The sequence below is a fragment of the Paenarthrobacter sp. GQ52 genome (assembly GCF_059759005.1).
On record NZ_JCAXEJ010000003.1, the window covers coordinates 229,274 to 286,944 of the forward strand.

Consider the following 57,671-nt stretch of genomic DNA (forward strand, 5'->3'; position numbering starts at 1 on the left):
AGTCTTTGTCCCGTTGGGCGCGGCGCACGGCATGGCGCCCCTAAGGCACTTCCACCGTACTGCACCCTGCCGTTATGCCCCGGTGGCAGCATGGGCTACAGGCTATGAGGGACGACGGCGGGACTATAGGCTGGGTGCGAAGGTCCGTGTGGGGGACGTCGGGAGTCGGCGGGCCGGATCTTATGGGGAGGGAATCGTGTCACAACCAGAGCACGGCCAGAATCCGCCGGGCGGTCAGCCCGCATGGGGAAACCAGCCGCAATGGGGAAATCAACCACAGTGGGGAAACCAACCACAATGGGGAGGCCCTCCAGGCTGGGCGCCACCGCAGAGCAGCGGGCAGAACCATCCAAGCCAAGCTGCCCCGGGATGGCCCCCAGGGCCTCCGTATGGGCAGCCCCTCTATGTCGCTCCCCCAAAGCCAGGAGTCATTCCCCTGCGTCCGCTGCAGTTCGGCGAGATTCTGGATGGCTCCTTCCAAACAATCCGCCGCAATGCTGCCTCGATGTTTGGTTCCGCGCTGATCGTCCAAGCCATTGGAGCAGTCTTCATCGGCATCGTCACCTTTGGGATGTTCCAGCTGTCGACTTCCCTTGAGTCTGTCAGTTCAGAAGCAGAGTTGGCCGATGCAATGGGCCCGTTCCTCGCTTTCATGGCCGGCACCATGGGCGTTTCCGTGTTGATCGGTTTCCTGGGTTCCGTCCTCCAAGGAGTTCTGGTTGTCCCGGTCTCCCGCTCGGTTCTCAACCGCCGGACAGGTTTCAAACAAATGTGGAAGCTTGCGGGCCCGGGAATCCTGCCGCTCCTGGGCGTTGCCGCGCTGCTGACGCTGGGCGGGCTGCTTGTAGCTGCCGCAGTGATCGGGGTAGCGATCTTGTTATTCACTGCGATGGGACCCGCGGCCCTGCTTATCGTCCTGCCCTTGGGCCTGGGTTTCTTTGTGGCCTTCGTTTGGATCGGCCTGAAGTTGATGCTGGCTCCCGCCGCCATCGTGGTGGAGAAGACCGGCGTTTTCCAAGGATTGCTCCGATCCTGGCGATTGACGAAGAACAATTGGTGGCGGATCTTCGGCATCACCCTGGTGGTAGCCATCATGGTGGGAATCATCGCGCAGATCGTCCAAATTCCTGTGTCCTTGGCCTCCGCGGCCATTGGTGGAGTAGTTTCACCCCACCCTGATCCCGACTCGATGACCTCAACGTTGGTTCTGACCACTGTCATCTCCACTGCGATTGGGGCGTTGGTGGGGTCCGTGACATTCGCCTTTCAAGCGTCCGTGTCGGGCTTGATCTACATGGATCTTCGGATGCGTCGCGATGGCCTGGATGTTGAATTGATGCGGCTCATGGAAACTGGTTCCGATCCTGACGGTATTCCAGGCGGGCCATCCACGTTGACACGAAACACCACCTGGCCACCTGATGGCGGGCAGTTTCCTTCCGCTCCCCCCGGGCAGCGGCCTCCCGCATGAAGGTCGCCGCCATTGACATTGCACCGTTGGCATTCATGGAACCACCGGTGGAACCGGACCGTGACGAAGCCCGGCGTTGGGCTGCTGAGGAGCTATCGAATCCTCGATATCCGGATGCAAGGCCCGGCTGGCTGGACCAGTTGTGGCGGGATTTCCTGGACTGGCTGGCATCGTTGGAAGGTGATGGACCTGGCACCGGACCCAACCTTGCTGTCCCGTTGATTGTGGTTTTGGCGCTGGCACTCATCATCGCTGCCGTCGTCGTCGTTCGGCCAAGACTCAACGCCCGACGACGGAAAGAACCCGGAGATCTCTATGGAGAAGACCAGAGCGTCGACGCCGGGGGCTACCGAAGCAGGGCGGCGACTGCAGCCGACAGTGGCAACTGGCCGGCCGCCGTCGTCGATCAATTTCGCGCTCTTGTCCGATCTGCCGAAGAACGGGACATCATTGAGGCTCGAGCGGGCAGGACGGCAGACGAAGCAGCCGGTCAACTGGGCCAGGTTTTTGGTTCGGCCCAAGCCAGGCTGCTCGCCGCTGCGGGTGTTTTCGACGCCGTGCGGTACGGCGAACAAGCCGCAACACGGGCGGACTATGAGTCCGTCCGCCAGCTGGACGCTGATCTTCTTGAGCTGAAGCCCGACTTCACAGGACAAGCCCACGCCGGATTCGCGGTACCACGATGACCACCATCTTGGAAGATAGCACCCCGGGTACCGACAATGCCGCTGCCGAAAAACTTCCCGCGGGTCAACGTTTCAGGGCCTGGTTCCGGAAACACCTGGTATGGATTGCCCTCGGCACCCTGCTTGCAGGCTTGGTCACTTTCCTGGCCATCAACAGCGTCTCCGGCGCAACTGATTCCCGGCGGCTCTCCGCACGGAATCCAGCGCCGGACGGAGCCATGGCTGCAGCCGAAATCCTCGCACGCCACGGAGTTTCCGTCACTCCGACAGACACGTTTGAAGACACTATGGATACGTTGTCAGCCAAGGACGAAGCCACGGTTCTCCTCTTTGACGCGCAGGGCTTTCTTGACCGGTCCCAACTGGAGGAGATCACTGCCGCAGCAGACCGCGTTGTGGTAGTTGCTCCACGGCTGAGGACACTCAATGGCCTGAACCAGGGGATCCGGCCCGGCGGTGTGGTTCCAGAAGCAACACAGGTGACCGAACCCGGATGTGAACAGGAAGATGCCAGGGCGGCGGGCCGGGTGTCCGCACAAGGATCTGTCCTGTCCGGGCCCGTGGTTTGTTATCCCACCCGCGAGGACGGACCAGGCTTGTATGCGGCGTCAGCCGATGGGCGGGTCATCGTCCTGGGCAGTAGGGAACTCATGGACAATCAACACCTAGCCTTGGAGGGCAATGCTGCCCTTGCCCTGCGTACCTTGGGGAACAACGCGGACCTCGTGTGGTACATCCCGGGCGTCGGCGATATCTCCGCCTCCAATTCAAACCCCACACTGAACGAGCTGGCACCGCGATGGCTGGCCTTCGCCGGCCCGTGGCTGGGCTTGGTAGCCCTGTTGGCCATCGCTTGGCGGGGCCGGCGCATGGGTCCTCTCGTATTCGAGCCGCTGCCCGTGGTGGTCAAGGCCGTCGAAACAGCAGAAGGCCGGGCACGCCTTTACCAGGATTCACGGGCTGTGGGGCGGGCAGCCAACAACTTGAGGGCAGGAACCCTCTCACGGTTGGCCCGGCACTTCAACCTCGGCGCTGACACCACCGCCGAAGCAATAGTCGACGCAACAGCCCGCCATGCGGAGCAATCAACCCAGGAAGTCCGATTTGTCCTGATCGACTTCATGCCGGAAAGCGAAGGACAACTGGTGCAGTGGGCACAACAAATCGAACGAATCGAACAGGAGGCGACCGCCCGATGAGCAGCCAGCCAAACAGCTATACGGACAGCACCAGCCACTCCGCGGGAGGTGACGCCAGCCCGCAGGGTGCGCCTCAGGGAACTTGGCCCGCAGAAAACGGACAGCGCCGGCCCGGTGAGGATCCGGCCCGGCAGTCTCTGCTGAATGTCAGGGCAGAGGTGGGCAAGGCCGTGGTCGGTCAGGACCCCACCGTAACGGGTATGCTGATCGCCCTGCTCTGTGGCGGACATGTTCTCCTCGAAGGTGTACCCGGCGTAGCCAAGACCCTGTTGGTCAGGGCGTTGTCCACCGCGCTGAGCCTGGACACAAAACGCGTCCAGTTCACTCCTGACCTCATGCCCGGCGACGTCACAGGTTCACTGGTATATGACTCGCACACCTCTGAGTTCACTTTCCGCGAGGGCCCGGTTTTCACCAACATCATGCTGGCCGATGAGATCAACCGGACCCCGCCCAAGACCCAGGCCTCGCTCCTGGAAGCAATGGAGGAACGCCAGGTTTCGGTGGATGGTGTGTCGCGTCCGCTTCCAAGCCCGTTCATTGTGGCGGCAACCCAGAACCCGGTGGAATACGAAGGCACCTACCCCTTGCCGGAAGCACAACTGGACCGGTTCCTCCTCAAGCTGACCATGCCACTGCCTGGACGGGCAGAGGAAATCGAGGTTATCCGTCGCCACGCCAACGGCTTTGATCCCCGGAACCTGTCTGCAGCGGGCGTACGGCCAGTGGCGGGCGCCGTCGAGCTTTCCAGTGCCCAAGCGGCTGTCGCGCAAGTGGCCGTGGCTCCGGAAATCCTCGCGTACATAGTTGACGTGGTGCGCGCAACGCGGTCTGCTCCTTCTTTCCAACTCGGCGTTTCTCCCCGTGGAGCCACCGCCCTGCTCAACACTTCAAAGGCATGGGCATGGTTGTCCGGCAGGTCTTTCGTGACTCCGGACGATGTCAAGGCTTTGTCGTTGCCGTGCCTGAGGCACAGGGTGGGTCTGCGTCCGGAGGCTCAAATGGACGGCATCCAAGTGGACGACGTCCTGGGCAGTATCCTGGCGTCCGTCCCGGTGCCGCGGTGATCTTCCGACCGGCATTGGCCGAGGGGGTTTGAGTGGCCATTACGGGTCGTTTCGTGTTGCTGGCCCTTCTGGGTTTGGTGCCCTTGGTGGTTTTTCCCGCGTGGAGCACCGTCCTGTTCGTGGCCGTGGGGCTGCTGCTCTTACTGGTTGTGGATCTTGTCTTGGCAGCCTCGCCCGCGAGGCTTGCCCTGGAACGCAGGCAACCTGGAAACGTGACGCTTGAGGGCGAGACGGACTCCGTTGTCACTGTCACCAATGGCACGCGGCGCAAGCTGCGTGCCGAGGTAAGAGACACGTGGCAGCCCTCCGCCGGCGCAGTGAACGCTGCACAGTCCTTGGTAGTCCCGTCCGGAGAGCGGCGCCGCATGACCGTGACCCTGGTTCCTCGTCGTCGCGGCGACCTCAAAAGCCCCCACGTGACCATCCGATCGTTCGGCCCCATGGGTTTGGCCGCAAGGCAGCGGACCCGCGCCCTGCCTGGTCAACTGCGGGTCCTCCCCCCATTTCATTCAAAACGTCATCTCCCTTCCAAACTCCGGAAGCTTAGGGAGTTGGATGGCAGGGCCGCCGTACAGATCCGTGGGGCCGGCACCGAATTCGACTCACTGCGGGACTACGTCCGCGGTGACGATGTCCGGTCCATCGACTGGCGGGCCACCGCGCGGCGGACTTCAGTGGTGGTACGGACGTGGCGCCCGGAGCGCGACCGGCGCGTGGTCATCGTGCTTGACACTTCACGCACAGCAGCCGCCCGAATCGAGGATGAACCCCGGCTCGACACCGGAATTGAGGCGGCGCTGCTGCTCGCGGTACTGGCCGAGCGCGGAGGCGACCGCGTGGACTTCCTCGCTTACGATCGGCGAATTCGCGCACGCGTTGAATCGGCCTCAAAAGGCAATCTGCTGGGTCAACTCGTCCAAGCCATGGCCCCCTTGGAAGCTGAACTGATCGAACTAGATTGGCAGCAGGTTCCGGCTCAGGTACGGGCAGTTTCGGCGCACCGATCCATGGTGGTCCTCTTGACAGCGCTCGACGGCGGCGCCCCCGAAGAGGGGCTCCTCCCCACTGTGGCGCAATTGTCGCGCCAACACGTTGTGGTGGTGGCCTCGGTTCGGGATCCCCTGCTGTCTGCCATGAAAGAAGAAAGAACGACGGCCAGCCAGGTTTTCCGTGCAGCCGCCGCCGAGCGCGCATTGTTGGAGCGTTCCGCGGTGACGGCGCAACTCCGGCAACTCGGAGCCGAAGTGGTTGACGCCGAACCCCACGATGTTCCTCCCTTACTCGCTGACACCTACATACGGCTCAAAGCAGCCGGGAGGCTTTAGTTTCAAGGTTGAGTTCCACGTACAAGGAAGGACCGCAATGAATACCCCCATCTACCAGCTGGCACTCGGCGACGAGTTCAGCCGGCTAACCCCGGAGCTCCAGGAGTATTTTTCGTTGGCTGCCGGCTCCGGATCGTATGGAATCGGCGAGGGAGTCTTTGACGTTGTCGGGTGCCGACAAAAGTGGTTGCGGCCACTGCTCGCACTGACAGGGAGCGAGGAAGCTTTCTTTCCTGAATACGGTGAGGGCGTTCCGTTCCGGATCGAAAACCACGCCCATCTGGATCCTTTCGGACGACCGGCCCTGACGGCCCGTCGGGAGATCTATTTCCCTTCGGGTACACGGCTGTTCCACGATACGACGAGCGCGGTCCGGACTGGCTCCGACCATCGAAATGCCCATTTGGTGGACCATGTGGGGCGTTATCGCCGTCTTGTTACGGACCTGGATGTCAGCGTCACCGCTGAGGGCCGCCTTCGTGGGGTGTCCAAAGCAAGCAGACTATTCCTGGGCCCTTTGCGAGTACCATTGCCAAACGCACTTGATGCGCGTGCTTACGCGGAGCAGTGGTGGGACAGCGCAGAGCGCAAGCACCGCATCCAAGTCAAAGTCATCCAGCCCCAGATCGGCTTGGTCCTTGTATACGCAGGACGCTTCGACTATCGCTTGGCACCATATCTGCCAGGAGCTGCCCCCGGTACCTCTCTCCCCCGCTATGCGGAACCAGACCGCTGGGAAGAGAGAATCTGACGCTTTCGCAGTTAGCCCTGAGCCAGCTGGTCCAGTCCGTCAGCCACTTGGGTCAGTTTCGATAGCACAGCCTTGGCCCTTGAGGGTTTGAAGTCAGCCAGCCCCGTAGAGGGAGTAACCCGGAGTCCCGCCAAGCCCGAAACAGGAAGCCCGAGCTGCCGCCACGGTTTCGAGATGCTTTCAACAACCTCGGCGGTGCGTGGCAGTTGCGCCTGTGGCTCGCCTGTTGACAGTGCGCCCGCCCACAGGCGTTTTCCGTCCTCCACTGCTACAGCCAGCTGCTCCCATTGGCGTGTCGTCAGGGCTTTCAGGGGCACCGCGACGCCGTCGGCTCCCGCTGCCAGGATACGCTCGATGGGAGCTTCGATTTCCGGCACTGAGACCACGGCCTCGACGACTCCCGCACTCTTGAGAGCGTCGATCACCACTCGCCACGCGCCTGTCACTTCCTCGCCGGATATGGACCGCAACGTTCGGTAGCCACTCGCCGTCGGGATCGTGCCTGCCATGACGGAGGCGATGTCCGGCTCGTCAATTTGAACCACCAGCCGGGCACCCGGGACAGCCGAGGCGATGCGCCTGAGGTGCTCTGCGATGCCGGCGGCCAAGGATTCCGCAATATCCCTGCGGGCGCCATAATCCAGAAGTGCCCGTTCGCCGCTGTGCAGGTAAAGATTGGCAGCAAGACTCATGGGGCCCAACAGCTGGATTTTGAGCTCCGTTGCAGCGACATCCTCGGCACCAGCTATGTCGGCCAATATATTGAGGTCGGTCGAGAGCGCAGAGCGGGCGCGCCGGGCATCCCTCCCGGGCTTGTCCACCAGACGCCAGCCGTGCGGTTGGACGTCGATTGCCAGGTCGACCAACAGTGAGCCGGTCCTCCCGACAGCATCCGAGCCCACCCCTCGATCAGGCAACTCGGGCAGGAAAGGAAGGTGGGGGTCCCCCAATTCGCCCCGAATGATCCGGTTTGCTTCCGCGGGGTCGCTTCCGGGCCACGGGCCCAGTGCGGTGGCGCTGGCGCGCAAATTAGCCATTTCCGCCACGGCTTAGGCCTGCTGGCTGGAAATCTGGTGATCCTCGGCGATTGCCTCGTGATGGCGGATCACTTCGCTGATGATGAAGTTGAGGAATTTTTCTGCGAAGGCTGGATCAAGGTGCGCATCCTCGGCCAGCCGTCGCAAGCGGGCGATCTGGGCCGATTCGCGGCCCGGATCTCCGGCGGGAAGCTTGTGGGTGGCCTTTAGGATTCCTACCTTCTGGGTGGCCTTGAAGCGTTCCGCGAGCAGGAAGACAAGTGTTGCGTCAATGTTGTCGATGCTGGACCGGATGGACAACAGCTCGTCCATGACTGCACGGTCCACTTGGCCGGCCAGGGAGCTCGCTGCCGGGTTGAAGGAATCGGCGTCATCAGGAAGGGCGTTGTTCTGCTCGGTCATGCACCCCAGTCTATGGTGTGGGGCGGTCCAGCCGCGGGTGTTACCTGCGGGCCAGGACAGGCACGTTACAACAACCATGGCCTCAGCTATTGGCGTATCCCTTAACGCGGAGAAGGTACGCCCGCCACGGTGGGAGGCGTACCTTCTCTACATTGCGTGGATTCTCCGGGGACGGTCTAGTCGCCAAGCAACGATCTAGCCGCCCAGCAGAGTGCGGTGCGCTTCCCGCCGTCGTGCTTGTTCGTCGGGGTCCGGCACCGGCAGCGAGGCGATGAGCCTCTTGGTGTACTCATGCTGCGGTGAGCCCATCACATGGTTTCCGATCCCCTGCTCCACCAGCTGGCCTTTGTACAGCACGCCAACCCAGTGGGACAACATGTCCACTACTGCCAGGTCGTGGCTGATGAACAGAGCCGCGAAACCGTACTGCTCCTGTATGTCCTTGAACAGGTCCAACACTTTGGCCTGCACCGAGACATCCAAGGCGGAGGTGGGTTCGTCGGCGATCAGGAGGCGCGGGTTGAGTGCCAGCGACCTCGCCAAGGATGCGCGCTGCCGCTGCCCACCGGACAGCTCGTGCGGGTAGCGCTCCGCGTACGACGCCGGCAGCTGGACTGATTCGAGCAGCTCACCTACCTTTTTCCTCGCCTCAGCGGCACCGGGCTTGGTGTGGATAAGCAGCGGTTCTGCGACGCACTCGCCGATGGTGAGGTGCGGATTGAAGGACGCCGCCGGATCCTGGAAAACGAAGCCGATCTCCTTGCGGAGCGGACGGAAGGTACGCTCTTTGAAGTCCAGCATCTCGTACCCAAGAACCTTCAGGCTGCCCCCGGTGGTTCGGGTCAGGCCTGCTATGGCCCGTCCAATGGTGGATTTTCCGGAACCGGATTCACCGACCAGTCCGAAAACCTCATTCTCCGAGACCGTAAAGCTGACGTCGTCCACGGCCTTGAACCCGTGCCTGCCAAAACGGCCGGGGTATTCGATGGTGAGGTTCTTTGCTTCCACCAGGATTTTGCCTCCCTGGTGGAGCCGGCCATGGGCACCCTCGGAGGCCGAATTTCGTCCGAGGTGCGGTACTGCGGCCAGCAGTTTCCTGGTGTACTCCTGCCGGGGTTCGGCAAACAGGACCCGTGAAGGAGCCTCCTCCACAACGTCGCCCTGGTACATGACCACAACGCGGTCGGCCAAATCTGCCACTACACCCATGTTGTGCGTGATGAGCACGATTGAGGTGCCATAGTTGTCCCTCAGGTCGCGGAGGAGCTGCAGGATTTCAGCCTGGACTGTAACATCCAGCGCGGTGGTGGGCTCATCGGCCACGATCAGTCCCGGGTTGAGGGCCAAGGCCGCAGCGATTACCACGCGTTGCTTCTGACCACCTGAGAACTGGTGCGGGTAGTAGTTGACCCGCGTCTCAGGATCCGGGATGCCCACCTTGCGGAGCGCCTCGGTTGCCCGGTGCTTGGCTTCCTTGGCGGAGATGCGACGGCCGTCCGAGGCGTGTGCCCGGATACCTTCGGCAATCTGCCAGCCCACGGTGAAGACCGGGTTCAGGGCCGTGGAAGGCTCTTGGAACACCATGGCAACATCCCGGCCACGGATTTTGCGAAGCGTCGATTTGCTGACGCTGATGACGTTGTTGCCGTTGATCACCACGGCACCGGAGCTGATGGCAGTTTCCGGAAGCAGGCCCAGGATGGTTTTGGCTGTCACGGTTTTGCCGGAACCCGATTCCCCTACGATGGCCACTACTTCACCGGCTCCAACTTCCAGGCTGACGTCCTTTACAGCGTGAACGTCCCCGCCATCAGTGGCGAAGGTGACTTGGAGCCGATCGATGGTTAGTACAGGCGGCTCGGTGCTGACGTGATCTGACTCATTTCCCAAGTTGGTGGTCATGGCTTGCCTGCCTCTGTCGGGTTTGAAGGCGTTCCTGCCGTTGTTGGTGTTGGCGTCCTGCCCGCGCGTTTGCGTCCACGGATCCGGGGGTCATTGAGGTCGTTGATGCTCTCGCCCACGAGGGTCAGCCCCAGGACCGTGAGTACGATCGCGATCCCGGGGAAGACGCCCGTCCACCAAATACCGGACGAAGTGTCCGCCAGTGCCTTGTTGAGGTCAAACCCCCATTCAGCGGCTGATGTGGGCTCGATGCCGAAGCCAAGGAAGCCCAGGCCGGCGAGCGTCAGGATCGCCTCGGAAGCGTTCAGGGTGAACATGAGCGGCAGGGTCCGGGTGGCGTTCTTGAAAATGTGCCTCCCAATGATGCGCGCGCTGGAAGCCCCGAGCACTTTGGCCGACTCGACGAACGGCTCGGCCTTAAGACGAATGGTCTCTGCCCGGATGACCCGGAAGTACTGCGGGACAAAGACCACCGTGATGGAGAAAGCACAAGAGAAGATGCCGCCCCAGAAACTGGATTGTCCCCGGCTGATCACGATGGAAATGACGATTGCCAGGAGCAGGGTAGGAAACGCATAGATGGCATCCGCCACTACCACCAGAATCCTGTCCAGCCACCCTCCGAAATATCCACTAAGCAGACCAAGGGCGACACCGAGGAACAAGGACATCGCCACTGACACAACGATGACTGTCACCGCTGTTTGGGAACCCCAAACCACCCGTGACAAGACGTCGTAGCCGCCAACAGTTGTTCCCAGCAGGTGCTTGGAGTTCGGAGCTTCCTGGGTGGGAAACGAACCGGATGCGTCGCTGAGTTGGGAGTAGCCATAGGGAGCAAGGAGAGGTGCAAAGATGCTCGTAAGGATGAAGAGTCCACTGAGGACAACGCCCACAATGAGCATGCCTCGCTGAAGTCCGACGCTTTTCTTCAAGTGGCTTACCACGGGAAGCCTTGAGAACAAGGGCTGCTTGGGTCGGGTCAATGGGGAAGTGCTCATGGTCAGTACCTCACTCGAGGGTCGATGAGTGCGGCAATGATATCCACCACGAAGTTGGTGACGGCCACAATGATGGCCAGCAATACAACGATTCCCTGGACGGCCACAAAGTCGCGCGCGTTCAGGTACTGCACCAGTTGATAGCCCAGGCCCTTCCACTCAAAGGTGGTTTCGGTCAGAATGGCGCCGCCCAGCATCAGGGCAATTTGCAGGCCCATGACAGTAATGATGGGAATCAGTGCCGGTTTGTAGGCATGCTTGGTCACCAGGCGGAACTCACTGACACCGCGGGAACGCCCGGCCTCAACGTAGTCCTTTCCCAGCGTGCCGATGACGTTGGTGCGCACCAGTCGCAGGAAGACGCCGGCGGTCAACAATCCGAGGGCTACTGCGGGGAGCACCGCGTGGGCGACGATGTCCCCCAGGGCTGCGAAGTTGCCGCTGCGTAGTGCGTCCAGCCAGTAAATGCCGGACGGTGCAGCCAGGCCGCTCATGGTCAGCTCCGTCCGCGTAGAGGCTCGACCGGCCACGGGGAACCAGCCAAGCCACACGGAAAACGTGAGCTTGAGGAGGAGCCCGGAGAAGAACACAGGTGTGGCGTAGCAGAGGATGGCGAAGAACCTCAGAAACGCATCAGGAGTCTTGTCCCGGTGCTGTGCGGCAATGAGACCGAAGGGGATGCCGACTGCCAGCGCGACGATCAGTGCGTTGATCGACAGCTCGAGTGTGGCTGCACCGAAAGTGGTGAGTACCTCCACCACTGGCCGCCGGTCGGTGATGGTGCTGCCAAAATTGCCGGTGATGAGTTGGCCCAGGTATTCGAAGTACTGGACCAGGACGGGCCGATCGTAGCCGGCCTCTTGTATTCGCTGCGCCAGGACGTCCGGGGGCAGGCGTCCGCCTTGCGATGCCGTGATGGGATCTCCAATGACCCGCATCAGGAAGAAGACGAGAGTCACCAAGATGAAGACGGTGGGGATGATCAGGAAAAACCTGACCACGATGTATCTGCCCAAACCTCCCCCGGCTTTGGACTTGCTCTTGGGAGCAACGATGCCGGGCTCAGCCTCGGGAACCTCAATAAGTGTTGTCATTGTTACCTGCATTTCCTGCCCGTGGATTGCGCGGGGTTGTCTCATGCGAGCCGGCCACCTGGGTGGTCAGCAAAGGAGGCGGGACACCGGATCAGTGTCCCGCCTCCCTTTCTTCACAAAGGTGCGGTTACTTGGAAATTACTCCGAGGCGGAACTTGAACGATGGGTCCAGTGTCTTCTCGACGCCATTCACGCCGCTTCCGGCAACCGCCACCTGGGCGCCCTGGAGCAGGGGCAGGGTGGAAATGTCCTTGGCCAAGGCGTTCTGGACATCCTTGATGGCAGCCTCGCGGCTGGTCTTGTCCGCATCCGTCAGCTGCTTGGCAATCAGCCCATTGACTTCGGGATTGTTGTAATGGTTCTTCAGGAAGCCGCCTTCCGGGAAGAACGGCGTCAGGTAGTTATCGGAATCGCTGAAGTCCGGGAACCAGCCAAACTGGAACAACGGGTACTCGTCGGCCCGGCTGGCCTTGCTGTAAGTGACCCATTCTGTGGACTGCAGGTTCACGGTGAACAGACCCGACTTCTCCAGCTGCTCCTTGACCATGGCGTATTCATCGCCGGAGGATCCGCCGTAGTGATCCGGGTTGTACTGCAGGTTCAGTGCGACGGGTTCCGTGATGCCGGCATCCGTCAGGACCTTCTTTGCCTTGTCCAGGCTTGGCTTTCCGGCATCGCCATAGGCGTCCTTGAACGACTCGTTGGCGCCGAGGAATCCGCTCGGAACGTTGGAGTACAGGGGCAGGTAGGTGCCCTTGTATACCTGGTCAGCGATAGCCTGGCGGTCAACGAGGTTGGCCACGGCCTGGCGAACTGCGAGTGCCTTCGCAGGGTCTGCGCCGGCTGCCTTGGTTCCGTACGGCATGGTGTCGAAGTTGAAGGTGATGTAGCGGATCTCGCCACCCGGTCCGGTGAGGACCTTGACCTTGGAGTCCTTACGCAGGTCGTCGATATCCGTGGCGCTCAGGCTGCGGAAGGCAACGTCAATGGCACCTTGCTGGATTTCCAGCTTCAGGTTGGTGGGGCTGGCGTAGTACTTAATGGTGGCAGCATCATTGGCGGGCTTCCCAAGAACGCCTTGGTAGTCAGCGAGGGCCTTAAAGCTGACCAGTTCGTTCTTCTTGTAGCTGTCAATCGTGTACTGGCCGTAGAACGCGTTCGCTTTGATGATCTCGTCGTCCGAAAGAATCTTGTCGGCCGGGAAGACTTCATCGTCCACGATCGGCGCGGCAGGGCTGCTGAGGATCTGGCTGAACGTTTGGTCGTTGGCGTTCTTCAACTTGAATACCACGGTGGTGGCATCGGGCGTACTTACGCTTTCGATGTTGGTCAGCAGCGAGGCAGGTCCGGCGGGATCGTTGATTGCCACCTGCCGATCGAAGGAGTGTTTGACGTCCTTGGAATCCAAAGTGTGCCCGTTGGCCCACTTGAGCCCCGACTTGAGCTTGACGGTGTATTCCGACGGCGCCGTGAACGACGACGATTCGGCGAGGTCGGGAACGGGCTCCGCACCGCCGGGCTTCGAATTCAGGAGAAATGAGTAGACCTGGTTCATCACCATAAACGAACCGTTGTCGTAGGACCCGGCAGGATCCAGCGACGTGACTTTGTCAGTAGTGCCGTAGGCGATGGGGCCTGCGGCAGCCGGGGCGGATGATGAACCGCCGCCGGAGGGACCCGTGCATGCCGTCAGGGCGAGCGCGGAAATGCCCGCCAGCGCGATAACGCCGTGCAGGGCCTTCTTGTTCAGTGCCATCTGGTGAACCTTCTGTTCGATGGATTCGGCGCGCCGCCGTGGGATATTTGTGACGGCGCGCACTCTTGATTCCACGATTCAATCAGACTTCGAAGGCCGCGAACCCTTCATTTTGTGATTCGAGACACAAAATTTACTTTCCAGTAGGTTTCGCCGGGAAGGTGCCGGCTCCTAGAGGACTTCCCGCTGGAGTGAGCGGGCTGCGTCAATGGTTGCCTGCCCCAGGACGCGGCTGCCTTGGTAGAGAACAACGGTCTGGCCCGGGGCCACGCCTCTCAAGGGATCCGCCAGGGTGACAACAATCTGGGCACGCTCCACTCCGGATTCGTCAGCAACGGATTCCACACGGGCGATTGCCGGAACAGGATCGCCGTGCGCCCGGACCTGGGCGTGGCAGTCGAACTCAGCGCCAGTGGCGACTTCGGAAATGGGCACGCCGGCCCAGGAAACCTTGATACCGCGAATCTCGTCGATCGCCAGCAGGGCTTCCGGTCCCACGACCACCTTGTTTTCCTTGGGGCGGATCTCCAGGACGAACCGGGGCTTACCGTCCGCCGCGGGGGTTCCCAGCTTCAGGCCGCGCCGCTGCCCTACCGTGAACGCGTTGGCACCGGGATGTTCGCCAACCTTGACACCGGTTTCGTCAACGATGTCGCCGGTTGTCATGTCAATCTTCTCGGCCAACCATCCGCGGGTGTCACCGTCGGAAATAAAGCAAATGTCGTGGCTGTCCGGCTTGTTGGCCACGGACAGCCCGCGACGCTCGGCCTCGGCACGCACCTCAGCCTTGGAAGGGGTGTCCGCCAGCGGGAACATGGAGTGCTTGAGTTGCTCGTGGGTCAGCACACCGAGAACGTAGCTCTGGTCCTTGGCCCAATCGGCGGCGCGGTGGAGTTCACGGTTGCCGTCGGCGTCTTCGATGACTTTGGCATAGTGACCGGTGCACACGGCGTCGAAGCCCAGCGCAATGGCCTTTTCCAGAAGGGCGGCGAACTTGATCCGCTCGTTGCACCGCATGCAAGGGTTGGGCGTCCTGCCCGCAGCGTACTCATCAATGAAGTCCTGGACCACATCTTCCTTGAAACGCTCCGAGAAGTCCCACACGTAGTAGGGAATGCCCAGGACGTCGCAGGCACGCCAAGCATCGCGCGAGTCTTCGATGGTGCAGCAGCCCCTGCTTCCTGTGCGCAGGGTGCCGGGCATGCGCGACAACGCAAGGTGGACTCCGACGACGTCGTGTCCGGCCTCCACGGCCCGGGCTGCGGCCACGGCGGAGTCTACTCCGCCGCTCATTGCTGCAAGTACTCGCATGCTGGCTTTCTGTGTCTGTGGGATTTGGAGCAACTGATCCGGCTGGGAAGAGTCGGCGTGCCCATCCATTCTAGCCCGTAGTGCCACGCCCGCCCTAAAACCCCTTGACTGGCCACATCCCTGCTTCTAAAGTCAAAACTAGTGGTTTTAGAATCGAGCTGACATGGCAAACGAACACATCGTTATTGCGGGCGGCGGGCTCGCCGGGGCTACTGCGGCCAAAACCCTCCGGGCCGAGGGCTACGGAGGGGACGTCACCGTGGTGGGCGCCGAGCAGCGGACACCCTACATACGCCCACCCCTGTCCAAAGAATTCCTCCTGGGTAAAGCTGACGCAGATTCTGCCCTCGTAGTACCCGGGGACTGGTACGGGGAGAACGACGTCGAGCTTCGTCTTGGCAGCCCCGTCAGCCGGATCTACCCTGATGGACATCAGGTAACTCTGGCCGACGGCCGACGCCTCGGCTACTCCAAACTGCTTCTGGCTACGGGTGCCCGGCCTCGTACTCTCCCGCTTCCCGGCGTAGACCTTGACGGAGTCATGACGTTCCGGACACTGGATGACAGCCTGCGACTTCGGTCCCTCCTGAAAGGCGGAGGACGGAGGGTGGTCATGATCGGGTCCGGATGGATCGGCATGGAACTGGCCGCTGCAGCCCGCACGTACGGCAACGACGTCACGCTGCTGGGGCTGGAAGACATACCTTTGAGTGCCGCTATCGGCCCTGAACTCGGCCTATACTTCCAACGTCTCCATGAAGACCAAGGCGTCAGTTTCCGTCTCCCGGCAAGCGCCGTCGGGATTGATGGACAGGACGGCAAGGCGACGGCGGTTCGCACCAATACCGGCGAAATGCTGCCTGCTGACGTCGTCATCGTTGCCGTCGGCGTCGTACCGGACACTGCACTTGCCGAAGCCGCCGGGCTTGAAATACGCAATGGAATACTGGTGGATGCCGGACTGAGGTCCAGCGCTCCGGATGTGCTGGCCGCCGGAGACGTCGCCAACGCACTGCATCCCTTTACCGGCGAGCACCATCGCAGCGAGCATTGGGCCAACGCACTCAACGGCGGCAAAGTGGCGGCAAAGTCCATAATGGGCCAGGACGCCAGATTGGATGTGGTGCCCTACTTCTATACGGACCAGTTCAGCCTGAGCATGGAGTACTCGGGCTTTCCCTCGTTGACATTCGGAATCCCACCGGTGATTCGCGGCTCGTTGGATGAGGGCAGCTTCATTGCTTTCTGGTTGAGGGAGGGCAATGTAGTGGCCGGAATGAGCGTCAACCAGAGCCGCGTCCAGAAACCCATCAAGGCATTGATTTCGAACCGCGTCCCGGTAGATGTAGCGAAACTGACGGATCCCGGAGTACCGCTGGACGAACTGGTGCCTGGCTAGCAGGAGTCTCTACAAAGTTTCTGCCGGGGCTTGCCGGGCTACCGTCGCCGCTGTCTGAATGCTGGATTCATGACCAGCCATTCCTGCCTGCCTGGCCCTGAGGCATGCCTCGGGAAGTGCCTTCAGGAGCGCGTCCACATCCGCCTCGGTGGAACTGTGGCCCAGGGTAAATCGCTGGGCGCCGCGGGCAGTATCCTCGTCCAAGCCCATGGCCAGGAGGACGTGTGATGGCCTGGGCACACCAGCGGTGCACGCCGAACCCGTAGAAGATTCAACACCCGCCAGGTCCAGGAGAAAGAGCAGTGAGTCGCCTTCACAACCAGGAAAGGTGAAGTGGGCGTTTCCCGGCAGCCGACCGTCCCCGGGAGCACCCCTCAGCACCGCGTCGGGAATCAATTCGAGTACCCCGCGGATGAGGCGGTCGCGCAACGAGCTGAGGCGTTCACGTTCACGCTCCAGGTTTGCCGTCACAGCCTCGGCGGCTGCGGCAAAGGCAGCAATTGCGGGAGTGTCCAACGTCCCGGACCGTACATCGCGCTCCTGGCCACCCCCGTGCTGCACCGGCGTCAGCTTCACAGCCCTCCCCAGGAAAAGGGCGCCAACCCCTACGGGACCACCAAGCTTGTGCCCTGAGACGGACATTGCGGAGAGCCCGGAACCACGAAAATCCACAGGAACGGAACCGAACGCCTGGACAGCGTCGGAGTGGACCGGAATGCCATGCGGCTTCGCCAGTTCCACGATCTCAGTAACCGGCTGGATGGTGCCTACTTCATTGTTGGCCCACATGACGGTGATCAGGGCTACCGATTCGGGCTCCCGTTCGATTTCGTGCTTGATGACGTCCATCCGGACCTTCCCGTCAGCGTCCACGGGAAGCCATACAACGTGCGCGCCTTCATGCTTTTCAAGCCACTCCACGGTATCCATGACCGCATGATGCTCGACGGCGGAGCAGAGGATGCGCGTGCGGCGCGGGTTCTCGTCCCGCCTGGCCCAATACAGCCCCTTGACTGCCAGGTTGTCCGCTTCCGTCCCGCCTGAGGTGAAAATAACCTCAGATGGATGTGCCCCGGCAGCCGCGGCGAGCGTCTCCCGTGCGTCCTCTACCGCCCGCCTCGCGCGGCGCCCTGCGCCGTGCAGCGACGAAGGGTTCCCCGTCCGCGCGAGCTCGCGCGTCATGACGGCCAGCGCTTGGGCCGACAGGGGCGTGGTTGCAGCATGGTCAAGGTAAACAGGCACCCTGCAATTCTACCGACGACGAGCCTTCAGGAGCCGCCCGCTCAGGAATCGCCCTCAAGAGTGGTGATGCGCGCACAGCAGTGTCCCGGCCCATGGTCCGGATCCGGCACGACGACGTCGGCGCTGAGTCCGGAGGCCGTCGCAGCACCGCTGAGGAAGGCGCCGTTCATGGCGCACACTACCTCCTTGTGGTCCAGCGACAGGCGATGGAAGGGACAGTTCAGCAGGCGGTATCCCCCGGAGGCATCGGGGGTGGGATGGTACCCAAGCTCCGAGATCGCACCCAGGAAATCGCCAGGCCTTCCCAACTCGCTGCCCCTGGCTGAAGCGACCTCACGCAGGGCAGCCTCAACGGGAGCGCCATCGGACTCAGCCCGCTGGATGGCTGCAGCCATGAGGTGGCCGGCGAGGTCATAGTGCCGCTCCGGGATGGAGACGCCAATCTCATCCACCATTGGCCTGTAGAGCTTGGATGGCCGCCCCGAGCCTGGACCCGTCCTGTCGGGCGACTTCCTGAACTCGACTTGCAAAAGTCCTTCGCGAACCAGGCGGTCCAAATGGAAAGACACCGAACTGCGGGGCAAGCCCAGAGTCAAGGCCGCCTCATCCCGCCCCACCGCGCTGCCGGCATTCAGAACGTATTCATACAACCTGCGTCGGTTCTCATCGCCCAACACAGCGATAGCTGCGATTTTGCGGATCCACGGGAGGTCGAAAGTGCCCATGCATTACGTTAACTCTAAAAACAAGAATTGCTGCTTTATGCGTTGCCCGGATCAAGACGGCGGTACCACGACGAGCTGGGCCATGATCTCAGCACGCGCCGAGGCCAAGGTCTTGTCATCCGGGCACGCCAGGGAGACATACACCGAGGACGCGGGGGCGCTGAATAACCTGGCCAGGACAACAGCTGACTGGCCGCCGGATGCTGAAGAGGATTCCAAACTGAGGAACTCAACGCTGTGTTGCGGTTTGTCAGAGTCTTCCCCCCAACGCAACGACGCCGGCTTCAAGCTGTCCACCGCAACGCCGGCATTCAAGTAATCGAACAGTGCCTTGGTTGACGCGACGTCGTCGCCAGCCACCACCAACGGCCCCTGGTTCACGCTGACCCGGACCGCGAGAATGCATCCGTCCGTCTTCTTGTATCTGGTCTCACCCTGCAGGGCGGAGTGAACCACGGACCAGCCTGGCACTTCCTCCAACCGCGTGGAGACAGTCACTGGCTCCCCCGGTGCCAAGGTTCCACCTGCTGCCAGCGGCAAATCCTTGGCGGCCACCGCGGCCGCATCGTGTCCAGGAGTGATAGTCGGAGTAGCCAGCGTGGATACCGATGGCGAAGGCTTCGGGGCTGCCGGATCCGGAACGTTGACAGTGCAGCCGGCCAGCAGGACGCCTGCGGCTCCGCCGGCAACCAAGCCAGCCAGTCGTCGTCGAACGTTGTTCGCCACCATTTCTCCCTGTCTGCTCCCTGAGCCCTGCCGTCCGGGCCATGCCGCCTGATATCCGGCAACCGCGGCTTGTCGCCGCGATCGAGTCTAGCCGCCTGCCGCAACGAGGCTCCGCCAGCACCGCGAGCACTAGACAAGCACCCATAGGCCTGCGGGAGCAAGGTCGACGACGACGGGCAACTCGGCGACGCGCTCCCCGTCGGCGTAGGCCACCACGCTTTCGGCGTCCAACTGCACTTTCCGGACGCGCTTGATCTCCACGGCAGGATGGCTGGTGTGCTTCCCGGCGAAAACCTTGGGAAACACGGCAAGGAAGCTGAGCCGCGACAAGGGCTTCACCACAAACATGTCCAGCCACCCGTCATCGGGAACCGCGTCAGGTGTAATCTGCATGCCCCCGCCTATGAACTGACCGTTGGCCACTGAAATGAGCAAGGCAGGCTGCCGCCAGGTCACGTCATCGGCGGTCACGGTATAGGTGATTCGCCGGAAGGAAACCAGTTCCCTGAGCATCGCAAGGTTGTACCGGCTCTTCCCGCGGGGCCACCGCCAGGAATTGGCCCGCTCGTTGACGGCCGCATCAAAGCCGGCGGACAGGACGCCCGCGAAGTAGCTGGTCTCACCGCCTGCGGCGACCCGTCCGACGTCGATCCTGCGCCCGCCCGCTTCCAGGGCAGCCAGCAGCCTGCGGCACGCGGCCCCAGTGTCGTTCAGCGGCAAAGCCAACAGCCGCGCGACGTCGTTGCCTGTTCCGGCAGGAACAATGCCGAGGGGAATGTCCATCCCGGCGAGCGCATTAACACCCAGATGGACCATGCCGTCGCCACCCACCACTACCAACGCCTCCACACCAGCCGCCAAGGTCACATCCACCGCCCTCCGCAGGGCGTCGTAGTCGTCCGCTTCGAGTACGACGACGTCCAGGCCGGCGGCGCGGAGGAAACCTACGGCTTGGTGCCCGGCATTGCGCCCGCGGCCGAATGAGGCAGCAGGATTGATGGCGACAGCGATTTTCTTCGGCATGCTCAGGTGTTATCGGTTGCCGAAGGGTTCACAGCGTGAATTATGCCAGCGGGAACCACGGGGCCCGTTACCGACGTTCACATAGTGGCTGGATAAACTTGCCAGTACCGCGCTTCCCCGGAAGCGCACCACCATCACAGAGAAGGGCCCGTGCTTGGCCGAGGGCAACAGCTCGCACTATCAGGTTCTCCGCGTTTCCGTCACAGCTACGGACAAGGAGATCAAAGTGGCGTACCGCAAGGCTGCCAGGAAGGCACACCCTGACCACGGTGGAGAAGCCGAGATGTTCCGGCGTGTCACCCTCGCTTACGAAACCCTGATTGATCCCAAACGCCGGGCCGAATACGACCGAAGATACGCCCGTGGAGCCTCAAGCGTCAGTCAGCCCCGGCCCGGGGACTACACCGGCACTGCCACGCCGGGTCCCTCCGCCACCACAAACGTCAAGCGACCCCAGGCCCAGCGCAATACGGCGGGCGACCCCCCGGTCTATGTCCCTGCGTTTGACGATCCCACCGAGGTTCCGCTCATTTCAGCGGCCGAAGCGGCCCAGCAGGTCCACGGGCTCCCCCGCAAACGCGGCATATTTGGAGCCGAGGCCCGCATTCAACGCGAGATGCGCACTGTGCAGCTCATCAGCCGGCAGGTCCTGACTGCCATACCTGCCGCCCGGCTGATCAACGGGTTGCGCTCGCCGTCGGACAACAATCACATCGATCACGCCGTCCTTTCCGGCTACCGGCTGGCGTTGATCGGTTCCATGCTCCTGCCCAAAGGTGCCTATGCCTGGGATGGCCACTCGCTGCGGCACGGCGGGCGTTCGGTAGCTCCACCGCAGCTCGCGCACATCGTCCGCCACATGCAGGACCTCTTTCCCGAACTCAATGTCACCGGCTGGGTGGTTCTGCACAGTCCTGACGGCAACCTCCACGAACCTGTTATCGACCAATACGGCAAGGGCCAGTCGAGCCACAACGCTGTGGAAGTAGTCAACGCGGCAGGGCTGGTGAGGGGGCTCAAGCAATTTCTCAGTTCAGGGCCAGCGCCGAACACTGTGGTGATACCAGTTCTGGCACGTCTGCTTCGCGGGATGCACTAGGCGCAGCCGACTTCTACGGGGCTGACTAAGATGGGACCGTGTTCCGCATCCTCTTCCACACTCCAGAAATCCCGGGCAATACGGGCAACGCCATCCGTTTGGCCGCCATCACGGGGGCCGAGCTTCACTTGGTGGAGCCCCTCGGCTTCGATTTTTCCGATGCCAAGCTGCGCCGCGCCGGCCTCGACTACCACGATCTCGCCGTAGTTACTGTCCACAAGGACATCGATGCCGCGTGGGCCGCACTCAAGCCGGAACGGGTTTTTGCCTACACCTCCGACGGTGAGACGTCCTATACGGACATCAGTTACCGCGAGGGCGACGTCCTCATGTTTGGTCCGGAATCCGTGGGCCTGCCGGATTGGCTCAAACAGGATCCGCACGTTACAGCGCGTGTTCGCCTTCCAATGAAGCCTTCGCTCCGTTCGCTCAACCTGGCCAACGCTGCTTCGATCGCCGTCTTTGAAGCTTGGCGGCAGAACGGATTTGCCGGCGCCAAGGTGTAGCCCATCCAACGGCCCCACAGCACCGAATACCTTATGCAGGACAACTCCTGCCTTGGACATTCGTTGAGGGAGCCTTCGTGAGTGCGCTGCAGACCAGGGTGATGACGGCAAGCCGCTGCACCGCCGCGCCGTCGACGCAATCCCGTTATGCTGCCGGTTTCAAACGGGACGACATATGCTGGACGGTGATGGACATCCCCAACAACCCCGGCCCCCCGGTCTCCGAAGCTACCGGCTCTGCGACTGATCTGAACTCGCAGCTGGCTGGCTTGCTCGAACTCGTGGCAGCACGCGACCAGCAGGCTTTCGCCGAGTTCTATAGCCTCACCTCGCGGCGTGTGTTCGGTATGGCCAGGCGCGTCCTGATAGACCCTGACCTCAGCGAGGACGCCACCCAAGAGGTCTATATCCAGGTTTGGCAGGGTGCTGCCAAATTCGACCGTGCCGCCGGGACTCCACTGGCCTGGCTGATGACCATCGCCCACCGGCGGGCCATTGACCGTGTCCGCGCCGTGCAAGCGGCAACCGACCGCGAAGCCAAGTACGGCGCAGCGAGCCTCGATCCGGACCGCGACCTGGTGGCAGAGGAAGCCGACACGAACCTGGAGGCCGAAGCTGTCAGCCGCTGCCTCGGTACGCTCACGGACACGCAGCGCGAATCCGTCCGCCTCGCATACTATGGCGGACTGACCTACCGAGAAGTGGCCGAGCATCTCGGTGCCGCTGTCCCCACCATCAAATCCCGCATCCGCGATGGACTACTACGTCTGAAGACCTGCCTGGGGGTGGGTTGATATGAGTGAAAACACCAGTGGAGGCTTTATCCGCAGAATGTTTGCCAACGACATCGCCACCGACCTCGCCGAGGGCCGCGTTCTGGAACTGGCGGAAATCTATGCCCTGGACGCCGTGAACGACGACGAACGGGCCATGATCGACGACTACATCAAGGACGCTCCTGAACGTCCTGAGTTCCTGGAACGGGTCCGCGAAGCCCGCGAGGCACTGTCAGTCAGCTTCGCGCCGGAAGAGGCACCCCCGGCCGGACTCTTCGACAACATCATGGAACGCATCACCACGGATGCCGCTACCCGCCCCCCTGCCGAGCCAGCGGCCCCAGCTGTAGCGGATCCCGCCGTCGACGACCTTTCGGCTGCAAGGGCCAGGCGCGCAGAACGTACTCGCGCCGGCGGCGCACGCAGATGGATCGTCGGAGCTGCCGCAGCAGCTGTGATTGCCCTGGGCGGCATCGGAGTGGGCGCCTACGTTTCTGCGCAGAATGACCCGGTCAACCAGGTTCTGCAGGCACAGGATGTCCAGAAGAAGTCCGCGCCTGTTCCCGGCGGTGGTACGGCCACCATCTCTGCATCATCGGCCAAAGATTCCTTCGTGGTTCTGATGGACGGAGTCGCACCGGCACCGGAGGGAAAGGTCTACCAGTTGTGGACCCTGCCCAAGGACGGCTCCGCCCCTGTACCGCAGGGAACCATGGATGCGGAGACACTCTCCAAGCCAGCCGTCGTAAAGGGCCTGTCCTCAGCCTCGTCCGTAGCCATCACCGTGGAACCCACTGGCGGATCCAGCGCCCCCACCACGGACCCGGTCCTGGTGGTGGGGCTCAGCGCCTGACGCATGACCAAACAGCGCACGACGCCGGCCGCCCCACCTAAGGGGACGGCCGGCGTCGTGCGTTTGTCGACTGCTTTCGCAGCTACAAGATCGTTTTCTCAGCTACAACACGAGCGATAGAAGCATCACGAAGCCGAAGCCCACCACGGAGATCAGCGTCTCCATCACGGACCAGGTTTTGAACGTCTGCCCAACGGTAAGGCCGAACAATTCCTTGACCAGCCAGAATCCAGCGTCATTGACGTGGGACAGGAACAGGGACCCTGCTCCGATGGCCAAGGCCAGCAAGGCTGCGTGCGTCGGGCTAAGGCTGCTGGCGAGGGGTGCCACAATGCCCGCCGCAGTCACGGTCGCCACTGTCGCCGAGCCCGTGGCCAGGCGGAGAGCCACCGCCACGATGAAGCCGAGCACCAGGACCGACATGTTGGCGCCTTCTGCCCATTTCTTGACGGCATCGCCTACACCGGCACCGATCAAGGTCTGCTTGAAACCACCACCGGCGCCCACAATGAGGAGGATGGCAGCGATGGGCCCCAGGCTTTCACCCAATTTGGCTGTGATCCTGCTGCCGGTGAAGCCTACGGCGTATCCGAACGTCACGATTGCCAAAAGGACCGCCAACGTCATGGCCACCAGAGGCTGGCCCACGAAGTCGAAGAAGATCCTGATTGCCGGTGCCGTTTCAGGGTTTGGCCAGATGATGCCGCCCAAAGCCTTCAGCAACATGAGGACCACGGGGAAGATAATGGTCAGCAGTGTCACAAGGAACGACGGCTGGCGCTTCACTTCGCTCAGATCGGCTGCGTGCTGGGTGTCGATGCCTCCGGCTACGGCCGGCGCGTCAACAGGTACCCAACGGGCAGCCAACCGCGAGAAGAGCGGGCCACAGATAATAACCGTGGGGATCGCCACGAGGATGCCCAAGCCGAGCGTTGTTCCCAGTTCCGCTTTGACTGCGCTGATCGCAATCAACGGACCCGGGTGCGGTGGCACCAGTCCGTGAAGCACGGACAGGCCCGCCAACGCCGGAATAGCGATACGCATCAGCTTCATCTTGGACCGCTGGGTTACCAGGACAATCACCGGAAGCAGCAGAACGAGTCCGATTTCGAAGAACATTGGCAAGCCGATGATCACAGCCACGAGCGTGATCATCCACACGAGCTTGTTGCCGCTGGCTTTAGCCAACAGGGTGTCCACCACGCGGTTGGCTCCGCCGGAATCAGCCAGCAGCTTCCCCAGCATGGCTCCGAGCGCAATGAGCAGGCCGACTTCCTTGAGGACACCCCCGACGCCGTCCTCGAAGTTGGTGATCACCTTGCCCAGTTCCACGCCTGAAGCCAGTCCCACGAAGGCCGAGCCCAGGACCAGCGCCAGGAACGGATGCAGTTTCAGCTTCGCGATCAGCACCACGATCAGTGCAATGCCCAGCGCTGCCACCACAAGGAGTTGGGTGTCGTGCGCTGTCCATTCCTGCACCTGGGTCGCTGTTTCCAGCACCCTCACGAGGCGGTCACTTCGGCACCGGCGCCCAGGGGCCGGAGACCGAGCCGCTCAATCACTTCGTCGGCTTCTTCGGCCGGCGACGCGGAAACGCACAAGGAGATGTGGTGTTCGTCTTCCGTGGGTTCCTCAAGTGCGTCGAACTGGGATTCCAGGAGCGACGGCGGCATGAAATGCCCATGTCTGGAGGCAAGGCGATCCGAGATCTTGTCCTTGCTCCCCTGTAGGAAGACGAAGACAACGCCTTCACCCCTGAGTACGTCGCGGTATTTCTTTTTCAGTGCCGAGCAGGTGATGATCGCCGGGGTTCCGGAATCCACGTGCGCCCTGATCCAATCCGAGATGATACCCAGCCAAGGCCAGCGGTCCTCATCGCTGAGGGCCTGTCCCGAGTGCATCTTTGCCACGTTCGCTTCAGGATGGAGGTCATCGCCTTCAGCAAGGTCCCATCCAAGCTTCCCTGCCAATACGCCGGCTACAGTCGATTTGCCCGAACCGGAGACTCCCATAATCACCAGTACAGGTTGCTGCGCAGTCTTCGCCATCAAAGTCTGCCTTCCTCGAATAAATATGATTTAACCGAGATCAAGCATATGACACGGGTTACACCACAGCAACGTCAGAAACCGGCGATGGTGCTTGACCCGTTAACGGACACTACGTGGAAAGCCTCCGCGCTGGTCCCGGCGGGCAGGCCGGCACGCTCCCCGTTGGCCAACATCATGCTCCGGACCACGCGCTCCATACCTTCGATATCCGGGTGCTGGCTCGCATGGACGCGGATGGCGTCAAGCTTTGCCTCCACGTGGTCCGAGACATCCACAAAGTAGTTCTCCCTGGCATCCGGGCTGGAGATAAACCACAACCACGGCAGCTTGTAGGCAGTAAGTCCTTCCGCGGCCAGCTCGGGGTAGGCAAAGGGATTTTCCACTGCCGGGTAGACCGCCCGGGTAACGGCTTCGCCTGCTGCGAGGTGGTCAGGGTGGCTCTTCTGCAGGCGATCCCAGTTCCTTTCCGGGTGCATGGTGAGCACGATGTCGGGACGGATCTCGCGAATCAGCTTCACTACTTGCTTGATGACGCCATGTGTCGGCTCAAGGTAGCCGTCATGCTCGTGCAGGTAATGGATGTCGGTGACTCCCACCAGGGCTGCTGCCCGCTGTTGCTCCTCTGCGCGGAGTTCGGTGATTCGTTCCCTATCCACCGGATCAAAGCCGCCGGCATCGCCGTCGGTCATGATGCAATAGCTGACCTCGACGCCGGCCGCCGTCCAGGCCGCAATGGTCCCGGCAGCGCCAAAGTCGATGTCGTCAGGATGGGCAGTAAAACAAAGCACCCGCTCAACGCGCTCCGTAGAGGCGTCGAACGGGCTCTTCGCTGACATGGCGTCAGTGGACAAAGGGATCAGCCTTTCCGCTTCTTGATCTCTGCAGTTGCCTGCGGGAGAACCTTGAAGAGGTCACCGATGATGCCGTAGTCGGCAATCTCGAACACCGGCGATTCTGCGTCCTTATTGATGGCCACAATGACCTTGGAAGTCTGCATCCCGGCCTTTTGCTGAATGGCCCCTGAGATGCCGGCAGAAATGTACAGCTGCGGTGACACCGTGACGCCGGTCTGGCCAACCTGTGCGTCGTGGCCGATCCACCCTGCATCGGTAGCGGCGCGGGACGCACCAACTGCCGCGCCCAAGGCATCGGCAAGCTCTTCGAGCGGGCCGAAGTCGCCGTCCACGCCACGACCACCGGCAACGACGATCCTTGCTTCGCTGAGGTCCGGCCGGCCGCTGACGGGCTTCTCGGTCCGCGCCGCGATGCGTGCGGAGTTCGCGATCGCGTCTGCCGGAACGTCTACCGTGGAGGTTGACGGGGCTGCCGCAGTACCAGCCGGTGCAGGCTCCACGTTGTTGGCTTTGACCGAAAGAACCGTCACCGGAGTGGTGGCCTTAGCGGTGGTGTTGTAGGAGCCCGCCAAAACCGACTTGTGCGCGGTGCCGTCAGCCTCAACGCCCACGACGTCGGTGATGACGCCGGCGTTGAGCTTGATGCCGAGCCTGCCCGCGATTTCCTTGCCCTCAGGCGAGTTGTCCAGGAGTACCGTCGTAGCTCCGGACGCTGCCACGGCAGCGGCGAGGTAAGCGGCCTTGGGTCCCACCAAGTAGTTGTCGAGGTTGTCCACCGACGGCTGGTAGACCGTGGTGGCACCGTATGCGCCCAAGGTGGCGGCGACGTCGTCGTGCAGCTGCCCGGTGAACGCGACGGCGGTCTCCCCCAGGGAACGGGCGATGGTCAGGAGCTCCAGGCTGCTCTTCTTGAGCGCTGCTCCCGGGTTGTCAATGAAAACAAGTGCATTTGCCATGGTTGGAGTCCCCTTTAGAGCAGCTTCTGTGCGGCGAGGAAGTCGACCAGCTTGATGCCGGCGTCGCCGTCGTCTGTGATGATGGTTCCTGCTGTCCGCGGTGGGCGTGCCTCTGCAGACTCAACCACTGTCCACGAGCCGGCCAAGCCGACCTGCGAGGCGTCCACGCCGATGTCGGCCAGCGACAAGGAGGCAATCTTCTTCTTCTTGGCAGCCAGGATGCCCTTGAAATTGGGGTAGCGCGGTTCGTTGATCTGATCGGTCACCGAGACCACTGCAGGGAGTTGCGCTTCAACCGTTTCGGAGAAGGCGCCGGCGTCGCGGCGGGCCGTGACCTGGCCGCCCGCGACCTCAAGGCTGGAGGCAAAGGTGACCTGCGGGAACGACAAACGTTCGGCAAGCTGGGCGGGGATGAGCGACGTCTCGCCGTCCGTGGAGGCCATGCCCGTCAGAACCAGGTCCACCGGTCGGCCGTCGGCTGAGATGTGGCGGATGGCGGCGGAAAGTGCCAGAGATGTAGCAGCAGCATCCGAACCAGCCAAAGCGTCATCGCTGAGGTGGACGCCGGAATACGCGCCGATCTGGAGGGACTTCTTCACAGCATTGACCGCACCGGACGGGCCCATGCTCAAGGCAATGACCTCGTTTCCGGCCTTCGGGCCGCCGCGTTCCTCTGCCAGTTGGAGCGCTGCCTCGAGGGCGTATTCGTCCAGTTCGGACAAAATGCTCTCTTCACGGTCGGTTGTGTTGCCAGGTCCGGTGATGTGCCGGTCGAACTGGGCGTCCGGGACGTGCTTGACCAGAACGACAATCTTCAATGTCTCTTCCACTGTCTTCGAAGCAGCCTTCCATGCTTGTGGACGGCCAAACGCAGCAGCGTGGCCGTAAATTGCCCATCGCGTGGGCTCGTCCTAGCTAAGCATATTGCCCGCAGAAAACCACTCCCCGCGTTAAGTCCTGTTTCAGCTACGCGCGATGCGTTTGTTGCGGTTGACTGCTTGGCCACAGCAAAACGGCGGGCGACACCAGGGAGGTGCCGTCCGCCGTCGTACGTTGTTCTTGCCTGCTAATGGGCAGCCTACTGCTGGGCGGCGTCGAGGGTGACCTCTACCTCTTGTGTCTGGCCACCACGCTGAATGGTGACCGTCACCTTGGCACCGGCCGGCTGCTCGCGGACAGCGGCGGTCAACTGGTTGGGATCGCTCACGGTGTAGTCGCCGAACTTGGTAACGACATCACCGACCTTGAGCCCAGCCTTGGCAGCTGCCGAACCCGACGTCACCGAGGCAACCTCAGCCCCCACGGAGAAGCCTGAATCGCTGCCTGAAGAGGACTTCGAACGAACGGACACACCAAACTGACCATGGCTGGCCTTGCCGGTATCGATGATCTCCTGCGCGACGCGCTTGGCGTGGTTGATCGGGACACTGAAGCCGACGCCGATGTTCCCGGCCGAAGAATCGGATGATCCGCTGCCCGCCGAGGCGATCGCAACGTTGACGCCGATGACCTCGCCCTTGCTGTTCACCAGGGCACCGCCGGAGTTGCCGGGATTGATCGCTGCATCAGTCTGGATCACGTTAATGGCGATGGAACCCTCATTGGCAGTCCGCTGGCTCTGGCCACCGTTCGGCGGCGCGAACTGGAAGCCCTCATCATCGCCCTGGCTCTCATCCGGAGTCCCCTCTGGCACAGCCGACGACGCAACACTAATGGTGCGGTTGAGCGTGGACACGATGCCGTCCGTCACCGTGCCGGTGAGGCCCAACGGCGAGCCAATAGCGACGGCGGTGTCCCCCACGTTGATCTTGGACGAGTCACCCAGAGTCGCCGGGACAAGGCCCGATGCGTCGCTCACCTTGATCACGGCGAGGTCTGACAACGGGTCCGTGCCTACCACTGTGGCCTTCAGGACCCTTCCGTCACTCGTCCGGACCTCGATGGCAGCGTTGGCGGTAGCACCGTCCAGCGTTACGACGTGGGTGTTCGTGAGGATGTGGCCTTGGTCGTCGAGGATGATGCCCGAACCCGTGCCGCCCTCGTTGCCGCTGGTCGCCTTGATGGTCACCACGCTGGGCGATGCCTTGGCTGCCGCAGCGGTAATGACGTTGACGTCGTCTTTGTTGTTCACGATGACCGTGCTGGACTGCCCGCCCGTTGAAGCAGCCGGGGCGGGGTTATCCCACAGCGCGTTACTGCCGGCCACCACACCGCCACCGACCAAACCTGCCGCAAGCATGCTTGCCACAAGGGTGCCGACACCGAATGCCGGCTTACGCTTGTTGGCTACCGCCGAAGAGTGGCCTGGGGTGTGCTGCATTCCGGGGCCATTCTGGCCTTGGGCATTCTGGAATCCCTGTGCGTTGTGGAACTGGCTGCCGGTATTTCCATTTGTTCCGGGGTTTGAACCACCGTAGAACGGCTGGTGCTGTGGGTAGCTGGGGCGGTGAGCCGGATCATTCTGCTGCGGAGCGCCGTAGTACTGCGGCTGCTGCGGTTGCTGGGACTGATGCTGGGCTGCCGGCCGCTGGAAGGCAGGCAGCGGAGTGGTGTGCTGTGCAGTGCCGTCCGTAGCGGCCGCTTGTCCCGACGTCCAGGCAGGCTGCTGCTGGGTGGCGGCTGCATCGCCCTGCTCCCCCGTCGTATTCCGCGGCTCGGATGGCTCGCGGTCCTCTGGTGCGGTGCCCTGCGCTGGGTTCTCCGTCATGGGTCTTCCTTTCGTCCTCGTCTCCAATAACTATGTACCCAATAACTGGAACAAAAGCGGACGTTCGCTGGGAGCTTCCTGAAAGGTCCCGGCCCCTGTTCCCGCAGCCGGTGCGAACCTTTCAAAAAGACCCTCAACGCGTCAACATTGCAGCACTCTCCTATATTTCGCTGGTGGCATATTCACCCCTGTGGACGGGCCATGGGGTGCACCATAGAATCAAGAGGAATTGCCACAGCGACCTGCGGCTTTACACCATGCGTGGGGGCGCTGAGCATTCTGTGACGATTGGTACGCCTTGTTCCAGTCGCAGACGTGCTGAAGGGTTGCACATGCGGTCAATAGTTAAACGCGTACTCGCCGTTATCGGCCTGGCTGGAATGTTGGCCCTGCCGGCCGGCGCAGCCTGGGCTGAGAGTCCAGTGACGCTCGATCCCACCACCAAGATTGTGGACTCGGCCGGCGTGCTCGGTGGAGACAAAGCGAAGGTCCAAGAGGCCATCCAAAAGCTCGGTACGGAGCACGCCATGACGTTGCACGCTGTGTTCGTCAAGCGATTCGAGAATCCGACAGATCGAGTTGCATGGGCTGCTGACGTTGCAGAGAAAGCGCAGCTCGGGCCGAACGCCCTGGTTCTCGCAGTGGCAACCGACACGCGACAGTACCAGTTGAGCAAACCCAACAACAGCAAGATCACCAACGCCCAACGGGACACGATTACCAGTAAGGCAATTGACCCCCAGTTGCGTGCAGGTAACTACGCTCAGGCTGTCATCGATGCAGCAGCAGCCATCGGAGATGCGGCCGGCGGAGGCAGCGGAACAGTGCCCAGCGGAAATGCAGGCGTCGGCGTGCTCGTCGGGGTTGGCGTTGTAGCGGCCGGCGGCGCCGGTACGTACCTCTACCTCCGAAACCGCCGCAAGAAGGGCAGCACCAAGGCCGTCAGCGCCAGCTACGGACCGCAGGGTGAGGAACTTGATCCTCTTGCGGGTCTCAGCATTCCGGAACTGCGCCAGAAGAGCGGTTCGCTGTTGATCGAGGCAGACGACGCCATCAAGTCCAGCGAGCAGGAACTCGGTTTTGCGCAGGCGCAGTACGGTGATTCCGCGATTGGCAACTTCACCAAAGCCTTGGAAGAGGCGAAGGGCCACATGACGGAGTCGTTCAAGCTGCAGCAACAGCTGGACGACCACATTCCTGATACCGAAGAGCAGCAGCGGAGCTGGCTTGGCGAAATCATCCGCCGCTCAGAGGCCGCCCTGGCGTCACTGCGTGATCAGAAGGCTGACTTCGACTCTTTGCGCGAGCTTGAGAAGAACGCCCCTCAGGCTTTGGCAGCAGTAACTGCGGGAGCCAAGGAGGCCGATGCCAAGATCGCCAGCGCAGAGCAGTCCCTTGAGGGATTGCGCGCCAAGTACGCCGAGTCCGCCTTGGCTCAGGTCTCAGACAACATCCTGCAGGCCAAGGAGCGACTCGCATTCGTGCAGAACGCCGCCACCGCCGCCCAGGAAAAGTTGGCAACCGGCGAGAACAGCCTGGCTGCTGTGGCAGTTCGTGCCGCAGAAGAAAGCCTGCACCAGACCAACGTGCTGATCGATGCCATCTCCAAGACGGCAGGCAGCCTTGATGAGGCACGCTCCTCCTTGGAAGGCGCCGTGGCGGAGACCAGCCAGGACCTTGCCCAGGCCCGTGCGATGATCCAGTCCGGCGAACACCCGGAACTCGCCGGGCCCGTGGCCGGCGTGGAAGCCGCCCTGGCACAGGTGAAGACCGAGATCCAAGGCGGAAAGATCGATCCCATTGCGACGCTGAGCCGCGTAGAGTCAGCCCACCAGGCGCTCGATCAGTCGTTGTCCGGCATCCGCGACCAGCAGGAGCAGGCCCGCCGGGCACAGGCCTCCCTGCAGCAAACAATCATGGCCGCCCAGGCGCAGATCAGCGCAACATCGGACTACATCACAGCCCGCCGCGGTGGCGTGGGCACAGAGGCCCGGACAAGGCTGGCGGAAGCGCAGCGCAACCTCGATTACGCGCTTTCGATTTCGCGCAACGACCCCGTGACCGCTCTTACTTATGCACAGCAGGCGCATTCGCTGGCAGCCCAGGCGGCGCAACTCGCGCAGTCTGACGTCGACCAGTTCGGTTACGCCGACCAAGGCTACGGCCGCGGCGGGATGTTCGGCGGGGGCGGCGGAGGCGGCGGCCTCGGCGGCGCAATACTCGGCGGCATCCTCATCAACTCCATCCTGAACGGCGGCGGAGGCGGCTGGGGCGGCGGAGGCAATGACGGCGGAGGCGACGGTGGCTTCTTCGGAGGCGGAGGCGACTCCGGCGGCGGTTTCGACGGCGGCGGCTGGGGTGGCGACGGCGGCGGTGGAGGCGACTTCTAGCCAGACAGACTAGGCGGGGTCCATGCCCCGCATAGAAGCGGTACAACAACTGATCACTGATTTCAGTGTCACCACTGAGCAGGACGAAAGGCAACACCATGGTTAAGCAGTCCATTTTCGGTCGGATCTCGCAGCTCGCCAAGGCAAACATCAACGCCTTGCTGGACCAGGCTGAGGACCCGCAGAAGATGCTGGACCAGATGGTCCGCGACTACACGAACAACATTGCCGAGGCCGAATCAGCCGTGGCCCAGACCATCGGCAACCTTCGGATGCTGCAGGCGGACTACAACGAGGACGTCAAGAACGCTCAGGATTGGGGCAACAAAGCCCTGGCAGCATCCCGGAAAGCCGACGAGTACCGTGCTTCCGGTGATTCCGTTGATGCCCAAAAGTTCGACAACCTTGCCAAGGTAGCCATCCAGCGCCAGATGACGGCGGAGTCCGAGGCAAAGGGAGCAGAGCCGAGCATCGCGTCCCAGACCGAGGTGGTGGACAAGCTCAAGACCGGGCTTGACCAGATGAAGAACAAGCTGAACCAACTCACCGCCAAGCGCAACGAGTTGGTGGCACGTTCCAAGACCGCTGCCGCGCAGTCCCAGGTGCACGATGCCCTTAAGAGCATCGACATCATGGATCCCACCAGCGAGGTGGGCCGCTTCGAAGAGAAGATCCGCCGCGAAGAGGCCAAGGTCCTGGGCCAGCAGGAACTCGCCAGCTCCAGCCTCGATGCGCAGTTCAACCAGCTCGAAGATCTCGGAGAGCAGACCGAGATCGAAGCCCGTCTTGCGGCCCTGAAGTCGGGCGGTTCCAAGCCTGCCATCGGCGCGGGAGCTCCGGCGTCAACCGGCGCAACTGTCGACGAAGCTGACTTCGACAAGCTTTAGGAACTAAACCGGACTGTAACCGTCCATCGGGCGGACTGCCCACAACATACCGCTGAACCAGGAAATGGGCCGGATCCTCGCAGGGATCCGGCCCATTTTTCGGTTTTCACCTAACCTGCCGAAGGAACTGGCGAATCCTGGCCGGGGCTGACGTCGGTTGCCACTTCAGCGCGGATTTCGAATCCCTTGGGGTGGAAGTAGGTCACCGTGCACTCCAGAACCTCTCCATGCGGGCCTAAAGTAGTCCGCTCCAAGCGTGGCACCATAGCAAACCCGCGGACGTTCAGAGCGTCTGCCAGGTGCTCGGGCGGTGCATGCATTGTCACAGTGATTTCTGCCCGATGGAGGGGCTTCAGTGTCCTGTCTTGGATGACTTGATAGATGGAGTTCCGTTCGGCATCGGCAAGGCTGATGTGGCGGCCAATGTGCGAGGGGATGAAAATCTCGGCTATGGCATAAGGCCAACCCGCGCTTGAGTAGGAGCGGCGGATGACCAGAACTAGATTGTCATCGGAAACCAACTTGGCTGGCACCGATTTGTCCTTCTCCATCCACTTGTATTCGATGAGTCCCTTGACAGTCTTCATGCCAGCCGCCGTGAACGTCTCCATGAACGGTGCCAGACGATTCAACATCTTGACGGGGCGCTGAGCCATCACGAATGTCCCTTTGCCCTGCCTACGGACCAACAGGCCCTTCACAACCAGTGTTTCGATCGCCTTCCGGACGGTGGTCCGGCTAATGCCGTAGGCATCCATCAGGGACTCTTCCGTGGGAATCCGCGACCCCGGTTCCAGGCGGCTGACTTGATCCGTGAGCACGTCCGCCACCTGCTGATACACGGCAACAGGGCTGTCCCTCTGGAGGACTTCACGCTCGAGGCCAAACTTGTAGTCGTCGTTGACCATTGGGTCGTCCCATCCATTTCTTGCCTCAGCAAATCCGGGTTTGATGCTAGCACCGGTGTACCGGTTACCCCTTAAACAAAAGATCCGGATCAGTGTTTACTGATCCGGATCTTTTCTCCAGTTGCGGGGACAGGATTTGAACCTGTGACCTCTGGGTTATGAGCCCAGCGAGCTACCGAACTGCTCCACCCCGCGTCGCAAGAACAACTCTACCCCACCGCCCAGGGTGCTTCTGACCATATGGCATCCAAGGTGCCGCAGATCACTCCCTCAACCCTGAACATTTTGCGGTCACCGTGGCCAGCGGCCAAAAGACGCTTCGCCGTCGGCCTGCCAATGCCTTCCGAGCGCCGGGCTTAAGCCCAGGGACGTGAGAGAAGGTGGGGCTCAAGCCCGAGGGACGTGAGAGAGCGTCGGACCAGGGAAGATGCCGGCTTGGGACTTTCGGGGCAAAACAAAAGGTCCGGATCAGTGTTTACTGATCCGGACCTTTTCTCCAGTTGCGGGGACAGGATTTGAACCTGTGACCTCTGGGTTATGAGCCCAGCGAGCTACCGAACTGCTCCACCCCGCGTCGCAAGAACAACATTACCGTCCGGTGAATGGCAGACCAAATCGAGGCGACGTGATGTGTGTCTCGCCAACGGAAAAGGCCGGCGCCCGCCCCCGGAAGGGAGCAGGCGCCGGCCTTTCAACCGCCTACAGAACTAGCTGCTTGGTGAGGGCGGCGGCGTCGCACTGGAAGTAGCTCCCGGCGTCGCTGTTGGAGCCGGAGTGGCGTCCAAACGGGCCTGAGCGTCGATCGCCTTCTTGAGTGCGTCAGACAATTTGGTTTGCTGCGCACCGTAGCCGGCGAAGTCACCCTTGGCCAATGCCGCCTGGCCATCCTGGATGGCCTTGTTGGCCTCATCCAGGGCTGCCTTGAGGTCAGCCTTGGCGTCAGTGGGGCCAGCAGGCGGCGGCGTGGTGCCAGGAGGCGAGGTGGGCGTCTGGCCGTTGTTGTCCGAGTCGCCGGCAGTAGCACCGGAGTCGCCGCCGAACAACTGGTCAAGAGCTTCATCCAGGGTAGCCGCGAAGCCGATCTTGTCACCGAATGCCACAAGCACACGCTGCAATGTGGGGTACGACGTCTCACCTGTGGACTTCAGGTAGACAGGCTGTACGTAGAGCAGGCCACCACCCACGGGAAGAGTCAACAGGTTGCCGTTCAGCACATCTGATGCGCCCTGTCGCAGAAGGTTCAGCGCCTGAGACACAGTGGGGTCGGAGTTGAACTTGTTTTGCGCCTGTCCGGGACCAGGGACCTGGGTATCGGTGGGGAGCTCCAGGAGCCGCAGCTTTCCGTAACTCTCCCCCTTGACGCCCTTGACGTTCCCGGCGTCGGAGTCAGCCGCGAGGAAGCCGTACAGGATGTTTCGGGCGCTGCCGTTGACCGTTTGAGGAATGAAGGATGAGGTCAACTGGAACGCCGGTTTCTCCTGGTCAGGCATCTGCAGTGACATGTAGAACGGAGGCTGTTTGACGGCTTCCGAAACGGTGGGATCGTTCGGAACGCTCCAAGCATCGTTGTTCTGGTAGAAGCTGTCCGGGTCGGTCACGTGGTACCGCCCGAGCAGTTCACGCTGAACCTTGAACAGGTCCTCGGGGTAACGTACGTGGCTCATGAGGTCGCCGGACATTTCCGAGTAGGGCTTGATGACCGTTGGGAAGACCTTTTGCCATGCCTTCAGGATGGGGTCCTGGTCGTCCCATGCGTAGAGATTGACGGAACCGTCGTAAGCATCCACAGTGGCCTTGACCGAGTTGCGGATGTAGTTCACCGAGCTGTTCGGCAGAGCCACGGTACGTCCGGCACTGGTTTGCGAGTCAACAGTGGCGTTCTGCAACTGTTGAGGCTGGGAGTACGGGAAATACTGGCTGGTGGTGTAGCCGTCAACGATCCACTTGACCCGGCCGTCAACGACCGCCGGGTATGCATTGCCATCGACAGTCAGGTACGGGGCCAGCTTCTCTACGCGTTCGCGCGGATTGCGTTCGTAGAGAATCTGGGATTCGGCATTGACACCGTCCGAAAGCAACAGATCCGAAGATTGGAACTTGATGGAGTAGAGGATTCTGTTGAGCCAGTTACCGACGTTTGGTCCGCCATTACCGCTGAATGTGTACTGCGTCTCCCCGCCACCTTCACGTCCCGCTGGCCGGTCCTGCTCGCGGTTCGGAGCACCCTCCGGCGCGCCGACGATGGAGTATTCCGGAGAGTTCTCGCCGAAGTAGATGCGGGGTTCGTATGAATTGTCGTTGCCGAGGACGCCGTTGGACGGAATGCCCGACTGCAGGAACTCCGGCTTGCCGTCGGCCGTGAACTTGTTGCCCTTGGCGGCGACGACGCCATAACCATGGGTGTAAACGATGTGCCTGTTAACCCACGTCTGCTGGTTTGCGCTCAGGCCATCCGGGTTCAGTTCGCGAACCGCAATAACGGTGTCCTGGACTTTGCCATCAACCATGTAGCGGTCAACATTCAGGGTTTGCGGGAACTGGTAGTACGGACGGTACTGCTCAAGCTGAGCGAACGCCGAGGAAATGAGGTTCGGGTCAAGGAGGCGGATATTGGCAGTAGTCTGCGCGTCCGCCGCCAAGGCACCGGTAGTCGCCGTGGTGGTGGCGTTGTAAGCAGATACGTCGATCTTGTCCAGACCGTAAGCAGCCCGCGTCATCTTGATATTTCGATCAATGAACTCCTTTTCCAAGGTGTTCTCAGACGGACGAACCTGGAACTGCTGAATAACCCACGGGTAGACACCGCCGGCCAGAATGGCCGTGATGACCAGCATGGCCGTGCCGATCACCGGAAGGCGCCAACGACCAATGATCGCGGCAATAATGAACAGGATGGCAACAAGGCCCGCGGCTACGGCAAGGATCGCCTTGGTGGGTACGACGGCATTAACATCCGTGTAAAGTGCGCCGGCCCAGCGGCCGGAGTTGCTCTGGACAGTTGTGTACCTGTCCAACCAGAAATTGATGCCCAGCAGGACCAGGAAAAGAGCGCCGGTGACGGCGATATGGATTTGCGCTGCCCTGCTTGTGAAGATGCCGCGTTCCATGAGGCGGATGCTGCCATAGAGGTAGTGCGTCAGGATGCCTGCGATACCAGCAACAACGGCGATGCTGATCAGGAACCCGGTGACAAAGCCCAGGAACGGCAGCGTCATCAGATAGAAGCTGATATCCATGTTGAACAACGGGTCTGTCTGTCCGAACGGCTCCTGGTTGAAGAACAACAGGGCCTTCTGCCACTGGCTGGCTGCCGCACTGCCGGCGAAGAGCCCGAACAGGATGGGGAGGCCGATCATGACAACCCGACGGACAGGCTCAAGCTGCGCCTGGTAACGGTTGAGGTTGTCCCGGGCCTCAGCATCCGGAGCGTAGACGGGCCGGGAGCGGTAGGCGATCCTGATGGCGAAGAAAACAGCGGCAAACATCATGGCGAAACCGATGAGGAACGTAATGATCCTTGCGAGGTTTTCGCGGATATAAACTTCGAAGAAGCCAAGCTGCTGGTACCACAGGACGTCAGTCCACACATTGGCGAAGAAAATGAACCCGACGACGGCCACTGCCACGACAATGAGCGTCGGCGTCAGGGCACCTCGTCTCAGCGGTGATCTTCCGGGCGGGTTGGAGCTGGCGGGACGGGACAAACTCTGTACCTCATTGGTGTCAGTGAACAGTCGGTGTGCGAGTGCTGACTTTCCCTGCCGCTGGGATGTGGCAGGGGCCGTCATCTATGCCACGAGTGGCGGTGAAGCTAAGTTCCACCGTCAGTCTAGTTGTTTGTGCAGGTGGGAAGGCTCCCCGTGTCCTGACCGGATCCGAGCCGCTCTACGGCGGAGGTGGCATCAGCCAGTGTTTCCACTTTGACAACCTGAAGCCCGTCCGGAATGTGGCCCACGACGTCGGCACAGTTCGATGCCGGCGCGAGGAACATGGTGGCACCCTGGTGACGGGCGCCTATCATCTTTTGGGCAATGCCGCCGATGGGGCCCACGGCGCCATCGGCGGTGATCGTGCCGGTGCCCGCCACGTGTTTGCCGCCAGTAAGGTCCCCCGGCGTGAGGTTGTCCACGATCCCCAAGGCGAACATCATGCCTGCGCTGGGTCCGCCAACATTGTCCAAGGAAATGCTGACGTCGAACGGAAACGTGAAATCGCTGGCCAGCAGCACACCCAGAACGTAACGGTCCGCCTGGTTCTTGGTAGGCGTTATTGTTTCGGAAACCGAAGTGCCGTTCCGGTCCACTCCGACGACGGCAGGGGCACCGGCGCCCGCGGCCAGTTCGGCTTGGACCACGCTCATGGACGTGATTGCCTTGCCATTGATGGAGACCAGCCGGTCACCTTCCTGGATCTTCCCGGCGGATGGCGAAGGGTCTGATAGACCTGCGACGTTGAGCCGCTGCTCAAAGGGGATCTCGAGCTCACGCAAGGCTGCTGCCACCGCGTTCTCCTGCGAGGTTTCCATGGCTATCTCACCTTGTTGAACGGTCTGCTCGGCGGTGGTGCCCTTGGGATAGATGAGTTCTTCGGGATAAATGGCCCTGGAGGGATCCAACCAGGCGCGGAAGACATCGAAGATGGAGGCCGGACTCTTGGGACCGCCGGTCATGACAACGGTGGTCAGGTCAAGGTTGCCATTTGCTGGAAATGACTCACGGCCGGAAATGTTGATGACAGGCTTGTCGCCGTCTTTGCCCAGAGTATTGAAGGTGGGACCCGCTGACTCAATGACATATGGAACCGGCAACGCTGCCGCCCCGATGCCGAGGCCGAGCGCGAGGAGACCGGAGATCACCATGATCATGTAGCGACCGTCACGGGACGGTGCCGGCGGCGTGGAGGTGGAATCGGCGTCGGGCGTTCGACGCGGGTCCAATGAGCCCTCGGGGCTGGGCGAAGTAAGCATTGAGGCCTCTCTATGCCGGCATTTGCGTGACCGGATCCATGGCTCCTGCCGCCGAAGGCGGCGGCGGCACATACCAAACATCAACACTACGCGGTCTGACGTTGCAGGGCTGCTTTGCCTACAGCGAACGGCACCGCCTCCGGGCAGACAGCCTTCCGGCCGCGCGGTACGGTGAAAGAGATCACCAGCCAGTTCGACGATCGGCGGCACCATGACTTCCAACCCCAACAATCCGTCCAACGACGACGAAACCCCTAAGGATCCGCTGGCAGAAATGCTCCAGAACCTGATGGGCGGCCAGGGCATGGGCAACATCGATCCCGCTGAGCTGGCCAAGGCCGCAGGCCTGCCCAACGATCCTCAGCTCCTTCAGCAGATGTTCGCTCAGGTACAGGCGATGATGAGTTCTACCTCCGAAGGCCCCGTGAATTGGCAGCTCGCCCACGAGAATGCACGGCGCGTCGCCGCTGCCGGCAGCGATCCCTCGGTCAACTCCCAACAGGCCAGGGAGATCGACGAAGCGCTCAGGCTTGCAGAACTTTGGCTGGACCCGGTTACTGATCTCTCAGCGACCGGCCTGATTGGTAGGGCATGGTCAAGGGCCGAATGGGTTGAAGCAACCCTGGGCACGTGGAAGCGCCTGACTGAGCCCGTGGCCAACAGCATCGCCAATGCCTTGTCCAACGCTCTCACCCAGCAAATGCCCGAAGAAATGAAGTCCATGATGGGCGGTGCCTCGTCCATGCTGCAGAACATGGGCGGAGCGATCTTCGGCATGCAACTGGGACAGGCCATCGGCGCACTCTCGGCCGAGGTTGTCAGCTCCACCGATATCGGTGTCCCCCTTGCAGACCTGGAAATGGCGCTGCTGCCGGCAAACGTAGCCAAATTCGGGGAAGGCCTCAGCCTCCCCGAGAACGACGTTCGGCTCTTCCTTGCCGTCCGTGAAGCCGCTCACGCGCGCCTGTTTGTCCAGGTCCCATGGTTGCGTGGCCACCTCCTCGGAGCCATCGAGGCATATGCCCGCGGCATTCACATTGATATGTCCCGCATCGAAGACCTCGCCCGCGACCTCGACCCGAGCAACCCCGAGGGTATCCAGGAAGCACTGTCCCAGGGAGTCTTCACACCGGAACGCACACCTGTCCAGACGGCCGCGTTGGAGAAGCTCGAAACAGCTCTTGCCTTAGTTGAGGGCTGGGTAGACGAGCTCACCGCCGAAGCCACCGACAAGGTGCTGCCATCGGCGACGGCGCTGCGCGAGACCGTGCGTCGTCGTCGGGCCACAGGCGGACCGGCCGAGCACGCGTTCTCGTCCCTCGTCGGCCTGGAGCTTCGCCCCCGCAGGCTCCGGGAAGCAGCAACATTGTGGGCAACTCTGAAGGAAGAAAGGGGCATCGCCGGCCGCGACGCCATTTGGCACCACCCGGATCTTCTCCCCACCGGTGAGGACCTCGATGATCCCAAGGGCTTCTCCGAACGGCGACGCCTTGCCGAGGCAAGTGACAGCGAGGTTGACGACGCCCTGCAGAAGCTTCTGAGCGGCGGTTACGACTCCACCAAGGCCGATGAAGCTGGAACGGAAGCGTCCAAGGCTGATTCCGCGGAGAACGAGTCCGGCAATGAAACACCATCGGACGACAATGACCCCGAGGCGCCGACCAAGTAGGCCAGCCTCGGAATAAACACTGCAGCAAAGCGGCCGCCATCTCATGGCGGCCGCTTTGATGTTAAGGAACGGTGCAGTGCAGGTGCGGCTGAGAGAAGCCGAGCGGCCGAGCCTCTGACGTCTTTAGTCAGTCAGTTCCGCGGCCGACTCGCCGGGATCCCCGGACCCGGAATCTGCCGGGAGTCCCCGGGACGTAGCGAAGGCAACGCCCTCCAAAAAGGCCTTTGCCCGTTGCGTATCAGGGTAGGCCTCAACCAATCTCCAGAACTCGGCATTGTGGCTCGCCACCAGCAAGTGCGCGAGCTCGTGGACCAGAACGTAGTCAATAACCCATTGCGGCATGGGCTGAAGCTTGTTGGACAGCCGGATGGTGCCGTCCCCAGGAGTTGCCGAACCCCATCGGGCGTTCTGGTTGGCTACCCAGCGGACCGACGTCGGGACCGCCCGCCCGCCGAGATACGTCTTTGAAAGGTGCTCGGCATGCTTGGCGAGGGCTTGATCCGTCGCAGGACGACGCCTGCCCGCACCCGTTTGCCGCTCCCCTTGCTTCTTCAGCTTGACCAGCATCCGCCGGACCCACTCCTGTTCCTGGGACTTGGTGAAGCTGGCAGGGATGGCGACCACGGCATTGCCGTCTTCCCAGAAAGCGGCAACGGTTCGCCGCCGTCTGGCTGATCTACGCACCACAACGGGAGCGCCGTCGACGGTGAGGTGCGGGATGGCGGTATCGGAGGAAGATCTACCCGTCATCAGAGTTCACTGCTTTCGGCGAGCACTGCCAAGACAGCCTCGCCGTAGCGTTCGAGCTTGGACGGGCCGATCCCCGCCAGGCCGGCAAGTTCCTCAAGCGATGAAGGCTTAGCCTCGGCGATGGCAGTCAGCGTAGCGTCCGTAAAGACTACGTACGCGGGAACGTCGGCCGATTGGGCCTCGTCCCTGCGCCACTGCCTTAACGCATCGAAGGTCTGTTCCTCGTAGGTAGGCGGGCACTGGTTGCAACGTCCCACCTTCCGTTCGGCTCCACTCGCGAGCATGCTTCCGCATACCTTGCACGACGCCGGGGCGGCAGCTTTCCGCCGCGTGGGACCTGTCTTGCTGCGCGCGTTGGCGGAAGCCACGGAATTGGGACGAAGTCCGTCGAGGAACCGGGACGGCTTGCGGTTGGCCCGGCCACCCGGTGTTCGGGCTGTGGACCATGAGAGATTCAGGTGCTCCCTTGCCCGGGTGATGCCGACATAAAGCAGCCTGCGTTCTTCGTCCACATCCTCCGGGGTATCTGCGAACGAAATAGGCATTAGGCCCTCGCTGAGGCCCACCAGGAACACCGCATCCCATTCCAAGCCCTTGGCGGCGTGGAGGGAAGCAAGAGTGACACCTTGAACGGTGGGTGCGTGTTGCGCGACCGAACGCTCTTGAAGCTCGTTGACGAACTCAGCCAAGGTGAAGGACTCCCCGCGGCTGACAGCAAGCTCATCGGCCAAGGCGACCAGGGCTGCCAGGGATTCCCAACGCTCACGCAGTGCTCCGCCGTTGTGGGGGGCGGCCTCCGTGTAACCAAGTGAGGCAACGATGTCCCGCACGATCTGGCCCAGGGGTTCCTGGGGCCCCTCCGCCACGGCGCGGGTTGCCGCGCGTAACTGGAGGATCGCATCGCGGACTTCCTTGCGCGCGAAGAACCGCTCGCCTCCCCGGAGCTGGTAGCCGATCCCGGCAGAGGCCAGGGCTTGCTCGTACGCTTCAGACTGGCCGTTGGTGCGGAACAGGATGGCTATCTCACTGGCTTTGACACCGCTGTTGAGCAGCTCCTGAATTCTGCCTGCCACCACAGCTGCCTCGGCTTCGTCGTCCGGGCACTCCATGAACCGCGGTTCCGGACCAGAGGGCCGCTGGGCGACGAGCTTGAGGGGCGAAGCCCACGCGGCATCCGCCACCGGCCCACCGCTTCGGCGGGAACCCAGGAGGTCGTTGGCCAACTTCACCACTTGCGGGGTGGACCTATAGTCACGAATGAGCTTGACGACGGTCGCTCCGGGGAACTGCCCTTTGAACCCGAGGAGATGCTTGGGTGAGGCGCCGGTGAAGGAGTAAATGGTTTGGCTGGCATCGCCCACCACGCACAACTCGTTCCGGCCACCGAGCCACAAATCCAAAAGACGCTGTTGCAGGGGTGAAACGTCCTGGTACTCGTCCACCACGAAATGGCGGTATTGCTCCCGGACTGTTGCCGCTACTTTCGGGTCCTCCTGGAGGATACCCACTGTTATGAGCAGGACGTCTTCGAAGTCGATGACGTTGCGGTCGGTTTTGATGTCCTCATAGGCCTGGAACACCCGGGAGACCGCGGTGAGGTCGAAGCCTCCGGGAGTTCCGCGGCCTTGTGCATTCTCCAGGTAATTGGCGGGCGTCAGCATGGACACTTTGGCCCATTCAATCTCGGCTGCCAGGTCCCTGATGGATGCACGATCAGTGCTCAGTCGAAGCCTGCGGGAGGCCTCAGCGATCATGTTGGCTTTGTGGTCCAGGAGATTGGGCAAAGTGCCGCCGATTGCCTGCGGCCAAAAGAACTGCAATTGCCTCAATGCGGCCGCGTGGAATGTGCGGGCTTGAACGTTGGCAACCCCAAGATCGCGGAGCCTGCTGCGCATCTCAGCTGCGGCCCGGGCAGTGAAGGTCACGGCCAGCAGTCTCTGCGGACTGTAAACCCCGGAGTGAACACCGTAAGCAATGCGATGAGTGATGGCGCGTGTCTTTCCCGTACCTGCCCCTGCGAGGACGCACATGGGACCTGTCAAGGTACTGGCTACTTCCCGCTGCTCTTCGTCCAGCCCGCCGAGGATGCGCTCCTCAAGTGAGCCACCGCCGTCGAAAATCCCTTCGGTCACGGCTGCAGGTCTTCGATGACGCCGCCGTACCAATGCTCAATCAATGAACGCGCGATGGACAGGCGCGTTGAGATGGTGATTTCACCGCTCAACACCGCTTCCTGCAGCTCCTCACGGCTGAACCACCTCGCCCGTGTGACCTCGACGCCGTCGGGCCGGGCAACGGCGTCGTCTGTTTTGGCGGTGAATCCCAACATGAGGGAAGCGGGGAACGGCCAGGACTGCGAGCCGAGATACTGGCAGGCCGTCACACGGACACCCACTTCTTCGCCGATTTCCCGGACGACAGCCTGCTCCAGCGATTCCCCGGGCTCAACGAATCCTGCCAGCGTGGAGTAATTCCTGGCGTCGACGGGCCCCCCGCCGCCGAGCAGGAGCCGGCCATCCGGGCCGATCACCGTGACAATGATGGCGGGATCCGTCCGCGGGTAATGCTCTGAGTTGTCCTTGGGACAACGCCTGACCCAGCCACCGGCCTCGATGTCCGTAGGCGTGCCGCACTGAGGGCAATGTGTGTGGGTTGCATGCCAGTTGGAGATTGCGCTGGCCTCGATGAACAAAGCGGTGTCCTTGGCGTCAAGACGCGCCGCGACATCCCGAAAACCGGCCCACTCAGCATCCAACGGCACCGTGGCGATGCCGGGCGCCGGCGGTTCAGTAACTGTGAACAGCACAACGGACGTACCCTCCGGCAAGGAGGACGACGTCAACGTGGCACCCAGGTAGATGGCAGCAACAGCGCCGCCTTCGGACCCACTTAGAGCGTTCCAGAGCGGCGCAGCGTCTCCGAACCACAGGCCGTCAGCGGTCACCAACGCTTTGCGCTGTGAAATGACCATGGCTTTGGCGGTGCCGGAGGCGATGAGATCCTCAACCATGCCCGGCTTCATCCGCACGCCCGAGCCGCGATCCACCATGGCAGGACGGACGGGAAGAACAGTCTCCATCAGGTGATTGGCAAGCGCCGGCGACTCCGTTTGACTCATGTATCTACCGTACTGACTCGTACCGACAAAAAACATTTGGAAAGGTCCACTGTTGTGGACAGCACCCCGCACAGTTGCCCGCTTGGGCACTTGAGCAATGTTTTGCTCCACATTTCCTGCGCATTTGCTGCGGATCTGAAGACTCGCCGTACTGCATCATGGCCACAGGCCGCACTCAATCTACCGTGGAGAACGTGAGAAGAACACCGCTCGAACTGGCCGCCATAGCAACAGCGGCGGTGCCTGGCCTTTCGCCAACGGCCGCAGCCTATTCCCCCGACGACGACGCCGACTTCGACTCCGCGCTGCTGTTGGACGCGGAAGGCAAACGCTGGCGAGTCCGTTCACCGCGCCATCCGGAAGCCAGCACGCGACTGGAAACCGAGTTTATGGTCCTGCGGGCCTTCGCGCCCGCCATCCGCGCTGAACTGCCTTTTCATGTGCCCACCATCGCCGGCACGGTAAGGCAAGGTGCTTTGACGACGTTCGTGTACGCCCATCTGCAAGGCTCCATGCTCTCCATCGACGAACTGTCAGCCGGAAGCCCCGCCTTGGCCAAGGAAGTCGGCGCAGCACTGGCAGCCATTCATGACTTGCCACTGACCCTGGTCACCAATGCGGACCTTCCCAGTTACTCGGCCAATGAGTTCCGGCAACGCAAACTCAACGAACTGGACCAAGCAGCAACCACCGGGAAGATTCCGGCCACCCTGCTGCGTCGTTGGGAGCACGCCCTCGAAGACGTTGCCCTTTGGCGTTTCAATCCATCAGTGGTCCACGGCGACCTTCATGAAGACAACCTCATGGTGCAGGATGACACGGTGACCGCCCTAACGGGTTGGACCGATCTCCGGATCGGTGATCCTGCAGACGACTTCGCCTGGCTGGTTGCATCCAACGAAGCCTCGTTTGTTGAGGCCGTTTTGAGCCACTACACCCAAGCACGCCGCGAGATCCCTGACACGCACCTTCTCCGCCGGTCCGCCCTGCTGGCCGAGTTCGCCCTCGCCCAATATCTGGTCAAGGCAATGGCGGCAGGGCACCAGAGCATGACGGCAGAAGCAGAGTCCATGCTCCAGGCACTCGCCGATGACATCGATGAGCAGGTGCGTCGCGACGAAGAGGCCGCACAGGCAGCTGAGGACGAGGCCGCCGAGAACGAAGCTGCTCAGCACGCGGCCAATCACTTGGGAGCAGCGGATTCACGGGCCGACAAGCCTGCAGTCAGTGTGGCGGCGATTCCCGACGCCGAAGAGTCAGAGGGCTCCGAAGATAGGGGCCCCGGCACGACATCACACGACGACACGTCCACTGCCGCTATCAGTGTTGTCAGCGTAACGCCGCTTCACGCAGCCGAACGTTCCTAGAAGGCAGAACCCTGGAACCCCAGTGCCTTCCCGGGTTCCAGGGCGTTCCTACCCATCAGCGCTGGTCTTCAGTGCCTTCGCCACGATCAGCTCCAGTTCCTCGGCGCTGCCAAGATCGTGCGGACGCACAACGGCGTCGTCAGCCACATAGTAAAACGCCGCACTGACGTCCTCGAGGGGTACATCCTTAAGCCGTGCCCAAGCCAGCCTGTAAACGGCCAGCTGCACCGCCCGGGTCGCCAGCTGCTGCCCCGCGGGGCGTCGCCCGGTTTTCCAGTCAATGAGTTGCCAGCGGCCGTCAGCATCGCGGAACACGGCGTCGATGCGCCCACGGACCACGACGTCGCCGATCCGCGTTTCCACAGGCACTTCGACGAAAGCCGGAGCGCGCTGGGACCACTCGGACTGTTTGAACGCCGCCACCATGTCATCCAAGCCGTAGGCCTCGTCGATGTGGGAGTCCGAGCCCGGAGCTTCATCAAGGTCCAGCATGCCGGTTGTGCCAAAGTACTCCTCCACCCATGCATGGAATGCCGTGCCTTTGCGAGCCGAGATGCCCGGTTCGCGGGGAACGGGCCTGCGCAGCTGGGTCAGGACGGCCGCGGGGTCAGCACCGAGGTCAACGAAAAGTGAGGCAGAGATGTGGCTTGGCAGGTGGACATCCTGAACGGTCTTGAGCTGCCGTTGGCGATCCAGCAGTAGTTCGGCCTCCTGGGACCATTTCCCGGCGGGACCACTCAATTCATCTGAAGAGGCCGGGCGGGGTTCCTCAATGTATCCCCGGACCATGGCTGCGGCGCGGTCCATTGCAAGCCGCCTGCCCGGAGTCAGCCTCAGCCGGGCGCCGGTCCGTGGGTCTGACGGTCCTTCCAAAGGATCGTAGGGGAATTGGGCAACCTCGAGCGCTGCGGTCAAGGGGCTTTCCTCAGGCAATGCCTCTTCGGCCACCGATTCCGCATGGACCACCGCCCCTCCAACCGACCGCGAACCGCCAACCGACTGCGTCCGGCCGGCGTCATTATTCTCTCCAGCAACACCGGCAAGAGGCGCCAGTTCGGAGAGGAAGGCAGACATGCCGGCCATTCCTGATCGAGAGCCATTCCAAGCAGCGCTGGAAGCCCACAGGACGAACTTCGCCCGAGTGTAAGCGACGTAGGCGAGTCTTCTCTCTTCGGCCTCACCGTGATGCTGGACCTCGGATTTGAATTCCTTCTCTGCGTCCAACCATCCCTTTTGGTCAGGCTGATCGAGATCCCACTGGGGAAGGTCGGCGCGATCGCCCCGCAAGGGCCACGGCAAGGCCGCGGCACCGGTGCTCCACCGCGAATCCCTGTTGCTGGGGAACGAACCAGCATTGAGTCCCGGGACAAAAACAACGTCCCATTCCAATCCTTTCGAAGCGTGAACGGTCAGCAATTGCACCGCTTCCCGATTGGCCTCAACGGGGGCAACATCCAAGCCGCCTTCCTCGGAGGCAGCAGCTTCCAGCCACGATAAGAACGCCAGCAGGTCAATGCGTTGCGACGTCTGCAGGAACCCGGCTGCCGCATCCTGGAAAGCATCCAAGTTGCGGCGCGCCTGGTGGATGCTGATTCCCGGCTTGGCCGCTACTTCGATGTCCAGGAGCATCGCACGTTCCACTTCGCCAAGGAGTGTGGTGAGGTCGTCGCCGATGTAGCTCCTCAGGGAGCGCAGTTCCGAAGCAAGGCGGGTCAGCCGAGCCAGGGCAGCAGCGCTCAGGCTCCTCCCATGTCCGGACGTCCAGCCTGGACGGGGAAGGAAGTCAAGGGCCTCCACGAGGCTTGCGGCATCGGTGATGTCGCTTTCAATCACGGTCCCTGACGGTTCTTCGTCCTGGTCAAAGGATTCAGGCTGTGCTTCCGGAGCCGACCGTCGGCGGGCCAGGAAGCGGGACCAGTCACTGAAGGCCATCAAGTCTGCCGGACCAATCCTCCACCGTGCCCCGGCCAACAACCTCATCAGGGCATCGGAACGTCCTGGATCGGCAAGGACCCGCAAGGTCGCCACCAGATCTACGATCTCCGGTGTGTCCAGCAAGCCGCCAAGTCCAACGATCTCATAGGGAATCCCCTGGAGTTCGAACTCGCGGCGGAGGCACTCCATCTGCGCCCGTCGGCGGCAGAGGACCGCCATGGTGGGCTTGACCGGAGTGCCGTCCTTCTCTTCTTCGAAGACAGTCCGTTGGTACCGACGGACATCGCGGGCTATCACTGCGGCTTCGTCCTCATCCGTGCCGAAGCGACCGATCACCACGCTTCCATCCACCGCAGCAGGGCTTGGAACCAACGCGGGGACTGAGACATTGCTCGCTGTTTCCTTCTCCCCCGCCGGACCCGCCGACCTGTTGAGGGGCGCTGCGATGGTGTTCGCGGCCCGGAGGATGTTCCTGCCGTTCCGCCAAGCGGTGGTCAGATACGAAGTGGGGGCGACGGAATAGGATTCAGGGCCGCCGGAGGGGTCCCCATGCCGGACGGGAAACTCCTGCACAAAGTGGAAGAGCTGGCCGGCGGAAGCGCCTCGGAAGCCGTATATCGATTGGTTGGGGTCGCCCACCGCAGTAACTGCGTGGCCCTGACCGAAAAGACGGGAGAACAGAACAAGCTGGGCGTGGGAGGTGTCCTGGAACTCATCCAGGAGCACTACTTTGTAGCGGGCACGTTCAGTGGAGGCGGCGAGCGGAATATCGCTCGCAATTCGGGCTGCGAGCGCCACGAGGTCGCCGAAATCAAGGACACCGCGATGGCGCTTCGCTTCCTGGTAACGGACCACCATGTCGGCAACGCTGGCGCGTGTCCTGAGCATGGCCGCAAGTTCTCCTGCGGCCTGAGTTGGATTCTTCTTGGCACCGGCCACGTAGGGAAGCTGCTCAAAGGCGTGAGCGCGCTCCAGGACCCATTCCCGCACTTCCCCCGGATTCTGAAGGTGCTCTGCGCACTCCCCGGCCAGCTGGATGACTGCATTGACGAGCGTGGATTTGGCGGCAGTGAAGTGCTCGTAGTCGCCGTCATATGCTTCCACGACTTCGCTGGCCAGCTGCCAGGACTGTGCGCCTCCCAGCAACACGACGTCCCGCTCGATGCCCAACCGCAGGCCGTAGTCAGACACGATGCCGCTTGCATAGGAGTGGTATGTGGACACTTTGGGTTCGAGGTCGTCTGCCCCGAGAAGTCCCTCCGGGAAGCCTATGCTGCCATCGTCCGCCACCGCTATCCGCTGGAGCGTGGCCAGCTTGGACCGTATCCGGCTCGCCAACTCTCCGGCAGCCTTGCGGGTAAATGTCACGCCGAGGACTTCTTCAGGGCGCACCCAGCCGTTGGCCACCAGCCACACCACACGGTCCGCCATGGTGGCCGTCTTCCCCGAACCTGCCCCGGCAATCACCAGGCGCGGAGAAAGCGGGGAGGCAATGATGGCCGCCTGCTCAGGCGTAGGGTGGTTCTTTTCGCCAAGGATGTTGGCCAGCTCAGAAGGAGAGAACCTTGGCTCCGGGACTGCCTCGACGCCCGGGTTGCTGGTGGCAAAGCCGTCCAGGAGTTCGGTTGTCATTCGGTGACCTGCTTTCCTCTGGCGCACAACGGGCAAACGTCCGGTAGGCGGCATCCATGGCCGCCATACCCGCCCTTGCCGGGGTCGTGCCGTGCTTCGAACGTTGCACCGACCATCAGCGCAGCCGCCTCATTCACCAGCCCCTCGGCCCAGTTGTCCGAGGGATCCAACGGATCCTGCTGCTGTACCGCCGGGCTCTTGGTCTTGGTCCCAAGGTGGGCCAGCACGGCGCCGCCGGGGACTAAGCCGTCCGCGGACGCCGCAAGAGAGCCGGCGTCGGGTGTTTGGTCCCCTTCCCCGGCGTCCCGGAAGGCACCTTTGAGGACGGCGGCCTGGTAGGCACCCAGTTGTGGGTGCTTGGCAACCTCCGCTTTGCCTGGTTGCCGTTTGCCTGTCTTGAGGTCAACGATCACGAGCCTGCCCTCCGGATCGATCTCAAGCCGGTCCACCTGGCCGCGGAGTACTGCGTGGCGAGTGGCCTCCCCTTCAGGAGCAGGGAAACCACTGACAGCGCCGTCGTCCAGGGTGACATCAGGTAGCTGAACTTCAAAGTCGTGCTCCACGGCCAGCAAGCTTCTTCCGTCGCCGCGCATGATGAGCACGTACTGTGCCAACTTCCGAACCATCAGTTCCGCCCGCTGGAAATCGAGCTTCCCTTCCCAGTTGTCCTTCATGCCCAAAGCAGGCCACCGGCGTACGAGCTCAGCCACGTACTCGGCTCCTGAAGCATCGGGAAGCTCTTGGGCAATGCTGTGGACCAAAGTGCCCAGGCTGCGTGCGAAGTCGGTGGCAGCTTCCCCTCCGGCGGCTTGGACGAACCAGTCAAGCGGCGACTTGTGGACAGCTTCCACTTTGGAAGGCGAGACGGAAACGGTACCGCCGGGTGGCACCACGGGTTCCTGGGAACTCAGCGCCGCCAAACCCCACCACGTGTCCGGATGTGCACCCGGAACGGGTGGTTCCGTGCTGGCGAGCCTGGCCAATATCCGGGCGGCCTCGTGCGAGGTATGGGCTTCGCCGCTACCGGCGTCTTCCAACTGGGCGTGCTGCCGCAGTTCTGCGACCAGGGCCCGCAAGGTCATGGGACGGTCAACGGGGGTGTAATCACGCTTGTACTCACCGGCCTCAAGGGGCGCCACGTAGTCCAGGAAAGCCGAGGGTTGCTCGTCCTCGGAAGACACCGCGGTGCAGATCAATACTTCTCGAGCTCGGGAAACGGCGGTCGAAAAACTCCTGAGTTCGTCATAACGAATATCCCGGAGCCTGCTCAGGGGCCCGCGCCGAAGGGCGTAGTCCACTCCATGCTCCACTGCGTCGGCGTAGACAGTGCTTCCCAGCAGCTCTCCACGCAAACGCGTGTTGGGCCATACGCCTTCCTGGAGACCCGCAACGATCACCACCGGCCATTCCCGCCCGGCTGCGCTTGCGGGGGTCATGATCTCCACGCAGGCCTCCAGCTGTGCCCGCGCGGCAAGGGTGTCCATGGGAAGTTCCTGGTTCAGCAAATAGTCCAGGAACTGTTCAGGACCCGAACCGGGCAGTTGGTCCACGAACCGTTCGGCTGTATGGAACAACGCCATCATGGCGTCAAGGTCCCTATCGGCACGTGCACCGGCATTGCCTCCCTCAAGTGCCATATCTGCCCAACGGGAAGACAAGCCGGTGGCGTGCCACAACGCCCACAGCACAGATTCCGCGTTGGCACCGGGTTCCGCCGCGGCGGCGGAACCGGCTGCGATCATGCGGGCGAGCCGACGGGCAGAACTGCCTTCAATACCCAGCGACGCCAGGGCACCGGGCTGAAGGAGTGCCTCAACCAGCAAAGCGTCGCTGGACCGGCCGCCACCGCCCAGAAGCTCCTCGCGGCGCAGGGACTGTCGGAGCCTGCGCAGTTCGATGGCCGTAGCTCCGCCGATGCGGGATGTAAGGAGGGAAACCGCAGTTTCCGGCGTCAGCTTTGCCGGGTCCAGGACAATGGCAAAGGCCTCCAACAACGGACGCACCGCGACTTCGTCACGGACGGCCGAGTCTGCCACTGGAACACGAACCGGGATCCCCTGCCCGCTCAGGTAACGCTGCAACTGGGAAATTTGCCCGCCGTTCCGGACGATCACCGCGATGTCGCTGAACTCCCGCGATTCCCGCAGCTGAGCCTCGAGGATGCGCTGTGCAACGTATCTCAACTCGTGGACAGCTGACGGCAGCACATGACCCTCCACGCGACCATTCCGCGCAGATGCAGTATGCATGCCTTCCGGATGTTGCGGTTGTTCCATTTGCCTGGCCAACTGGCCACCCGAGCGCTGCGAGATGTGGCTCGCGACCCGGGTCCACGCCTCAGCTACCTCAGGCGCATGCCTGTGGGTAACCGACAGCGGGCGCTCAAGAACGTTTTGCTGTGTGCCGCCCAGCAGTGTTGGCAGCTCTGACACCAGGTCCGGGCGTGCGCCGCGGAATCCTTGCACGACGGTATCCGGTGAGTAGGTCACCACGACGTCTTTGCCTTCGCCGATGTCGGCAAGGAGCTCGAACACGGCAGGATTCGATTCCTGGGCGTCGTCCACGAGGATGAGTTGGAGTCTTTCCCTCTCGGCAGCCAGGAAGGCCGGCGAGTCTTGGAAAATCTGCCGCGCCGTGGTGATGATTCCAGCAGGGTCAAAGGCCTCAGGCATACGGAGGTCCAAGACATCCCGGTACTCGCTGTAAAGTTCGGCAGCCGCCATCCAATCAGGCCGTCCGCACTCGTAGGCCAGCCCAACCAGGTCCTCTGCGGTGCGCCCCGATTCGATGATGCGGTCGAACAACTGCCGGATCTCGTGACGGAAGCCGCGGGTGGGAAGTGCCGCTGCTAGATCCTCCGGCCAAGGAAGCTGGAATCCCGGACGGGAGTGGCCTTCCAGCAACTCCTTGATGATGAGGTCCTGTTCGGGGCCTGACAGAAGCTTCGGTGGCCGCGTCAGCGGCAATATGCCTTCCGCCTTGGCCCGCCGGATAACGTCGAAAGCGTAGGACGCCCAGGTTCGTGCCGGCGTCGTACTGAGGCTGCGGTCCAACCGCCCTGTGAAGGTATCGCGCAGAGCCGCTGCGGCGTGGCGCCCGGGAGCAAGAACGAGAATCTGTTCCGGGTCCAGGCCATCCTCGCGGACGCGGCGGACTGCGGCTTCCACCAGCACAGTTGATTTACCCGTTCCCGGGCCCCCGGGCACGAGGACAGGGCCGCTCCCCTGTGGGAGGGCAACGACCGCACCTTGGTCCGGAGACAAAACAGGAGCCGCATAGTGGGTCTCACGCGGCGGGAGCAGCCGGAGGGCTGCCGGTGCTTGGCGGGTTTTGGCAGGAGTTGCGGTCACACAGTCATTTCATCATCGGGCACCGACAATTTATGGAGTTGACGCTCCAACTGGTCCGAGATCACATCCAGTTGGTCGAAATCGGAGTCGGCAGGCGTCCATCGGGCCGCTGTCAGGTCGACGCGCCAACGGCCTTCGCCCGTCCTCAGGAAGGCCTCGTATGCGCCATGCAGCGGGGTGGCTTCCTCCAAGTAATGCTGCAGGGCGGCGACTTCGTGACCTGGTGGCGCTTCCCCGCTGGCCCTAAGGACGCGCCACCAGGCGACCGAGCTGCCATAATGGCTCATCACTGCGCCGACCTGCCGCGGCCCACCGGCTCCCAAAAGCTCTGCGACGTCACCGTAGGAAACCGCCGAACCCGACGGAACAAGGTCCACAACGGCCAGAACCGCTGTCACATACTCCATCCGCATGTGTTCAGCGTAACGGCAGGAGTGTCGTGCCCGAATAGTGTCGGACCCAGCCGGTAGCTTGAAGACATGAGCTCCTGGAACACCCTCTCCCGCGCCGCATTCGACCTCGAGACCACCGGGAAAAACTCACGGTCAGCGCGGATCGTCACAGCTTCCATCACGGTCGTGGATGCCCACGGGGAGCTCATCGCAGAGCACGAGTGGCTGGCAGATCCCGGTGTCGAAATCCCGCTCGAAGCCAGCGAGGTGCACGGTGTCACTACAGAGAAAGCCCGTGCAGAGGGCCGCCCGGCGGCCGAGGTCACACGCGAGGTGGCCGGTGTACTCCAAGAGCTGTTCGACGACGGCACTCCCGTCATTGCTTTCAACGCCAGCTACGATTTCACGGTGTTGGCGGCCGAGTCCGCCCGCTACGGGGTCCCCCAACTCAGCCGCTTCCCCGTGCTGGATCCCTATGTGATGAACAAGCAGGTGGACCGTTACCGCAAGGGAAAGCGCACGCTTACCGCTTTGTGCGAGGAGTACGGTGTGGACCTGACAAACGCGCACACCTCAGCTGCGGACGCTCTCGCTACGCTCCGGGTATTGGATGCCATGGCCGGCAAATTCCCCAAGTTGCAGATGCCGGCGCCGGCTTTGCATCAGCTGCAAGTAGACTGGGCGGCATCCCAGGCCGCTGATTTCCAGCAGTACTTGCGGCGCAGTAAGCCCACTGCAGTCATCGAGGGTGAGTGGCCGGTCCTCCCGCCCGAAGACGCAAGCCGGGGCGGCTTCTAGCCCCGGAGAGCAGGCGACCGCCTCCTTTTGCGACGCAAGTCACAGCAATTTCGGGAACCCGTTTTTCAGGGTTGTCCGCCCGCGGATTCCACGCGAGCCACCGCCGCCGGAATAGTCCGGAGTCAGAAGGTCTGTTGACGGGAACTTTGTTCGGCCAAATCGACTGTAGGCAATCGTTTCTTCGATTCACCGCGCGCCAGTGGGCTGGTGACATAATTAAGTTTGGCGGGTTGAAGTCTGCTAGAGCAGCCAACCTTCGTATTGCTGCCGCATTCCCCGCCCACCGCGAAACGTCCCCGTGACTCGATGAAAGTGATTTCTTCATGAAATTCAAAGCCCCTAAGTGGCTGTCTGTTGCCCCCGTGGCCGCAGCCCTGGTGATTTCCCTGGCAGCATGCGGCGGAGGGACCTCCGAGCCCAGCGGCTCGCCGACCGACGCTTTGGCCGGCAGCGACCAGAAGTCGCTGGACACGTTCACTACCGCTGAAGTGACTCCGCTGGACAAGATCGACAAGTCCAAGCTGGGCCTTATCACCGACGGCACCCTGCGCGTGGGCACCCTTTCCGACGCCCCGCCGAACATCTTTATTGATCCTTCCGGTAAGTTCACCGGCTACGACAACGAACTCCTGCGCGCCATTGGTGACAAGCTTGGCCTCAAGGTGGAGTTTGCCTCCACCGACTTCTCGGCGCTCCTGTCCCAGGTGGGCAACAAGCAGTTCGACGTCGGATCCTCCTCGATCTCCACCACGGACGCCCGCCGCAAGACTGTTGGTTTCACCAATGGCTACGACTTCGGCTACATGGCAATCGTGACCAAGAGCGACTCCAAGGTCACCGGCTTCGCGGACGTCAAGGAAGGCCTGCGCATCGGCGTTGTCCAGGGCACCGTCCAGGATGACTACATGACCAACACGCTGAAGATCGAGCCGGTCCGTTTCCCTGATTACAACACCGTTTACGGCAACGTAAAGAACGGCCAGATCGATGCTTGGGTTGCACCGTCCCAGCAGGCCGAAGGCCAGGTCAAGGAAGGCGACAACACCAAGATCGCAGAGAAGGTTGTCAACACCCAGAACTTCACCGCGTATGCCGTGAACAAGGACAACCAGCCGCTGATTGATGCCCTGAACTCCGGTCTGGACGCTGTCATCGCTGATGGAACCTGGGCCAAGCTCACGGCCGAGTGGTACAAGGACCGTCCGACTGCCGCCGAGCAGACCCCCCAGGGCTGGAAGCCGGGCAGCAAGGCCGTCCAGCTCCCCGCCAAGTAACCAAGGCGTTCCATGGATATCCTCAATCAATTAGCCGACACCTTCTTTGACTGGGAGGCGATGGGCGAAGTCATCCCCAAGATGTTCGCCGTCGGTCTGCCCAACACCATCGTCCTGGCTGTCGTCTCGGGCATCATCGGGACCGCGCTCGGGATGTTGCTCGCCCTGATGGGGATCTCCCGGAATGCAGCAGCACGGTGGGTGGCCCGCATTTACACGGACATTCTCCGCGGGCTCCCTCCGGTGCTGACCATCCTGGTGATCGGATTCGGCTTTGGCCCGATCATTCGTGAACTAACCGGCTCCACCAGCCCTTACCCCATGGCGATCGCTGCCTTGTCCTTGATGTCCGGCGCGTATATCGGCGAGATTTTCCGCTCGGGCATCCAAAGCGTGGATAAAGGACAGCTCGAAGCGACCCGGGCCCTCGGGTTCAGCTACGGCTCGTCCATGCGCCTGGTGGTAGTGCCTCAAGGCATCCGCCGCGTTCTTCCTGCGTTGGTCAACCAGTTCATCGCGTTGATCAAGGAATCGTCACTGGTCTTCATGCTTGGCCTCCTGGCAACAGAGCGTGAAATCTTCCAGATTGGTAAGGATGCAGCTGCCAACAGCGGCAACCTGTCCCCCTACGTGGCAGCAGCCATCTTCTATCTGGCGTTGACCATCCCGCTCACGCACTTCGTGAACTTTATTGACGCCCGGATGCGCGCTGGACGCCCGGAGAAGAAGGAACCGGACGAGGCAGCCGCCGTCGTAGGAAAAGGAGCGCAGGCATGAGTGAATTCGCATCAGGGACGTTGACGGCGAAGAACATCCACCTGTCGTTCGGCAGCAACCATGTGTTGCGGGGCATCGACCTGCACGTCGAGAAGGGCACCACGGCCTCCGTTATCGGCCCGTCCGGCTCAGGCAAGTCAACGCTGCTTCGAGTAATGAACCGGCTTATCGAGCCGGATCAGGGCGACATCCTGCTGGATGGACGTTCGGTCCTTAAGGACAACCCGGACGAACTGCGTCGCCGCATCGGCATGGTCTTCCAGCAGTTCAACCTTTTTCCGCACAAGACGGTGGCTGAGAACATCTCGCTGGCACTGCGCAAACTCCGTGGCATGTCCAAGGAACAGGCGCGCGACGAGGCATTGGCCCAGCTGGACCTGGTGGGTTTGAAGCATAAGGCGGATTCCCGTCCGGCAAACCTCTCGGGCGGACAGCAGCAGCGTGTGGCGATTGCCCGCGCGCTGGCCATGAAGCCTGAGGTGATGTTCTTTGACGAAGCTACCTCCGCGCTGGACCCGGAACTCGTCAAGGGTGTCCTTGCGCTCATGACGGACCTGGCCCAGGGAGGCATGACCATGGTGGTGGTAACCCACGAAATGGGCTTCTCACGCAACGTCTCGGACATCGTGACCTTCATGGACGCCGGCGTGGTGGTTGAATCCGGGCCTCCGGAGCAGCTGTTCACGAATCCGCAAACGGAACGCCTCCAGGGTTTCCTTTCGGACGTCCTCTAAGGACCCCTTAGCAGGGTTACACCCGCTACAAAGAACCCCGCCTTCCAAGCGAAGGCGGGGTTCTTTGCCGTTCACCTGCCTTGGGGCCGCTACTGATTGGCCTTGACGCGCAGCACCGTGAGCGCGGCGGCATCCACCTTGGCCCGGAAGGCAGGATCGGACGTGGCCTTCTGCACCACCGCCTGGTGCATCGCCGGAATGCTCGCGGGATCGGCGCATACCAGCATGGTTCCCCCAGCGCCGAAGAAGTTCAGGGCACGCTCGGCATCGGACCATGCTTCCAGCTGGGCCGCACTGCAGAGGTCATCGGAGAGAACTATCCCCTTGAAGCCGGCGTCATTACGCAGCATCGTGTCCATTACGGTCGAGGAGAATGGTGCGATGTTGGCGGCGTCAATCTTGTCGTAGTAGGCATTCGAAACCATGACCCACCGGGCGCCTGATTTGATGGCCGCGTGGAACGGCCCCAGTGCGGGATCGTTCCGGGTGGTGGCCGTGTCACGGACATCGCTGGTGACGTCCGTGTTGGGAACTACCCTGCCAAGCCCTGGGAAGTGCTTCACTACCGGGGCCACGCCGGCATCCTTCATGCCATCGGCAAAGGCATTGCCCAGCAGCGAGACGTTGGCTGGGTCGTAGCCGTACTCCCGCTGGAAATGGCCAATGGGGGCATTGGAGGGTGCAAACTGTGGGCTGGTCACTGTATCCAAGACCGGCGCGAGGTTCACGTTGACGCCTACGCTGCTAAGTTCCTTCCCCCACGTTGCAGCATCCGCGCGAAGTTTTGCCGCCCCGGAGGACGCCT

General features: G+C 62.1%; 46 protein-coding genes and 2 tRNA genes (1 of these 48 cut by a window edge). 19 read left to right on the forward strand and 29 right to left on the reverse strand.

The genetic code is table 11. The features are described 5' to 3' along the window. The first annotated feature begins 505 nt into the window (after nucleotides 1–505). The 6 genes from AC6CH8_RS06540 to AC6CH8_RS06565 are packed head-to-tail and all read left to right on the forward strand — an operon-like array spanning nucleotide 506 to nucleotide 6,499. The gene (locus AC6CH8_RS06540; protein ID WP_498189461.1) at nucleotides 506–1,471 is read left to right on the forward strand and encodes a DUF7847 domain-containing protein; all 966 of its coding nucleotides are present in this window, start codon (nucleotides 506–508) and stop codon (nucleotides 1,469–1,471) included. Beyond that, nucleotides 1,468–2,157, forward strand: a complete 690-nt coding sequence (locus AC6CH8_RS06545) for a DUF4129 domain-containing protein (protein ID WP_420178468.1) — start codon at nucleotides 1,468–1,470, stop codon at nucleotides 2,155–2,157. Before AC6CH8_RS06540 ends, AC6CH8_RS06545 begins: the two co-directional genes overlap by 4 nt. Further along, entirely contained in the window at nucleotides 2,154–3,356 is a 1,203-nt protein-coding gene (locus AC6CH8_RS06550) for a DUF4350 domain-containing protein (RefSeq protein ID WP_498189463.1), read from the forward strand. Before AC6CH8_RS06545 ends, AC6CH8_RS06550 begins: the two co-directional genes overlap by 4 nt. Continuing rightward, nucleotides 3,353–4,423, forward strand: coding sequence for an AAA family ATPase (locus AC6CH8_RS06555; protein WP_498189465.1), 1,071 nt, complete (start codon nucleotides 3,353–3,355; stop codon nucleotides 4,421–4,423). Before AC6CH8_RS06550 ends, AC6CH8_RS06555 begins: the two co-directional genes overlap by 4 nt. Nucleotides 4,424–4,455: 32 nt before the next feature. Continuing rightward, a complete protein-coding gene (locus AC6CH8_RS06560; RefSeq protein WP_498189467.1) occupies nucleotides 4,456–5,748 on the forward strand; it encodes a DUF58 domain-containing protein in 1,293 nt (430 codons plus the stop codon). Nucleotides 5,749–5,785: 37 nt separating this feature from the next. Then, complete coding sequence (locus AC6CH8_RS06565; RefSeq protein ID WP_498189469.1) at nucleotides 5,786–6,499, forward strand: DUF4166 domain-containing protein; 714 nt, start codon at nucleotides 5,786–5,788, stop codon at nucleotides 6,497–6,499. Between the two features lie 11 nt (nucleotides 6,500–6,510). On the opposite strand, the gene AC6CH8_RS06570 is transcribed toward AC6CH8_RS06565, so the two are convergent. The 7 genes from AC6CH8_RS06570 to mnmA form a co-directional block, all read right to left on the reverse strand. Further along, a complete protein-coding gene (locus tag AC6CH8_RS06570; protein ID WP_498189470.1) occupies nucleotides 6,511–7,536 on the reverse strand; it encodes a uroporphyrinogen decarboxylase/cobalamine-independent methonine synthase family protein in 1,026 nt (341 codons plus the stop codon). 12 nt (nucleotides 7,537–7,548) lie between these two features. Then, nucleotides 7,549–7,938 carry a chorismate mutase gene (locus AC6CH8_RS06575; RefSeq protein ID WP_054808477.1) on the reverse strand — a complete coding sequence of 130 codons (390 nt, stop codon included), beginning with the start codon at nucleotides 7,936–7,938 and terminating at the stop codon, nucleotides 7,549–7,551. Between the two features lie 195 nt (nucleotides 7,939–8,133). Further along, complete coding sequence (locus AC6CH8_RS06580) at nucleotides 8,134–9,840, reverse strand: ABC transporter ATP-binding protein (RefSeq protein ID WP_498189472.1); 1,707 nt, start codon at nucleotides 9,838–9,840, stop codon at nucleotides 8,134–8,136. Beyond that, nucleotides 9,837–10,841 carry an ABC transporter permease gene (locus AC6CH8_RS06585; RefSeq protein WP_498189473.1) on the reverse strand — a complete coding sequence of 335 codons (1,005 nt, stop codon included), beginning with the start codon at nucleotides 10,839–10,841 and terminating at the stop codon, nucleotides 9,837–9,839. Before AC6CH8_RS06585 ends, AC6CH8_RS06580 begins: the two co-directional genes overlap by 4 nt. Before the next feature lie 2 nt (nucleotides 10,842–10,843). Beyond that, nucleotides 10,844–11,935 (reverse strand): ABC transporter permease, encoded by a 1,092-nt coding sequence (locus AC6CH8_RS06590; RefSeq protein WP_091468608.1) that lies wholly within the window; start codon nucleotides 11,933–11,935, stop codon nucleotides 10,844–10,846. A 127-nt stretch (nucleotides 11,936–12,062) separates the two neighbouring features. After that, nucleotides 12,063–13,691: an ABC transporter substrate-binding protein gene (locus AC6CH8_RS06595; protein WP_420181179.1), complete on the reverse strand. Its 1,629-nt coding sequence runs from the start codon at nucleotides 13,689–13,691 to the stop codon at nucleotides 12,063–12,065. A gap of 171 nt (nucleotides 13,692–13,862) precedes the next feature. Continuing rightward, nucleotides 13,863–14,984, reverse strand: coding sequence for a tRNA 2-thiouridine(34) synthase MnmA (gene mnmA, locus AC6CH8_RS06600; protein ID WP_498189570.1), 1,122 nt, complete (start codon nucleotides 14,982–14,984; stop codon nucleotides 13,863–13,865). A gap of 181 nt (nucleotides 14,985–15,165) precedes the next feature. Between mnmA and AC6CH8_RS06605 the strand changes: the two genes are divergently transcribed. Then, nucleotides 15,166–16,401 (forward strand): NAD(P)/FAD-dependent oxidoreductase, encoded by a 1,236-nt coding sequence (locus AC6CH8_RS06605; RefSeq protein WP_498189474.1) that lies wholly within the window; start codon nucleotides 15,166–15,168, stop codon nucleotides 16,399–16,401. 9 nt (nucleotides 16,402–16,410) lie between these two features. Here AC6CH8_RS06605 and AC6CH8_RS06610 read toward each other — a convergent pair whose 3' ends face one another. From AC6CH8_RS06610 to AC6CH8_RS06625, 4 genes are all read right to left on the reverse strand, one after another. Then, the gene (locus AC6CH8_RS06610) at nucleotides 16,411–17,643 is read right to left on the reverse strand and encodes a cysteine desulfurase family protein (RefSeq protein WP_498189476.1); all 1,233 of its coding nucleotides are present in this window, start codon (nucleotides 17,641–17,643) and stop codon (nucleotides 16,411–16,413) included. 41 nt (nucleotides 17,644–17,684) lie between these two features. After that, the gene (locus AC6CH8_RS06615) at nucleotides 17,685–18,368 is read right to left on the reverse strand and encodes a helix-turn-helix transcriptional regulator (protein WP_498189478.1); all 684 of its coding nucleotides are present in this window, start codon (nucleotides 18,366–18,368) and stop codon (nucleotides 17,685–17,687) included. 51 nt (nucleotides 18,369–18,419) lie between these two features. After that, nucleotides 18,420–19,097 (reverse strand): hypothetical protein, encoded by a 678-nt coding sequence (locus AC6CH8_RS06620; protein WP_498189479.1) that lies wholly within the window; start codon nucleotides 19,095–19,097, stop codon nucleotides 18,420–18,422. A gap of 126 nt (nucleotides 19,098–19,223) precedes the next feature. Next, nucleotides 19,224–20,117, reverse strand: coding sequence for a diacylglycerol/lipid kinase family protein (locus AC6CH8_RS06625; RefSeq protein ID WP_498189481.1), 894 nt, complete (start codon nucleotides 20,115–20,117; stop codon nucleotides 19,224–19,226). Between the two features lie 154 nt (nucleotides 20,118–20,271). On the opposite strand from AC6CH8_RS06625, the gene AC6CH8_RS06630 reads away from it, so the two are divergent. The 4 genes from AC6CH8_RS06630 to AC6CH8_RS06645 all read left to right on the forward strand — a co-directional run bounded on the left by AC6CH8_RS06630 (nucleotide 20,272) and on the right by AC6CH8_RS06645 (nucleotide 23,351). Then, a complete protein-coding gene (locus AC6CH8_RS06630) occupies nucleotides 20,272–21,216 on the forward strand; it encodes a J domain-containing protein (RefSeq protein ID WP_091468621.1) in 945 nt (314 codons plus the stop codon). A gap of 38 nt (nucleotides 21,217–21,254) precedes the next feature. After that, entirely contained in the window at nucleotides 21,255–21,722 is a 468-nt protein-coding gene (locus AC6CH8_RS06635; protein ID WP_178996968.1) for a tRNA (cytidine(34)-2'-O)-methyltransferase, read from the forward strand. A gap of 188 nt (nucleotides 21,723–21,910) precedes the next feature. Next, entirely contained in the window at nucleotides 21,911–22,516 is a 606-nt protein-coding gene (gene sigK, locus AC6CH8_RS06640) for an ECF RNA polymerase sigma factor SigK (RefSeq protein ID WP_166660316.1), read from the forward strand. A 1-nt stretch (nucleotide 22,517) separates the two neighbouring features. Beyond that, complete coding sequence (locus tag AC6CH8_RS06645; protein WP_498189483.1) at nucleotides 22,518–23,351, forward strand: anti-sigma factor; 834 nt, start codon at nucleotides 22,518–22,520, stop codon at nucleotides 23,349–23,351. Between the two features lie 102 nt (nucleotides 23,352–23,453). Here the strand turns inward: AC6CH8_RS06645 and AC6CH8_RS06650 are convergent, their stop codons facing one another. From AC6CH8_RS06650 to AC6CH8_RS06675, 6 genes are all read right to left on the reverse strand, one after another. Then, nucleotides 23,454–24,857, reverse strand: coding sequence for a GntT/GntP/DsdX family permease (locus AC6CH8_RS06650; protein ID WP_091468631.1), 1,404 nt, complete (start codon nucleotides 24,855–24,857; stop codon nucleotides 23,454–23,456). Then, complete coding sequence (locus AC6CH8_RS06655) at nucleotides 24,854–25,399, reverse strand: gluconokinase (RefSeq protein ID WP_498189485.1); 546 nt, start codon at nucleotides 25,397–25,399, stop codon at nucleotides 24,854–24,856. Before AC6CH8_RS06655 ends, AC6CH8_RS06650 begins: the two co-directional genes overlap by 4 nt. 74 nt (nucleotides 25,400–25,473) lie before the next feature. After that, nucleotides 25,474–26,238, reverse strand: coding sequence for a PIG-L deacetylase family protein (locus AC6CH8_RS06660; RefSeq protein ID WP_166660298.1), 765 nt, complete (start codon nucleotides 26,236–26,238; stop codon nucleotides 25,474–25,476). 20 nt (nucleotides 26,239–26,258) lie between these two features. After that, the gene (locus AC6CH8_RS06665) at nucleotides 26,259–27,212 is read right to left on the reverse strand and encodes an electron transfer flavoprotein subunit alpha/FixB family protein (protein WP_091468639.1); all 954 of its coding nucleotides are present in this window, start codon (nucleotides 27,210–27,212) and stop codon (nucleotides 26,259–26,261) included. A gap of 14 nt (nucleotides 27,213–27,226) precedes the next feature. Beyond that, the gene (locus AC6CH8_RS06670) at nucleotides 27,227–28,030 is read right to left on the reverse strand and encodes an electron transfer flavoprotein subunit beta/FixA family protein (RefSeq protein WP_498189487.1); all 804 of its coding nucleotides are present in this window, start codon (nucleotides 28,028–28,030) and stop codon (nucleotides 27,227–27,229) included. A 260-nt stretch (nucleotides 28,031–28,290) separates the two neighbouring features. Next, complete coding sequence (locus AC6CH8_RS06675) at nucleotides 28,291–29,919, reverse strand: S1C family serine protease (protein ID WP_498189489.1); 1,629 nt, start codon at nucleotides 29,917–29,919, stop codon at nucleotides 28,291–28,293. Between the two features lie 332 nt (nucleotides 29,920–30,251). Between AC6CH8_RS06675 and AC6CH8_RS06680 the strand changes: the two genes are divergently transcribed. Together AC6CH8_RS06680 and AC6CH8_RS06685 are read left to right on the forward strand one after the other, a co-directional pair. Beyond that, on the forward strand, nucleotides 30,252–32,309 hold the full coding sequence (locus AC6CH8_RS06680) for a TPM domain-containing protein (protein WP_498189491.1): 2,058 nt from the start codon (nucleotides 30,252–30,254) through the stop codon (nucleotides 32,307–32,309). 98 nt (nucleotides 32,310–32,407) lie between these two features. Further along, nucleotides 32,408–33,196, forward strand: a complete 789-nt coding sequence (locus tag AC6CH8_RS06685) for a PspA/IM30 family protein (RefSeq protein ID WP_054808911.1) — start codon at nucleotides 32,408–32,410, stop codon at nucleotides 33,194–33,196. 110 nt (nucleotides 33,197–33,306) lie between these two features. On the opposite strand, the gene AC6CH8_RS06690 is transcribed toward AC6CH8_RS06685, so the two are convergent. The 5 genes from AC6CH8_RS06690 to AC6CH8_RS06710 all read right to left on the reverse strand — a co-directional run bounded on the left by AC6CH8_RS06690 (nucleotide 33,307) and on the right by AC6CH8_RS06710 (nucleotide 39,070). After that, nucleotides 33,307–34,104: a GntR family transcriptional regulator gene (locus tag AC6CH8_RS06690; protein WP_178996974.1), complete on the reverse strand. Its 798-nt coding sequence runs from the start codon at nucleotides 34,102–34,104 to the stop codon at nucleotides 33,307–33,309. A 121-nt stretch (nucleotides 34,105–34,225) separates the two neighbouring features. Then, a tRNA-Met gene (locus tag AC6CH8_RS06695) sits at nucleotides 34,226–34,299 on the reverse strand. A gap of 305 nt (nucleotides 34,300–34,604) precedes the next feature. After that, nucleotides 34,605–34,678: transfer RNA gene (locus AC6CH8_RS06700), tRNA-Met, on the reverse strand. A 133-nt stretch (nucleotides 34,679–34,811) separates the two neighbouring features. Continuing rightward, nucleotides 34,812–37,892 carry a UPF0182 family membrane protein gene (locus AC6CH8_RS06705; RefSeq protein WP_498189493.1) on the reverse strand — a complete coding sequence of 1,027 codons (3,081 nt, stop codon included), beginning with the start codon at nucleotides 37,890–37,892 and terminating at the stop codon, nucleotides 34,812–34,814. A gap of 41 nt (nucleotides 37,893–37,933) precedes the next feature. Continuing rightward, nucleotides 37,934–39,070, reverse strand: a complete 1,137-nt coding sequence (locus AC6CH8_RS06710; protein ID WP_420178488.1) for a YlbL family protein — start codon at nucleotides 39,068–39,070, stop codon at nucleotides 37,934–37,936. Between the two features lie 211 nt (nucleotides 39,071–39,281). Here AC6CH8_RS06710 and AC6CH8_RS06715 point away from each other — a divergent pair, with 211 nt between their 5' ends. Next, a complete protein-coding gene (locus AC6CH8_RS06715; protein WP_498189496.1) occupies nucleotides 39,282–40,739 on the forward strand; it encodes a zinc-dependent metalloprotease in 1,458 nt (485 codons plus the stop codon). A gap of 123 nt (nucleotides 40,740–40,862) precedes the next feature. Here the strand turns inward: AC6CH8_RS06715 and AC6CH8_RS06720 are convergent, their stop codons facing one another. Genes AC6CH8_RS06720 through nudC form a run of 3 tightly spaced genes read right to left on the reverse strand, consistent with a single transcriptional unit; the run spans nucleotide 40,863 to nucleotide 44,607 of the window. Then, nucleotides 40,863–41,489, reverse strand: coding sequence for a M48 metallopeptidase family protein (locus AC6CH8_RS06720; RefSeq protein ID WP_498189498.1), 627 nt, complete (start codon nucleotides 41,487–41,489; stop codon nucleotides 40,863–40,865). Beyond that, complete coding sequence (locus AC6CH8_RS06725; protein ID WP_420178491.1) at nucleotides 41,489–43,621, reverse strand: ATP-dependent DNA helicase UvrD2; 2,133 nt, start codon at nucleotides 43,619–43,621, stop codon at nucleotides 41,489–41,491. Before AC6CH8_RS06725 ends, AC6CH8_RS06720 begins: the two co-directional genes overlap by 1 nt. Continuing rightward, nucleotides 43,618–44,607 carry an NAD(+) diphosphatase gene (nudC, locus tag AC6CH8_RS06730; RefSeq protein ID WP_091468661.1) on the reverse strand — a complete coding sequence of 330 codons (990 nt, stop codon included), beginning with the start codon at nucleotides 44,605–44,607 and terminating at the stop codon, nucleotides 43,618–43,620. The genes AC6CH8_RS06725 and nudC overlap by 4 nt, the downstream gene beginning before the upstream one ends. Before the next feature lie 194 nt (nucleotides 44,608–44,801). On the opposite strand from nudC, the gene AC6CH8_RS06735 reads away from it, so the two are divergent. Then, nucleotides 44,802–45,974, forward strand: a complete 1,173-nt coding sequence (locus AC6CH8_RS06735) for a macrolide 2'-phosphotransferase (protein WP_498189500.1) — start codon at nucleotides 44,802–44,804, stop codon at nucleotides 45,972–45,974. 48 nt (nucleotides 45,975–46,022) lie between these two features. Here the strand turns inward: AC6CH8_RS06735 and AC6CH8_RS06740 are convergent, their stop codons facing one another. The 3 genes from AC6CH8_RS06740 to AC6CH8_RS06750 are packed head-to-tail and all read right to left on the reverse strand — an operon-like array spanning nucleotide 46,023 to nucleotide 53,304. Continuing rightward, nucleotides 46,023–49,541: an ATP-dependent helicase gene (locus tag AC6CH8_RS06740; RefSeq protein WP_498189502.1), complete on the reverse strand. Its 3,519-nt coding sequence runs from the start codon at nucleotides 49,539–49,541 to the stop codon at nucleotides 46,023–46,025. Further along, the gene (locus AC6CH8_RS06745; protein WP_498189504.1) at nucleotides 49,538–52,891 is read right to left on the reverse strand and encodes an ATP-dependent helicase; all 3,354 of its coding nucleotides are present in this window, start codon (nucleotides 52,889–52,891) and stop codon (nucleotides 49,538–49,540) included. Before AC6CH8_RS06745 ends, AC6CH8_RS06740 begins: the two co-directional genes overlap by 4 nt. Continuing rightward, nucleotides 52,888–53,304 carry an MGMT family protein gene (locus AC6CH8_RS06750; protein WP_091468671.1) on the reverse strand — a complete coding sequence of 139 codons (417 nt, stop codon included), beginning with the start codon at nucleotides 53,302–53,304 and terminating at the stop codon, nucleotides 52,888–52,890. The genes AC6CH8_RS06745 and AC6CH8_RS06750 overlap by 4 nt, the downstream gene beginning before the upstream one ends. A 66-nt stretch (nucleotides 53,305–53,370) precedes the next feature. On the opposite strand from AC6CH8_RS06750, the gene AC6CH8_RS06755 reads away from it, so the two are divergent. From AC6CH8_RS06755 to AC6CH8_RS06770, 4 genes are all read left to right on the forward strand, one after another. Beyond that, nucleotides 53,371–54,081, forward strand: coding sequence for a 3'-5' exonuclease (locus tag AC6CH8_RS06755; protein ID WP_498189506.1), 711 nt, complete (start codon nucleotides 53,371–53,373; stop codon nucleotides 54,079–54,081). Nucleotides 54,082–54,404: 323 nt separating this feature from the next. Beyond that, nucleotides 54,405–55,355 (forward strand): ABC transporter substrate-binding protein, encoded by a 951-nt coding sequence (locus AC6CH8_RS06760; RefSeq protein WP_091468676.1) that lies wholly within the window; start codon nucleotides 54,405–54,407, stop codon nucleotides 55,353–55,355. A gap of 12 nt (nucleotides 55,356–55,367) precedes the next feature. After that, on the forward strand, nucleotides 55,368–56,132 hold the full coding sequence (locus tag AC6CH8_RS06765) for an amino acid ABC transporter permease (RefSeq protein ID WP_091468678.1): 765 nt from the start codon (nucleotides 55,368–55,370) through the stop codon (nucleotides 56,130–56,132). Continuing rightward, nucleotides 56,129–56,866 (forward strand): amino acid ABC transporter ATP-binding protein, encoded by a 738-nt coding sequence (locus AC6CH8_RS06770; RefSeq protein WP_017198579.1) that lies wholly within the window; start codon nucleotides 56,129–56,131, stop codon nucleotides 56,864–56,866. Before AC6CH8_RS06765 ends, AC6CH8_RS06770 begins: the two co-directional genes overlap by 4 nt. A gap of 89 nt (nucleotides 56,867–56,955) precedes the next feature. On the opposite strand, the gene AC6CH8_RS06775 is transcribed toward AC6CH8_RS06770, so the two are convergent. Further along, nucleotides 56,956–57,671, reverse strand: the 3' portion of a protein-coding gene (locus tag AC6CH8_RS06775) for a glycoside hydrolase family 3 N-terminal domain-containing protein (protein ID WP_498189509.1). Its footprint extends 571 nt past the window's final position; only the last 716 of its 1,287 coding nucleotides appear in the window; the start codon falls outside the window, past its right edge — the gene reads right to left on this strand; the stop codon is at nucleotides 56,956–56,958.

Bases quoted from the DNA above. Each gene is read 5' to 3' on its own strand.
- AC6CH8_RS06705 (WP_498189493.1), bottom strand. From the start codon at position 37,892: ATGACGGCCCCTGCCACATCCCAGCGGCAGGGAAAGTCAGCACTCGCA.
- AC6CH8_RS06595 (WP_420181179.1), bottom strand. From the start codon at position 13,691: ATGGCACTGAACAAGAAGGCCCTGCACGGCGTTATCGCGCTGGCGGGC.
- AC6CH8_RS06575 (WP_054808477.1), bottom strand. From the start codon at position 7,938: ATGACCGAGCAGAACAACGCCCTTCCTGATGACGCCGATTCCTTCAAC.
- AC6CH8_RS06740 (WP_498189502.1), bottom strand. From the start codon at position 49,541: ATGACAACCGAACTCCTGGACGGCTTTGCCACCAGCAACCCGGGCGTC.
- AC6CH8_RS06550 (WP_498189463.1), top strand. From the start codon at position 2,154: ATGACCACCATCTTGGAAGATAGCACCCCGGGTACCGACAATGCCGCT.
- AC6CH8_RS06645 (WP_498189483.1), top strand. From the start codon at position 22,518: ATGAGTGAAAACACCAGTGGAGGCTTTATCCGCAGAATGTTTGCCAAC.
- AC6CH8_RS06660 (WP_166660298.1), bottom strand. From the start codon at position 26,238: ATGTCAGCGAAGAGCCCGTTCGACGCCTCTACGGAGCGCGTTGAGCGG.
- AC6CH8_RS06585 (WP_498189473.1), bottom strand. From the start codon at position 10,841: ATGAGCACTTCCCCATTGACCCGACCCAAGCAGCCCTTGTTCTCAAGG.
- AC6CH8_RS06580 (WP_498189472.1), bottom strand. From the start codon at position 9,840: ATGACCACCAACTTGGGAAATGAGTCAGATCACGTCAGCACCGAGCCG.
- AC6CH8_RS06665 (WP_091468639.1), bottom strand. From the start codon at position 27,212: ATGGCAAATGCACTTGTTTTCATTGACAACCCGGGAGCAGCGCTCAAG.
- AC6CH8_RS06750 (WP_091468671.1), bottom strand. From the start codon at position 53,304: ATGCGGATGGAGTATGTGACAGCGGTTCTGGCCGTTGTGGACCTTGTT.
- AC6CH8_RS06720 (WP_498189498.1), bottom strand. From the start codon at position 41,489: ATGACGGGTAGATCTTCCTCCGATACCGCCATCCCGCACCTCACCGTC.
- sigK (WP_166660316.1), top strand. From the start codon at position 21,911: ATGGACATCCCCAACAACCCCGGCCCCCCGGTCTCCGAAGCTACCGGC.
- AC6CH8_RS06555 (WP_498189465.1), top strand. From the start codon at position 3,353: ATGAGCAGCCAGCCAAACAGCTATACGGACAGCACCAGCCACTCCGCG.
- nudC (WP_091468661.1), bottom strand. From the start codon at position 44,607: ATGAGTCAAACGGAGTCGCCGGCGCTTGCCAATCACCTGATGGAGACT.
- AC6CH8_RS06715 (WP_498189496.1), top strand. From the start codon at position 39,282: ATGACTTCCAACCCCAACAATCCGTCCAACGACGACGAAACCCCTAAG.
- AC6CH8_RS06755 (WP_498189506.1), top strand. From the start codon at position 53,371: ATGAGCTCCTGGAACACCCTCTCCCGCGCCGCATTCGACCTCGAGACC.
- AC6CH8_RS06680 (WP_498189491.1), top strand. From the start codon at position 30,252: ATGCGGTCAATAGTTAAACGCGTACTCGCCGTTATCGGCCTGGCTGGA.
- AC6CH8_RS06615 (WP_498189478.1), bottom strand. From the start codon at position 18,368: ATGGGCACTTTCGACCTCCCGTGGATCCGCAAAATCGCAGCTATCGCT.
- AC6CH8_RS06760 (WP_091468676.1), top strand. From the start codon at position 54,405: ATGAAATTCAAAGCCCCTAAGTGGCTGTCTGTTGCCCCCGTGGCCGCA.
- AC6CH8_RS06590 (WP_091468608.1), bottom strand. From the start codon at position 11,935: ATGACAACACTTATTGAGGTTCCCGAGGCTGAGCCCGGCATCGTTGCT.
- AC6CH8_RS06540 (WP_498189461.1), top strand. From the start codon at position 506: ATGTTTGGTTCCGCGCTGATCGTCCAAGCCATTGGAGCAGTCTTCATC.
- AC6CH8_RS06605 (WP_498189474.1), top strand. From the start codon at position 15,166: ATGGCAAACGAACACATCGTTATTGCGGGCGGCGGGCTCGCCGGGGCT.
- AC6CH8_RS06685 (WP_054808911.1), top strand. From the start codon at position 32,408: ATGGTTAAGCAGTCCATTTTCGGTCGGATCTCGCAGCTCGCCAAGGCA.
- AC6CH8_RS06565 (WP_498189469.1), top strand. From the start codon at position 5,786: ATGAATACCCCCATCTACCAGCTGGCACTCGGCGACGAGTTCAGCCGG.
- AC6CH8_RS06710 (WP_420178488.1), bottom strand. From the start codon at position 39,070: ATGCTTACTTCGCCCAGCCCCGAGGGCTCATTGGACCCGCGTCGAACG.
- AC6CH8_RS06675 (WP_498189489.1), bottom strand. From the start codon at position 29,919: ATGACGGAGAACCCAGCGCAGGGCACCGCACCAGAGGACCGCGAGCCA.
- AC6CH8_RS06765 (WP_091468678.1), top strand. From the start codon at position 55,368: ATGGATATCCTCAATCAATTAGCCGACACCTTCTTTGACTGGGAGGCG.
- AC6CH8_RS06770 (WP_017198579.1), top strand. From the start codon at position 56,129: ATGAGTGAATTCGCATCAGGGACGTTGACGGCGAAGAACATCCACCTG.
- mnmA (WP_498189570.1), bottom strand. From the start codon at position 14,984: ATGAGCGGCGGAGTAGACTCCGCCGTGGCCGCAGCCCGGGCCGTGGAG.
- AC6CH8_RS06545 (WP_420178468.1), top strand. From the start codon at position 1,468: ATGAAGGTCGCCGCCATTGACATTGCACCGTTGGCATTCATGGAACCA.
- AC6CH8_RS06655 (WP_498189485.1), bottom strand. From the start codon at position 25,399: ATGGCGAAGACTGCGCAGCAACCTGTACTGGTGATTATGGGAGTCTCC.
- AC6CH8_RS06620 (WP_498189479.1), bottom strand. From the start codon at position 19,097: ATGGTGGCGAACAACGTTCGACGACGACTGGCTGGCTTGGTTGCCGGC.
- AC6CH8_RS06625 (WP_498189481.1), bottom strand. From the start codon at position 20,117: ATGCCGAAGAAAATCGCTGTCGCCATCAATCCTGCTGCCTCATTCGGC.
- AC6CH8_RS06570 (WP_498189470.1), bottom strand. From the start codon at position 7,536: ATGGCTAATTTGCGCGCCAGCGCCACCGCACTGGGCCCGTGGCCCGGA.
- AC6CH8_RS06690 (WP_178996974.1), bottom strand. From the start codon at position 34,104: ATGGTCAACGACGACTACAAGTTTGGCCTCGAGCGTGAAGTCCTCCAG.